The 57,671-nt window shown below is 63.7% G+C and carries 46 protein-coding genes and 1 pseudogene (2 of these 47 only partly in view); 23 read left to right on the plus strand and 24 right to left on the minus strand.

The window, feature by feature from the left end:
* The 6 genes and pseudogenes from FJW08_RS19990 to FJW08_RS20015 form a co-directional block, all read right to left on the minus strand.
* Positions 1-869, minus strand: a pseudogene (locus FJW08_RS19990) (ABC transporter ATP-binding protein) (its annotated part extends 1,345 nt beyond the left edge of the window); the annotation flags it as partial.
* A 48-nt stretch (positions 870-917) separates the two neighbouring features.
* Positions 918-2,075: an ABC transporter permease gene (locus tag FJW08_RS19995; protein ID WP_140811969.1), complete on the minus strand. Its 1,158-nt coding sequence runs from the start codon at positions 2,073-2,075 to the stop codon at positions 918-920.
* A gap of 11 nt (positions 2,076-2,086) precedes the next feature.
* Complete coding sequence (locus FJW08_RS20000) at positions 2,087-3,121, minus strand: ABC transporter permease (protein WP_140811970.1); 1,035 nt, start codon at positions 3,119-3,121, stop codon at positions 2,087-2,089.
* Between the two features lie 150 nt (positions 3,122-3,271).
* Positions 3,272-4,930: an ABC transporter substrate-binding protein gene (locus tag FJW08_RS20005; protein WP_140811971.1), complete on the minus strand. Its 1,659-nt coding sequence runs from the start codon at positions 4,928-4,930 to the stop codon at positions 3,272-3,274.
* A gap of 252 nt (positions 4,931-5,182) precedes the next feature.
* A complete protein-coding gene (locus FJW08_RS20010) occupies positions 5,183-11,239 on the minus strand; it encodes a translocation/assembly module TamB domain-containing protein (RefSeq protein ID WP_140811972.1) in 6,057 nt (2,018 codons plus the stop codon).
* 2 nt (positions 11,240-11,241) lie between these two features.
* The gene (locus FJW08_RS20015) at positions 11,242-13,170 is read right to left on the minus strand and encodes an autotransporter assembly complex family protein (RefSeq protein WP_140811973.1); all 1,929 of its coding nucleotides are present in this window, start codon (positions 13,168-13,170) and stop codon (positions 11,242-11,244) included.
* Between the two features lie 280 nt (positions 13,171-13,450).
* Between FJW08_RS20015 and FJW08_RS20020 the strand changes: the two genes are divergently transcribed.
* The 6 genes from FJW08_RS20020 (at position 13,451) to FJW08_RS20045 (ending at position 25,469) form a co-directional block, all read left to right on the plus strand.
* Positions 13,451-18,949, plus strand: a complete 5,499-nt coding sequence (locus FJW08_RS20020; protein WP_140811974.1) for an alpha-2-macroglobulin family protein — start codon at positions 13,451-13,453, stop codon at positions 18,947-18,949.
* Positions 18,950-19,119: 170 nt separating this feature from the next.
* Positions 19,120-21,210, plus strand: coding sequence for a penicillin-binding protein 1C (gene pbpC, locus FJW08_RS20025; RefSeq protein ID WP_246682447.1), 2,091 nt, complete (start codon positions 19,120-19,122; stop codon positions 21,208-21,210).
* 425 nt (positions 21,211-21,635) lie between these two features.
* Positions 21,636-22,664 (plus strand): sulfate ABC transporter substrate-binding protein, encoded by a 1,029-nt coding sequence (locus FJW08_RS20030; protein WP_140811976.1) that lies wholly within the window; start codon positions 21,636-21,638, stop codon positions 22,662-22,664.
* A 23-nt stretch (positions 22,665-22,687) separates the two neighbouring features.
* A complete protein-coding gene (gene cysT / locus FJW08_RS20035; RefSeq protein ID WP_140759061.1) occupies positions 22,688-23,539 on the plus strand; it encodes a sulfate ABC transporter permease subunit CysT in 852 nt (283 codons plus the stop codon).
* A complete protein-coding gene (gene cysW / locus FJW08_RS20040; protein WP_140811977.1) occupies positions 23,532-24,416 on the plus strand; it encodes a sulfate ABC transporter permease subunit CysW in 885 nt (294 codons plus the stop codon). Before cysT ends, cysW begins: the two co-directional genes overlap by 8 nt.
* A 12-nt stretch (positions 24,417-24,428) precedes the next feature.
* Positions 24,429-25,469 (plus strand): sulfate/molybdate ABC transporter ATP-binding protein, encoded by a 1,041-nt coding sequence (locus FJW08_RS20045; RefSeq protein WP_140811978.1) that lies wholly within the window; start codon positions 24,429-24,431, stop codon positions 25,467-25,469.
* Positions 25,470-25,535: 66 nt separating this feature from the next.
* Here the strand turns inward: FJW08_RS20045 and FJW08_RS20050 are convergent, their stop codons facing one another.
* Both FJW08_RS20050 and FJW08_RS20055 read right to left on the minus strand, forming a co-directional pair.
* Positions 25,536-26,012: a GNAT family N-acetyltransferase gene (locus tag FJW08_RS20050; RefSeq protein WP_140811979.1), complete on the minus strand. Its 477-nt coding sequence runs from the start codon at positions 26,010-26,012 to the stop codon at positions 25,536-25,538.
* A complete protein-coding gene (locus tag FJW08_RS20055) occupies positions 26,012-26,293 on the minus strand; it encodes a DUF1778 domain-containing protein (protein WP_140811980.1) in 282 nt (93 codons plus the stop codon). Before FJW08_RS20055 ends, FJW08_RS20050 begins: the two co-directional genes overlap by 1 nt.
* A 246-nt stretch (positions 26,294-26,539) precedes the next feature.
* Between FJW08_RS20055 and FJW08_RS20060 the strand changes: the two genes are divergently transcribed.
* The 3 genes from FJW08_RS20060 to FJW08_RS20070 all read left to right on the plus strand — a co-directional run bounded on the left by FJW08_RS20060 (position 26,540) and on the right by FJW08_RS20070 (position 29,390).
* Complete coding sequence (locus tag FJW08_RS20060) at positions 26,540-27,526, plus strand: sulfate ABC transporter substrate-binding protein (protein WP_140811981.1); 987 nt, start codon at positions 26,540-26,542, stop codon at positions 27,524-27,526.
* Between the two features lie 252 nt (positions 27,527-27,778).
* Positions 27,779-28,228: an Rrf2 family transcriptional regulator gene (locus FJW08_RS20065; protein ID WP_140759073.1), complete on the plus strand. Its 450-nt coding sequence runs from the start codon at positions 27,779-27,781 to the stop codon at positions 28,226-28,228.
* Between the two features lie 10 nt (positions 28,229-28,238).
* Complete coding sequence (locus tag FJW08_RS20070; RefSeq protein WP_140811982.1) at positions 28,239-29,390, plus strand: hypothetical protein; 1,152 nt, start codon at positions 28,239-28,241, stop codon at positions 29,388-29,390.
* Here FJW08_RS20070 and FJW08_RS20075 read toward each other — a convergent pair.
* The 7 genes from FJW08_RS20075 to FJW08_RS20105 all read right to left on the minus strand — a co-directional run bounded on the left by FJW08_RS20075 (position 29,385) and on the right by FJW08_RS20105 (position 37,358).
* Positions 29,385-29,933 (minus strand): gluconokinase, encoded by a 549-nt coding sequence (locus FJW08_RS20075; protein WP_140811983.1) that lies wholly within the window; start codon positions 29,931-29,933, stop codon positions 29,385-29,387. The genes FJW08_RS20070 and FJW08_RS20075 overlap by 6 nt on opposite strands.
* Before the next feature lie 2 nt (positions 29,934-29,935).
* Positions 29,936-30,922: an ABC transporter permease gene (locus FJW08_RS20080; protein WP_140811984.1), complete on the minus strand. Its 987-nt coding sequence runs from the start codon at positions 30,920-30,922 to the stop codon at positions 29,936-29,938.
* A complete protein-coding gene (locus FJW08_RS20085) occupies positions 30,919-31,899 on the minus strand; it encodes an ABC transporter permease (protein ID WP_140759081.1) in 981 nt (326 codons plus the stop codon). The genes FJW08_RS20080 and FJW08_RS20085 overlap by 4 nt, the downstream gene beginning before the upstream one ends.
* The gene (locus FJW08_RS20090) at positions 31,896-33,443 is read right to left on the minus strand and encodes a sugar ABC transporter ATP-binding protein (RefSeq protein WP_140811985.1); all 1,548 of its coding nucleotides are present in this window, start codon (positions 33,441-33,443) and stop codon (positions 31,896-31,898) included. Before FJW08_RS20090 ends, FJW08_RS20085 begins: the two co-directional genes overlap by 4 nt.
* Positions 33,444-33,521: 78 nt before the next feature.
* Positions 33,522-34,649, minus strand: a complete 1,128-nt coding sequence (locus FJW08_RS20095; protein ID WP_140811986.1) for a sugar ABC transporter substrate-binding protein — start codon at positions 34,647-34,649, stop codon at positions 33,522-33,524.
* Positions 34,650-34,938: 289 nt separating this feature from the next.
* On the minus strand, positions 34,939-35,967 hold the full coding sequence (locus FJW08_RS20100; protein WP_140811987.1) for a LacI family DNA-binding transcriptional regulator: 1,029 nt from the start codon (positions 35,965-35,967) through the stop codon (positions 34,939-34,941).
* Positions 35,968-36,128: 161 nt separating this feature from the next.
* A complete protein-coding gene (locus tag FJW08_RS20105; RefSeq protein ID WP_140811988.1) occupies positions 36,129-37,358 on the minus strand; it encodes an MFS transporter in 1,230 nt (409 codons plus the stop codon).
* Positions 37,359-37,530: 172 nt separating this feature from the next.
* Here FJW08_RS20105 and FJW08_RS20110 point away from each other — a divergent pair, with 172 nt between their 5' ends.
* A complete protein-coding gene (locus tag FJW08_RS20110) occupies positions 37,531-37,821 on the plus strand; it encodes a DUF3175 domain-containing protein (RefSeq protein ID WP_140811989.1) in 291 nt (96 codons plus the stop codon).
* A gap of 84 nt (positions 37,822-37,905) precedes the next feature.
* Here the strand turns inward: FJW08_RS20110 and FJW08_RS20115 are convergent, their stop codons facing one another.
* From FJW08_RS20115 to FJW08_RS20125, 3 genes are all read right to left on the minus strand, one after another.
* Positions 37,906-38,349 (minus strand): SRPBCC family protein, encoded by a 444-nt coding sequence (locus FJW08_RS20115; RefSeq protein WP_140811990.1) that lies wholly within the window; start codon positions 38,347-38,349, stop codon positions 37,906-37,908.
* 161 nt (positions 38,350-38,510) lie between these two features.
* Positions 38,511-39,287, minus strand: a complete 777-nt coding sequence (locus tag FJW08_RS20120; RefSeq protein ID WP_140759094.1) for a FadR/GntR family transcriptional regulator — start codon at positions 39,285-39,287, stop codon at positions 38,511-38,513.
* A gap of 101 nt (positions 39,288-39,388) precedes the next feature.
* The gene (locus tag FJW08_RS20125) at positions 39,389-40,285 is read right to left on the minus strand and encodes an NAD(P)-dependent oxidoreductase (RefSeq protein WP_140811991.1); all 897 of its coding nucleotides are present in this window, start codon (positions 40,283-40,285) and stop codon (positions 39,389-39,391) included.
* A 118-nt stretch (positions 40,286-40,403) separates the two neighbouring features.
* Here FJW08_RS20125 and FJW08_RS20130 point away from each other — a divergent pair, with 118 nt between their 5' ends.
* Positions 40,404-41,342 carry an NAD(P)-dependent oxidoreductase gene (locus FJW08_RS20130; RefSeq protein ID WP_140811992.1) on the plus strand — a complete coding sequence of 313 codons (939 nt, stop codon included), beginning with the start codon at positions 40,404-40,406 and terminating at the stop codon, positions 41,340-41,342.
* A 22-nt stretch (positions 41,343-41,364) separates the two neighbouring features.
* On the opposite strand, the gene FJW08_RS20135 is transcribed toward FJW08_RS20130, so the two are convergent.
* Together FJW08_RS20135 and FJW08_RS20140 are read right to left on the minus strand one after the other, a co-directional pair.
* Positions 41,365-42,147 (minus strand): FadR/GntR family transcriptional regulator, encoded by a 783-nt coding sequence (locus tag FJW08_RS20135; protein ID WP_140811993.1) that lies wholly within the window; start codon positions 42,145-42,147, stop codon positions 41,365-41,367.
* Between the two features lie 185 nt (positions 42,148-42,332).
* On the minus strand, positions 42,333-43,322 hold the full coding sequence (locus tag FJW08_RS20140; RefSeq protein WP_140811994.1) for a sugar-binding protein: 990 nt from the start codon (positions 43,320-43,322) through the stop codon (positions 42,333-42,335).
* A 65-nt stretch (positions 43,323-43,387) separates the two neighbouring features.
* Here FJW08_RS20140 and FJW08_RS20145 point away from each other — a divergent pair, with 65 nt between their 5' ends.
* The 12 genes from FJW08_RS20145 to FJW08_RS20200 all read left to right on the plus strand — a co-directional run bounded on the left by FJW08_RS20145 (position 43,388) and on the right by FJW08_RS20200 (position 53,833).
* Positions 43,388-43,648, plus strand: coding sequence for a hypothetical protein (locus FJW08_RS20145; protein WP_140811995.1), 261 nt, complete (start codon positions 43,388-43,390; stop codon positions 43,646-43,648).
* A gap of 121 nt (positions 43,649-43,769) precedes the next feature.
* Positions 43,770-44,513, plus strand: a complete 744-nt coding sequence (locus FJW08_RS20150) for an ATP-binding cassette domain-containing protein (RefSeq protein ID WP_140759106.1) — start codon at positions 43,770-43,772, stop codon at positions 44,511-44,513.
* A gap of 52 nt (positions 44,514-44,565) precedes the next feature.
* Entirely contained in the window at positions 44,566-45,564 is a 999-nt protein-coding gene (locus FJW08_RS20155) for an ABC transporter permease (protein WP_140759107.1), read from the plus strand.
* Between the two features lie 175 nt (positions 45,565-45,739).
* On the plus strand, positions 45,740-46,567 hold the full coding sequence (locus tag FJW08_RS20160) for an AraC family transcriptional regulator (RefSeq protein ID WP_140759109.1): 828 nt from the start codon (positions 45,740-45,742) through the stop codon (positions 46,565-46,567).
* Between the two features lie 115 nt (positions 46,568-46,682).
* Positions 46,683-47,126, plus strand: coding sequence for an SRPBCC family protein (locus FJW08_RS20165; protein ID WP_140811996.1), 444 nt, complete (start codon positions 46,683-46,685; stop codon positions 47,124-47,126).
* An 11-nt stretch (positions 47,127-47,137) separates the two neighbouring features.
* Positions 47,138-47,926, plus strand: coding sequence for an FAD binding domain-containing protein (locus FJW08_RS20170; protein ID WP_140811997.1), 789 nt, complete (start codon positions 47,138-47,140; stop codon positions 47,924-47,926).
* A 54-nt stretch (positions 47,927-47,980) separates the two neighbouring features.
* A complete protein-coding gene (locus tag FJW08_RS20175) occupies positions 47,981-48,463 on the plus strand; it encodes a (2Fe-2S)-binding protein (protein WP_140811998.1) in 483 nt (160 codons plus the stop codon).
* Positions 48,464-48,474: 11 nt separating this feature from the next.
* Positions 48,475-49,842 (plus strand): xanthine dehydrogenase family protein molybdopterin-binding subunit, encoded by a 1,368-nt coding sequence (locus FJW08_RS33300; protein WP_140811999.1) that lies wholly within the window; start codon positions 48,475-48,477, stop codon positions 49,840-49,842.
* Position 49,843: 1 nt separating this feature from the next.
* The gene (locus tag FJW08_RS33305; protein ID WP_140812000.1) at positions 49,844-50,845 is read left to right on the plus strand and encodes a molybdopterin cofactor-binding domain-containing protein; all 1,002 of its coding nucleotides are present in this window, start codon (positions 49,844-49,846) and stop codon (positions 50,843-50,845) included.
* A gap of 8 nt (positions 50,846-50,853) precedes the next feature.
* Positions 50,854-51,735, plus strand: a complete 882-nt coding sequence (locus FJW08_RS20190; RefSeq protein ID WP_140812001.1) for a MoxR family ATPase — start codon at positions 50,854-50,856, stop codon at positions 51,733-51,735.
* 92 nt (positions 51,736-51,827) lie between these two features.
* Positions 51,828-52,946, plus strand: coding sequence for a VWA domain-containing protein (locus FJW08_RS20195; protein WP_140812002.1), 1,119 nt, complete (start codon positions 51,828-51,830; stop codon positions 52,944-52,946).
* A complete protein-coding gene (locus FJW08_RS20200) occupies positions 52,946-53,833 on the plus strand; it encodes an amidohydrolase (RefSeq protein ID WP_181182981.1) in 888 nt (295 codons plus the stop codon). Before FJW08_RS20195 ends, FJW08_RS20200 begins: the two co-directional genes overlap by 1 nt.
* A 184-nt stretch (positions 53,834-54,017) precedes the next feature.
* Here the strand turns inward: FJW08_RS20200 and FJW08_RS20205 are convergent, their stop codons facing one another.
* The 4 genes in view from FJW08_RS20205 to FJW08_RS20220 are tightly spaced (at most 26 nt apart) and all read right to left on the minus strand, a layout consistent with a single transcriptional unit that may run on beyond the window.
* Positions 54,018-55,283 (minus strand): ABC transporter substrate-binding protein, encoded by a 1,266-nt coding sequence (locus FJW08_RS20205; protein ID WP_140812004.1) that lies wholly within the window; start codon positions 55,281-55,283, stop codon positions 54,018-54,020.
* A 26-nt stretch (positions 55,284-55,309) separates the two neighbouring features.
* Entirely contained in the window at positions 55,310-56,140 is an 831-nt protein-coding gene (locus tag FJW08_RS20210; protein WP_140759125.1) for a carbohydrate ABC transporter permease, read from the minus strand.
* A complete protein-coding gene (locus FJW08_RS20215) occupies positions 56,137-57,060 on the minus strand; it encodes a sugar ABC transporter permease (protein WP_140812005.1) in 924 nt (307 codons plus the stop codon). The genes FJW08_RS20210 and FJW08_RS20215 overlap by 4 nt, the downstream gene beginning before the upstream one ends.
* Positions 57,053-57,671, minus strand: partial view of an ABC transporter ATP-binding protein gene (locus tag FJW08_RS20220; RefSeq protein WP_140812006.1) — the 3' portion only. 539 nt of this gene lie beyond the right edge of the window; the window shows 619 of its 1,158 coding nt (coding positions 540-1,158); its start codon lies off the right edge, out of view; it ends in the stop codon at positions 57,053-57,055. The genes FJW08_RS20215 and FJW08_RS20220 overlap by 8 nt, the downstream gene beginning before the upstream one ends.

Here is a 57,671-nt window from a genome sequence, read left to right on the forward strand (position 1 = left end):
GGGATAGAGATCAGTGGCCGCGAGTTCTTGTCCGCGCCCGGCAGCGGGATCGAACGGAACAGCCCTTGCGTATAGGGGTGGCGCATCCGGTCGAAGACGTCCTTGATCTTGCCGGTCTCTACCGCCTCGCCCGAATACATCACCGTGATGCGGTCGCAGGTTTCCAGGATGAGGCCGAGATTGTGCGAGACGAAGATCATCGAGGTGCCGAACTTCTCGCCGAGACCCTTGACCAGATCGACGATGCCCGCCTCCACGGTCACATCGAGCGCGGTAGTCGGCTCGTCGAGCAGAAGCAGCGCCGGCTTCGACAGCAGCGCCATGGCGATGACGATGCGCTGCTGCTGGCCGCCGGAAAGTTGGTGCGGATAGGAGCGCATCATGCGCTCGGGATCGGGAAGCTTGACCGAGCGCACCATTTCGAGCGCTCTGGAATAGGCCTCTTCCTTCGACACCTTGTCGTGGATCAGCGGCACTTCCATCAGCTGCTGGCCGATCTTCATCGCCGGATTGAGGCTGGCCATCGGCTCCTGGTAAATCATGGCGATCTTGTTGCCACGGATGGCGCGCAGCTCCTCGTCGGAGAGCTCGCCCATGTCCTTGCCCTGGAACTTGATCTTGCCGCCGACGATTTTTCCGATGTTGGACAGGTCGCGCATGATGCCGAGCGACACGGTCGACTTGCCGCAGCCGGATTCACCGACGATGCCCATCGCCTCGCCCGGCATGACCGTGCAGGAAAAATCCATCACGGCCGGTATTTCGCCCTTGCGGGTGAAGAAGGAGATCGACAGGTTCTCGATCTCGATGATCGGCCCATTGGTCGGCCCATTGGTCGGCTTGGCGGGATTTCGAACTGCCTCGTTCATGGGTCGCTCCAATCCAAATTATACCAGATGCGGGTCAAGACCCGTCAATCAGTCTTTCATCGATTGCTCGCGCAGCGAATCGGCCAACAGGTTGAGCCCCAGCACGAACGACATCAGCGCGATCGTCGGCGGCAGCGCCGGGTGGATGAAGGAGCGCAGCAATCGGCTGGCGTCCTTGATCGCGGTGCCCCAGTCCGGGCTCTCGGGCGCAAGGCCGAGGCCGAAATAGCCCAGCGTGCCGAGCAGGATTGTGGTGTAGCCGATGCGCAGGCAGGCATCGACGATCAGCGGACCGCGTGCATTGGGCAGGATCTCCCACAGCATGATGTACCAGGGTGATTCACCGCGCGTTTGCGCCGCCGCCACATAGTCGCGCGTCTTGATGTCCATGGTCAGGCCGCGCACGATGCGGAACACGCCGGGGCTGGAGGCGAACACCACCGCCACGAAGATGTTGAGCTGATTGGGATCGATGTGGACGATGTGCAGCGGATCCCTGTCGAAGACGAGGCCGAGGTAGATCCAGCCGCCTATGATCAGCGTCAGACCAAGCAGGATGTAGATCCGGTCGGGCCGGTTCTTGTAGCGGGTCCAGAACAGCACGCTGAAAAAGATGATCGGAAACAGGAAGAAGACACCCGCCAGCGCATAGGGGATTGGCGTGTCCATGATGCCCGGCGTCACCAGCAGGTAGAACAGCAGAATCACCGGGAAAGCCAGCACCAGGTTGGCTAGGAACGACAGGACGGAATCGATCTTGCCGCCGTAATAGCCGGCCGGCAGGCCAAGCGTGATGCCGACCATCAGCGCGAAACCGGTCGCGGCGGGCGCGATGATCAGCACGATCTGGCTGCCATAGACCATGCGCGAGAACACGTCGCGCGCCAGCTTGTCGCCGCCGAAGAGATAGACGAGCCCCGATTGCGGTTCGATGGCGCCGGGCAGCGTGTCCTTCATGATCGGGATCTGGCCGAGCGGATCGAAAGGCGAGATGGTCGAGGCGAAGATCGCCGTGAACAGCCAGAACAGGCAGATGAAGACGCCCGCCATGCCGACGCCGCTGTCGAACAGCTGGCCATAGAGGGCCAGCTTCTTCTTGTAGAGAAAGCTCGCGCCCATGACGATGGCGAGCGCGACCCAGACCGCCCAGAAGCGCCAAAGCACTTCGAGGATGATGGTGGAGGCGCCGATATATTGAGCTTGCATGCGCCTTCTCCCTACTGAACGCGGATGCGCGGATTTAGGAACGCGTAGCCCACGTCGGAAATGAGCTGGGTGATCAAGACGATGAACACCGAGACCAGCGAACAGCCGAGCAGAAGATCGATGTCGTTGTTGCCGGCGGCCTCGACCAGCGTGTAGCCGAAGCCCTGGTAACGGAACATCACCTCGACGATGACGACGCCGGTGAGCAGCCAGGGGAACTGCAGCATGATCACGGTGAACGGGGCGATCAACGCGTTGCGCAGCGCGTGCTTGACCACCACGCTTTTGAAGGAAAGCCCCTTCAGGCGTGCCGTGCGGATATATTGCTGCGTCATCACCTCGACCATCGAGGCGCGCGTCATGCGCGCGATATAGCCGATGCCGTAGATCGCCAGGGTGATCACCGGCAGGGTGAAATTGTAGAAGGTGATGCCCTGGCTTGCCGAGGCGGCGGAGCCGTTCAGCCAGCCGAGCCAGGAGGCGAAGACGACGGTGAAGATGACGCCCGACACATATTCAGGCGTCGCCGTCGAGGCGATCGAGGCGACCGACAGCACGCGGTCGGTGCGCGAGCCCTCGCGCATACCGGCAAGAATGCCGATCAGCAGCGAAACCGGCACCATCACCGCCAGCACCCAGAACATCAGGATGCCGGTGGCGCCGAGCGCCGGGAACAACTTGGCCCCAACCGTGGTCTTGAACTTGGTCGAACAGCCAAAATCACCCTCGATGACGCCGGTGAATGTCGGCACCGTCGGGTCGTTGCAGAAGGAGAAACGCTGCGTCGTCTTCCCGGTCGCCGGATCCGTGATCGGCTGCTTGGGCAAGACGCCGAGCCACTGGCCGTAGCGGACGAAGAAGTTCTGGCGGTAGCCGTGATTGACCAGCCAGCTTTCGAGCTGCTCGGCCGATGTGTGCATTTCGGTCTGGCTGATCGCCAGCTTCTTAAGATTGGGTTCGAGATTGACGAGGAAGAAAACGACCAGCGTCAGGCACAGCATCGTGAGCAGAATAGTGCCGATGCGTCTGATGATGAATGAGAACATTGTGCCCCCCTGCCGGCCGGGTTGGGGTCAGATATGGTCAACCCTGTTTCGAAAACCTTGTGACGTCACGCCGCCGCTGCATCCAGTGCAACGGCGACGATCCTGCGAATACGAGGGGCCATTGGCCCCTCGTATCCGTCAAGCTGTGGGTCACGCCTGATCGAGCCAGACCTTGCCGAAGTCGTGCTCGTAGGTGGGGTGCATCGAGTGGTTCTTCACCTCGGGCTTGATGTTGATGTAGAGCTTGCGCCAGTAAGGCTGGATGATGATGCCGGACTCCTGCAGCATCGTCTCGATGTCCTTCATCACCACCTTGCGCTTCTCCGCATCGGCGATGCCGAGTGCCTCGTTGACCTTCTTGTCGAAGTCCGGATTGGCATAGGCCGTCTCGTTCCAGGCTTCGCCGGAGCGGTAGGCGATGGCGATGACCTGGATGCCAAGCGGACGCATGTTCCAGTTGGTCTCCGAGAACGGGTACTTCGTCCAGTCGTTCCAGAAGGTCGAGCTCGGCAGCACGGTGCGCTTCACCTTGATACCGGCCTCGCGCAGCTGGGCCGCGATCGCGTCGGTGGTGTTCTTGTGGTAGTCCTCGTCATTGCTGATCAGCTCGTGCTCGAAATCGATCACGCCGGCTTCCGTCAGCATCTGCTTGGCCTTGGCCATGTCGCGCTTGATCTTCGGCAGTTCGACATATTCCGGATGGATCGGCGCGACATGGTGGTTTTCGGCCGGCGTGCCGGCATTGCCGTAGCCGAGCTGCAGCACGACCGAATTGTCGACGGCAAGGCACATCGCCTGGCGCACCTTCTGGTCGCCATAGGGCTTGGCATTGACGTTGAAGCGAGAGACCACGGTTGCCGCGGTCACGACTTCCGATGCCGGCGCGCCGACGCCTTCGATGATCTTGACGTAATCGGCCGTGGTTTCGTGGTTGGTCTGCACTTCGCCCGATTCGAAGGCCGAAACCGTCGCGGCCGGATCGGTGCCATAGTCGATGAACTCGACGCCATCGAGGAAGGCTTCGCCCTGCCACCACTTGCCGGTCGTGCGGCGCTTGTAGACCACCTTCTGGCCGACATCATAGGAGACGAGCTCGAACGGGCCGGTGCCGATCGGGCAGTTCTTGAAGTTGGCGCCCTTCTCGTCGAAGCTCTTGTGGACGACGAGGCCGGGATAGTCGCACAGATTCGGGATGATGGCGATGTCGGGCTTCGACAGCTTCAGCTTGACGGTCATGTCGTCGACCTTGACCACGGACCCTTCGCGCAACTTCTTGGTCTTCTCGTCGACGAGGCTGCCAAGGCGTCCCGGCATCGAGTTGCCTTCCGCTGATTTGTCGGCCCAGCGCGAGAAATTGTAGACCACGTCGTCGGCGGTGAACTTGTCGCCATTGTTCCATTCGACGCCAGGCCGCACATGCAGCGTGTATTCGGTGGCGTCGTCGTTGATGTCCCAGCTTGCCAGGAGATAGGGCGCGAAGGTGTACTCCTTGGTGTATTTCACCAGCGGCTCGAGCGCCTGGCGCTCGGCGTTGGAAATCTCGGACCAGTCGGCTGTACGCGGATCCTTGGGATCCTTGATCGACATCGCCACCTTCAGCACGCCGCCCTTCTTGCCCTTGACGTCCTCGGCCTTGGCCGGGGTCGGAGCGGCTAGGCCGAGCAGGCCGTAGGCCATGGCCGTCGACGCGCCGAAGACGCTGGCGAGCGCGAGGAATTCGCGGCGATCGACCTTGCCCGACTTGGCCTCTTCGGCCATCGCCAGGATGTGATCCGGAACGCTGTCGCCGTTGCTCTTATAGATTGTCATGACTAACTCCCATTGTTGGCTTTCCGCCGATTAACATTCCGCATCCGGGCCATGATGTCAAAGACGGCGTGGATTGGGAACATGTTAGCGAATGTGCAACTTTGGGAGGGGAGCGGTTCGCGCGATAGCGACAGTCTTGGCGCAAAATTGCTAGTGCGCCCAGATTTCGCCAAAATCTCTTTTGGCGATTAAACTGAGACATTCGCACCGGTTGCGACAGCGCCAGTTGCGGCCAGGACGAGGGCCAGGGCGTCAATATTCCTTCTCGTAAAATATGCCGCCCTTGGCTTCGCCGGCATCCGTCGCCTCACCGCGCAATTTGACGCCGCGCCCGACATTGAGGTCGATGGTCGCCTTGCCTGAACCCGGCTTGTCGCCCTTCTGGATCGTCACATAGGTGCGGTCGTTCAGGTACTTGCCGGCCGAGACCGCTGTGCCACCCTTCTCATCGGTGGTGACGTCGAGATCGTCGACGCCAATGGCGCCGCGCAGATTCTCCAGCAGCGACGTAGAGCCGCCGACACCAGCCAGTTGCCCGGCCGCTTCGGCCAGCTGCGCAATCTGCAGCGGCGAAAGGTTCGACATCGACCGCCCGAAGATCAGTTGCGCCAGCACTTCATCTTCCGGCAGCGCCGGCACCGAACTGAAGGTGAATTTCGGATTGGTCGCCTCGCCCGAGACCACGATGGTGACGGTTGCGCCGGTCGTGGTCGTCGTCGCCGTCAGGTTGAGATAGGGCACCAGCGAGCCGGAGAACCCGACCGTGCCTTCGGTGAAGGTCAGCCGCTTGCCAAGGATCGACAGCCGGCCGCGCTGCAAGGTGAAGGTGCCGACGGCTTGCGGCGACGAGGCCGGGCCGGTCAGTTTGAGCGAGCCGCCGAGTTCGGCGTCGACACCCCTGCCCTGGATGAAGATCTGGTTCGGCGCATTGACCGTGACGTCGAGCGCAAGGCCGCTGCCGCCGCTCTTGCCGCTGGTCGTCGCTGGGCGCAGCGCCTTGTCCTGCGCCTTGACCGGGCCTGGCGCATTCTTGTGCTTGACGTCGAGCGCCGAGAGCGAGCCCGGCAATTTGTCCGGAACCGTGATGACGGTCTTGGCCAGGTTGACGGTGCCGGCAATCGCCGGTGCCGAAGTCAGCGGCCCCTTGATCGTCAGGTCGCCGCCAAGGTTGGCGGTCACCACGCGTCCATCCGTGTAGCGGCCATCGGTGAGCTTGATCGACAGGTCGGCCGGGAACCCTTGCGCCGGATTGATGCCGACCGTACCGCTGGCCGACAGGCTGCCGCGCGTCGACAGCGTCCCGGTCAACCGATTGATCCTGGCGACGCCGTTGCCTATCGAGACATCGGCCGCGATATCGTTGACGGCAAGGCCCGAGCGTGCGTCGACCAGCCGCGCGCCCGAGGTTTTGACGCTGCCGCCGATCACGGGCGATGTCGCCGGACCGCGCACCTGAACATTGACGTTGGCATTGCCGGTCAACGACAGGCCCTGTGCGGCAAGCTTCTCACTGAGCAGGCCGAATGGCGCGGCACCGTTGAAGTCGAGCGCCAGCGCCGGCGTGCCCGCTGTCGTCACCGTGCCGCCGCCCTTGAGACCAAGGCCAGCCCCGTCGCTGATATTGGCGTTGAAGGCCAGCTTGTTGCCGGCAAAGGTGCCGGACGAGGAAACACTGACCGCGCCGACGCCCGCGCCACGGGTCTGCGATGTCTGCACGCTGGCGGCGTCTATGTTGAAGGCAATGGCGGGGCTCGCCGGTGCACCAGTCACCTTCACCGTGCCGGAGATGGAACCAGCGGCATCGAGCCCGGGCGAAAAACTGTTGGCGAGCGACATCGGCACGCGCGCTAGCACTGCATTGATGTCGAGCGCCTGCCCGACCTTGCCGGTTACCGTCGCGGTGCCGCCGCCAAGGTTGAGCACCAGCCTGTCCAGCGTCGTCGTGCCGTTGGCGATGCTGACGGTCGAGGCCTGGGCGATGGCCGCCTTGATTCCCTGGACGGTCGCCTGCCCCGAAGCGAGCTCGATGGTGGTGGTGCCGCCGGCCACCTTCACGCGGCCCGCCGCCTTGGCCGGAATGCCCTTGACCGTCGCGCCGCCGGAGAAGCCGGTCCAGTCGCCATCGCGCTTCAAATCGACATCGATGCCGCTGATCACGGTGCCGCCCGATGTGACGGTGTCGGCGCGGATCTTGCCGGAGATGACTGGCGCCCCGAGATAGTTGGCGATCAGCGCATCGATGGAAACGGCTTTCGCCTGGAGATCGCCACGCGTGATCGAGGCGGTAGCCGCCTTGATGGCGACTTGGGGTGCCGCGCCTTTCCTGGAGAAGGCGATCGTGCCGCGCACGTCGCCTTCCGCCTTTTCCAACGCCAGCGCGGCGAGCGGGCCGATATCGGGCAGGTCGAGCGAGATGGAGCCTTCAGGCACGAACTTGTCGTCCAGTGCCAGATCGCCGGAGATCCTGTTTTTGCCCAGCGACAGAAGCAGGCCGTTGATGGCGCTCTTGCCGCCGGCGGTTGCCAGCACGGCACTCCCCTGCAGCGCCTGGCCGGCGACAATGCCGGTGAGCTGCACATTGGCCGCCGGGTTGGCGGCATCGGCCTTGCCGGTGGCGGTGAGCTTCAATCCGGTGATCTCGCGCGATGCCACCGAGAGCTTGTCGCTGTTGACGGTAAGCGACAGGTCCGGTGCCATGGTCGGCCCTTGCGCGCTGAGCGCGAAAGCGATGGCGCCCCTGGCATCCTTCGACAATGGCGAGATGTCGCTTAGCGTCCCCCTGATGTCGGCGGTCACTTTGTTGTCGGCAAGGCTTGCCTGCCCGTCGGCGCTCAGCGCGCCCGAAGTCAGTTTCAATCCACCCAGGTTGAGATTGCCGTTGGGCTCGCGCTTCAGCGTGGCGCTTATCTCGGCGCGGTCGCCAAGCATGCCGCGTGCCGCCGCTGGCAAGGCCGATGATGGCGCATCCGCCTTCAGGTTGAGGTCGATGGCACCGTCACGCAGCGATACCTGGCCGGCGACCTGGCTGCTGAGGGCATCGCTTTTCAGCGAGCCGCTGTCGATGGCGACGGCGTCGGCGCTCAGCCGGGCGTTGAGCGCCGCCGTGACCTTGCCCGCCATGAGTGGCGCGATCGTTGGATTGTCGAGCCCAACCTTGTCCACCGACACCGTTCCGGAAACCGGCCCGGCGCGATTCCTAAGATCGAACGCATCCGAGTGCAGCGTCAGGGTAAGTCCGTCCACCTTCGCAGGGTTGGTGACGACCGAGGGCAGGATCGCGGAAAGGTCCAGCCGGGCATGCGTGCTTTCACCCGCAATTTTTGCCGACACTGATCGGACCTCGATCTTGACCGGACTCTCGGCGCTTCCGACCGTCAGCGGCAGGCTGGGGCCGGACGAGGTCAGATCGATCGCGAAATCGTTGGCCCCATTCGGGTTGATGGTGCCGGCGGCCTGGCCGGAGACCTTGTCGCCGGAGAGGGTGGCATGGTCGACCGCGACGCCGCCGGCAATCGTGTAGCTGCCGACCGCATCGACGGCGAGCGGTCCGAGCCCTGCCTGTCGCGTCTGGCTGGTCTCGGCGCCGGCCAGTTTCGCGTTGAACCGGATGTCGGGAGACGCCGACGTTCCGCTCACTTCAGCGATACCGTCAAGCGTTCCCGCGGCATCCAGGCCCGGCAAAAACGCATTGGCAAGGGCGGCAGGCAAAGCGGAGACCTGTGCCGCAAGATCGAGCGTCTCGCCGGCGCTGCCCGACAGCGCCACCTTGCCGCCGCCAATATCGAGCGCCAGCTTGTCGATCTTGGCCGTGCCGTCGGCGATGGTCAGAGCCGACGGTTCGGCAATCGCCGCCTTGATGCCGCGAATGGTGGCTTCGCCCGAGGCGATCTCGACGCTGGTGGTGCCCTCGGCGATCTTCACCCGACCGGCAGCGGTAGCCGGAATGCCCGCGATCGTGGCGCCGCCGGTGAAATTGGTCCAGTCGCCGTCGCGCTTGAGATCGACGCCGATGCCGCCGATTTCGGTGCTTCCCGAAGTGACCGCATCGGCCTTGATGGTGCCCGAGATCGCCGGCGCCTTGAGATAATTGGCGACCAGCGCATTGATGGCGATCGCCTTGGCCGTCACCTCGCCACGCGCAACCGACGCGCTCTTGGCATCGATGGCAATGGAAGGCGCGTCGCCGTCCTTGGCGAAGAGGATGGTGCCGTTGATGTCGCCGGTCACCGCCTGGCCGGCGAGCGCGGCCAACTGGTCGATGGCAGGCGCGGCGAGTGTCAGCGTGCCCAAGGGCATGAACTTGTCGTCGAGCGCCAGGTCGCCTGAGACCTTGTTGTCGCCCAGCGAAACAAGGAAGCCGTTGATCGAACGCTTACCCTCGCTGGTCACCAGGGCCGCCTTGATGTCGAGCGGCTGGTCGTTGACGGCGCCGGTCAGCGAGACGTTGGCGGAAGGGTTCGTTATGTCGGCTTTGCCGCTCGCGGTCAGCTTGATGGCCTTCACCGTGCGGCCCGAAGCGGTCAGGCTGTCGCTGTCGGCGCTAACAGTGAAATCCGGCGCGGTGATCGCGCCGGTGGCCGACAGCGCGAAATCGACCCCGCCGGCAACCGGCACGCCGACCGTCGGCGACAACACCGAAACGTCACCCAATTTGCCCTTGATGTCGGCCTGGATGTCCGTGCCTTGCATGCTGGCCGTACCGCTGGCGCTGAGCGATCCCGAAGTGAGTTCGATGGAGTTCGCGGCGAAAGAACCTTGCGGATCGCGCGATGCGGTGGCCGAGAATTTTACCCGCCCGCCGAGCACCGAGGCGATCTGCTGCGGGAACGCGGTCGCCACGGCATCGGCGTTCATTTTGAGCTGCATCGACATGTCGGCGAGCGCTACCGTCGCCGTCAGCGACGCATTGAGCGCATCGGAGCGCAGCGTACCTTGATCGATGGCAATAATGGCGTCCTTGCTGATTGAACCGGCCAGATCGACGTTGACCTTGCCGGTGATCAGCGGCGCCAACGTCGCGACGTCGGTTTTCAGGCCGCCCGCCTCCAGCTTGACGGCAACCGGGCCGGCGCGATTCTGGATATCGAAACCATCGGAATGGATCTGCGCCGCCAGATCGTCCAGCCGCGTGCCGCCGACGACGATCGAAACGAACGAGGCGCCGATGTCGACGATCGGCGCCTTGCCGTCGCCGAAGGCGCGCGCGGTGGCGTTCTTGATCGCGAGCGTGATCGGCTGCGCCTTGCTGCCGACGCTGATCACCACGGGCGGGCCCTTGGCGGCGAGTTCGACCGACAGGTCGCTGGCGCCGGCAGGATCGGCAATGCCGGAGGCAGTGCCGTGCACCGCATCGCTCTCGATGCTGGCCCGGTCGATGCTGATGCCGCCAGCGGATGTGGCGGTGCCCGCTACATCGAAGCTGGTCTTGCCGGCGAACAGCGACTTCAGGTTTTCCGGCAGGAAGCGCGCAAAATCGCCATCGCCCTTCGCCTCGACATGATTGCCCTTGTCGGTGAGCTGGTGCCGGCCGGTGAGTTGGGTGACGATCCGATGGTCGACGAGGAAGGTGCCGACACCACTCCAGTTGGCAAGCGGCCCGCTGCCCGAAACCACGATGTCGACCGGTGGCGCATCCTGCAGCTTGAGCAGGTTGGCAATGATGCCGCCGGCCGGTTCCGACGCCTTGAGGTCGAGGTCCAGCTTGTTGTCGGCGGGTGCGAAATGGATCTTGGCATCGACATTGCCCTGTTTGCCGTCGTGGCGGGTGACGTTGAGCACCGTCTGGACCGCCAGTGGCGCGGCATCGGCCTTGAGCATTCCCTTGGCCGCGAGCTCGGCGATGCCGCTGCCGGCCAACTGCTCGCCAAGCGCGATTTCCGGCAGGTCGATCTGCTTGATGTCGATGGAGACCGGCAGCGTCGTCGTGCCGCTTTGCGCCGGCGGCTGCGTGCCGGCCACCGGCAGGCGTGCAAGCTCGATGCGCTCGGCCGCGATGCGGTCGGCGCTGAAGCTTTTCGACAAAAGTGCCGTCGGCGACCAGTCGACGGCCACCTTGCGCGCCACCAGCCAGGCGCCCTCGCGATCCTCAAGCACGACATGGTCGATGCTGAGCGCGCCCGACCAGATGCCGTCGATGCCGCTGACGGTGACCTTTCGGTCGTCGCTCGAGGCCAGCCGCGAAATGATGCCGGCGAGGTTGTCGCGCCCGCGCTCGGTCTTGGTCAGCACGACCAGCGCGCCTATCGCACCCGCGACCACGATCAGCAGGGTGTAAAGGACAATGCGAAGGATGCGCCAGACCGTCTTCATCGTCAAAACGCCTGGCCAATGCCGGCATAAATGCCGAAATGCGGGTCGCCGGGATCCCGGTTGAGCGGCACGGCCGCGTCGATGCGTAGCGGTCCGAACGGCGTGACATAGCGCAGCCCGACGCCGGCGCCGACCTTGACGTCGGAGAAGTTGGGAACCGACCTGGTCGATACCGTACCGGCATCGATGAAGGGCACGATGCCGATCGTGTCGGTGACGGCGATACGCATCTCCACCGAGGTTTCGAAGAAGGAGAGGCCGCCGATCGGCTGGCCGGTGAAATCCTTCGGACCTATGCCCTGATAGGCATAGCCGCGCACCGAACCGCCGCCGCCGGAATAGAAGCGCCGGTCGGCCGGAACGTTCTGCAGCCCGGTGCCGACGATCGAGCCGACTGTGACGCGTTCCGCCAGCACGAACTTCGACGCGGTGTCCAGCGACTGATAGGCCGAGCCCTCGCCCTTCAGCTTGAGGAAGGCGGCACCACTCAATATGTCGTAGCTCGGCTCGGCATAGGCGAGCACCCTGAAGCCCTTGGTCGGGTTCAACCTGCTGTCCCTGTTGTCATAGACATATTGCAGCGGAACGCTGGCGATCAGGTAGGTGTGCTTGCCGAAGGCGTCGTGGATGCGTGAATAGTCGAGCGCGACCTCGGCCGATACGATCTGCTTCTTGTCGAGTTCATAGGACAGGCCGGCGCTGCCCTTGACCGAGAAATGGTCATAGGCGTCCGGATGCTCGAGCACGGTCTTCACGCTGGCGAAGAACTTCGACGCCGGCCCGATCACGCCGGGCTTCTCGAACATGATGCCGGCATTGTAGTTCAGTTCGGACAGATTGTTGCTGCCGATGCCGCTGATGGCGCCGTCGATGCGCAGCTTTTCGGCGCGGCCAAATAGGTTGCGATGGCCCGAGTAACCTTCCAGGCCAAGCCCCTCGGTGTTCGAGAAGGTGCCGCCGAGGCCGTAATAGCGCGGCTTGCGCTCGCTGACTTGGACGCCGATCGGGATGTTGCCGTCGGCGTCGAGCTTGTCGGCTTCCTTGAAGGTCACGCTGTTGAAGACCTCGAGCGCCAGCAGCCTGTCGCGCGCGTCGCTGATCTCCTGTGGCGAGTATTGCTTGCCGCGCTTCAGCCCGGTCATGTATTCTGTGAAGTCGCGGTCGACCTTCTCGGTGCCTTCCACGGTGGTCGCGCCATAGCCGGCGACCGGCCCGGCTGCGACCGTCAGCGTCACGTCGAGCGTCGATGTGGCATGGTCGGCGACGATCTGCCGGTCGGTCACCTTGGCCAGGGGCCTGCCCTGCTCCATCAGCGTCCGCACGATCAGCGCCTCGGCCTTGAGCACCGCGCCCGATCCGGCGTCGCCACCTGATATCAGGCCGTAATCGGCGCTCATCAGCCCCGCCGCGTCGCCCTCCAGCCTGATATTGCCAAGGGTGAATTTGGGGCCGGCCGAGATGGTGATCGCCACTGGAATGGGCTGCGGACCCTTGAATTCGGCGTCCGGCGGCAGTTCGTCGAGCGGCTTGCCGTCGATGGTGATGGTGACGACGCCTTCATAGCGGGCATCGGCATAAAGCGCCGCCACCAGCTGTTCGCGGTCGCTGCGCGCCTTGGTCATCAGCCCGAGCGAGCCCGAAACCGGCCGGTCCTCGTCGCCCTTCAGCGCCGAGGCATTTTCGAGCTTCTTGACGAGATCCTTGTCGGCATCGGGTGCGGAGATGGTCACCGCGTAGCGCAGGGGATCGACAATGTCAGCGTCCTCGTCTTTAGACGACCCCCACAGCTTGATGCCGAAAAGCTCGAACGCGGCCGCGTGCCTCGATTCGCAAAGCAGCGCCGTCCCGCACATCATGGCCAAAAGCAGGGCGCGCGGAAGCACGCGCCTTGGCGCGGTCCCTCGTGACATCTGCTCTTCATACGCCGGCATTAAGACAACCTAATTCGTAAACCTAAAATTGGAATGAAGTTCTGAAGCGCTCGTAAAGGGGCCACAATCCAATTGTCTGAAATAGGACGGGCTTGGAATTCACACCTTCTGCGTTTCCGCAAGAATGCGTGATCCCCTGTCCTATGGAGGTTACTGTCGCATACCGGTCCTTGGCCGGAAAATAAACCGTTGGCGGGCGGCACCTGCCGCGTTCGCGCGTTGACAAGCCCGACTGAAGCTTGATCATGCCCGGACGTCTGCAATTGTCTGGAGGGGTGTTATGGCAATGCGCGCGGCTCGTGGTCTGTCGATTCTCGTCCTTCTCTTCTTCGCCTGGGCCACCGCGTTAGCCTGGAACGGCGTCGCGCAAGCGGCCGAGGCCCGGCGCATCGCAACGACCGACAATTCCGACTATTTCGGTTTCGACCTCAGGTCGGACCAGAACGTCACGCTCGACCAGTGCAAGACGACATGTCTCGGCGATCCGGCCTGCCGCGCCTTCACCTACAACACCAAGGCCAAATGGTGCTTTCTCAAATCCGACTATAACCAGTTGAAATCCTTCAACGGCGCGATCGCCGGCAAGGTCGTCAACATCGACGGGGACCCGGACATCGGCGCGCCGCCCGAACTCGCCTTCTTCCCCAACTGGATGGCCGACCAGGCCCAGCAATACCGCAGCAAGCTGCTCGGGCCGGCCTTTGACAAGCCGACCGAGGGCATGGCGGCTCTTACAAATGCCGCCGAACAGGCCGTATTGGCTGGCGACCATCGCTCCGCCATGCGGAAATACGAGGCCGCGGTCTCGGTCATGCCGGACGATGGCCAGCTCTGGCTCAAGCTGGCGCGCGAAACCCTGGCAGTGCAGCCCACCGCCAACACCTCCGAAGCCTCGACTTTGCCCGCAAACGGCACATCGGCCGCCTTCAACGCCTACAAGCTGCTGCGCACCACCAAGACACGCGCCGAAGTGCTGGCGCTGCTCGGCAATGGTCTCGACAAGCGCGATCTCTACCGTCCGGCGCTGCAAGCCTATGAAGCCAGCCTTGCGCTGGAAAGCTCGCCCGCGGTCCAGGCCGAGTATGCCGATCTCAAGGCCCGCAAGGGGTTCCGTGTCATCGATCACTCTGTCGATGCCGACACCAGCGCGCCGCGCATCTGTGCGCAATTCTCCGAGGATCTGGTCAAGACCGGCGTCGATTACTCGCAGTTCGTCACCGTCGACAACTCGCCGCCGAAGGGCGTCGAGGCCAAGGACAAGCAGATCTGCGTCGAAGGGCTCGAACACGGCCAGCACTATGACGTGACCTTCCGCGCCGGCCTGCCGGCCGCGATCGGCGAAGTGACCGCCGCCCCCGTGGTGCTGTCGATCTATGTGCAGGATCGCGCGCCGTCCGCCCGCTTCACCGGCGACAGCTTCGTGCTGCCGGCAGGCGCGCGCCGCGGCATCCCGATCGTCACCGTCAACATGAATGGCGCCGAGATGAAGCTCTACCGCATCGGCGACCGTTCGCTGGCGCAGCTTCTGTCGGGTTACCAGTTCCTGCACCAGCTCGATGGCTATGACATCTCCAACATTTCCGAGCAGATGGGCGCGCCGGTCTGGCACGGCCAGCTCGACATCGTCAACGACCTCAACAAGGAAGTCACCACCTCCTTCCCGGTCGACGAAGCGCTGCCGCAGCGCAAGCCCGGCGTCTATGTGCTGACCGCCAAGGCCGTCAACGACAAGAGTGACGACTACGGTTCGCTGGCCACGCAGTGGTTCGTCGTCTCCGACATCGGCCTGTCGACCTATACCGGCCAGGACGGGCTCAATGTCTTTGCCCGTTCGCTGGGCAGCGCCAAGCCGATTGCCGGCGCCGAACTGACGCTGGTTGCCCGCAACAACGAGGTTCTCGGCACCGCGACATCGGATGCCGACGGCCACGCCGTCTTCAACCCCGGCCTGACGCGCGGTGACGGCGGCATGGTGCCGGCCGTGCTGATGGCCAAGCAGGGCGACAATGATTTCGTCTTCCTCGACATGGCCAAGGCCGGCTTCGACCTGTCCGACCGTGGCGTCACCGGACGCGCCGCACCGGGCGCGCTCGACGTCTATGCCTGGACCGAGCGCGGCATCTACCGCGCCGGCGAGGATGTCCATGTCGCCGCCCTTGCCCGCGACGGCGCGGCCAAGGCGGTCGAGAACCTGCCGCTGACATTCATCTTCTCGCGTCCCGATGGCGTCGAGGACCGCCGCATCGTCAGCGACGGCGCCTCGGCCGGCGGCCACGCCGTCGACCTGCCGCTCGAACCCAACGCCATGCGCGGCACATGGTCGGTGTCGATCTACACCGACCCCAAGCAGCCGGAGGTTGCCAGCCAGATGTTCCTGGTCGAGGACTTCGTGCCGGATCGCATCGAATTCGACATGAAGGCCGACAAGCAGGAGATTGCGCGGGGCGAAACCGCCAACATCGACATTGACGGCCGCTTCCTCTATGGCGCGCCGGCGGCGGGCCTGGCGCTGGAAGGCGAATTGACGCTGTCGACGTCGCGCGACTGGGACCGCTTCCCAAACTTTTCCTTCGGCCTCGCCGACGAACAGTCGGCGCAGCCGACGGTCACGCCGCTCACCGATCTGCCGGTGGTTGGCGATGACGGCAAGGCGACCTTCCCTGTTACCGTCGACCAGTTGCCCTCGACCACCAAGCTGGTCGACGGCAAGGTGACGGTGCGCATGCGCGAAACCGGTGGCCGCGCCATCGAGCGCTCGCTCAACATCGGCATCCGCCCGCAAGGCCATATGATCGGCATCCGTCCGGATTTCGCCGACGGTGAAGTGCCGCAGGGCGGCACGGCCAAGTTCAGCCTGATCGCCGTCGATCCCGATGGCAAGCGAGAGGCGCTGAAGGGCGCGCAGTGGACGCTGGTTAAGGTCGAACGCAATTATCAGTGGTATCGCTCCAACAACTCCTGGAACTACGAGCCGGTGAGCTTGACCAAGTCGATCGCCAACGGCCAGGTCGACCTCAACGCCGATGGCGACGCCACGGTCTCGGTACCCGTCGACTGGGGCCGGTACAGGCTCGAAGTCGAGACATCGGACCCCGAGGGACCGGCGACCAGCTACGAGTTCGACGCCGGCTGGTATGTCGCCTCGACCACAACCGAAACGCCTGACGGCCTGGAGATTGCCCTCGACAAGGATAACTATGCCGCGGGCGAAGTGGCCAAGCTGAAAATCTCGCCGCATTTTGCCGGCGAGCTTCTGATCAACATCGGCTCCGACAAGCTGCTGAAGACCATCACGGCGACCGTCCCGGCCAACGGCAGCACCGTCGATATCCCCGTTGGCGACGACTGGGGCGCCGGCGCCTATGTAACGGCAACCCTGTTCCGGCCGGGCGATGCGCAGGAAACGCGCATGCCCTCCCGCGCTATCGGCGTGAAATGGCTGACGGTCGATCCGGGCGCCAAGAAGCTTGCCGTCACGCTCACGCCGCCGGATAAGACAATGCCGCGCCAGCAGCTGTCGATCCCGGTTTCCGTCGCCGGCGTGCAGCCGGGCACAAACGCCTATGTCATGGTTGCCGCCGTCGATGTCGGCATCCTCAATTTGACCAACTACAAGGCGCCGGACCCGGAGAACTGGTTCTTCGGCCAGCGCATGCTGGGCATGGAGATCCGCGACATCTATGGCCGCCTGATCGACGGCTCGCTGGGCACCACTGGCAAGCTCAGGACCGGCGGTGACGGCGCCAACATGCAGGCGCAAGGCAGCCCGCCAACCGAAAAGCTGGTCGCCTTCTTCTCCGGCATCGTCCAGCTCGATGACGACGGCAAGGCGCGGGTCGACTTCGACATTCCGCAATTCAACGGCACCGTGCGCGTCATGGCTGTCGCCTGGACCAAGGAAGCGGTCGGCCATGCCCAGTCGGACGTGATCGTGCGTGATCCCATAGTGATCACCGCCGGCCTGCCGCGCTTCCTGGCGCCTGGCGACAACGCCGTCATGCGGCTCGACGTCGCCGACACCGACGGCCCCGCCGGCGACTATGCGCTGTCGATCGATACCACTGGCGACCTGTCGACAGGCGAAAAGCCCCTGCCGCAGAAGCTGACGCTCGCCCAGGGCAAGCGCCAGACCTTGACCGTGCCGCTGATCGCAAGGACGGCGGGCAATGCCTCGCTCACCATCAAGCTGGCGCACGCCGATGGCACCAAGGTCGAGCAGACGCTCTATGTGCCTGTGCGCCCGGCTCAATTGCCGGTCACCACGCGCCTTGTGGTCGACCTCAAGGGCAATGGCGGCGCGCTGCGCGTCGACAAGGAACTGCTGGCGGCAAGCCTGCTTGAAGGCGCTTCGGTCAGCGTCGGCGTTTCGCAGGCGGCGGCCTTCGACGTGCCTTCACTGCTGATGACGCTCGATCGCTACCCCTATGGGTGCGCCGAGCAGACCACCAGCCGTGCCATGCCGCTTCTCTACGTCAACGAGATGGCATCGGGCGTCGGCATGGAAAACGACCCTGACCTGCACGGCCGCGTCCAGGACGCGATCTACAAGGTCCTGAGCTACCAGTCCTCGAGCGGCAGCTTCGGTCTGTGGGGTCCAGGCTCCGGCGATTTGTGGCTCGACGCCTATGTCAGCGAGTTCCTGACCAGGGCGCGCGAGCAGAAATACGATGTGCCGGCTCTTGCCATGAACCAGGCGCTGAACAACCTGCAGAACTCGCTCGGTTACGACCAGAGCGTACAGGACCGCGGCAGCGAGATCGCTTACGCCCTCTACGTGCTGGCCCGCAACAAGAAGGCCTCGATCGGCGATCTGCGCTACTACGCCGACACCCAGCTCGAAGCCTTCTCGAGCCCGATGGCCGTCGCCCAGCTGGCGGCGAGCCTGGCGCTCTATGGCGACACGCAGCGTTCGGAGGCGACGTTCAAGACCGCGCTGCAGCTCGCCAAGTCGAGCACCGACTACGACTGGTACCGCTCCGACTACGGCTCGGCGTTGCGTGACGGCGCGGCGATGCTGTCGCTGGCGGCGGAATCGAAGCCGGTATCGACCATCGTGCCCGAGCTGATCAAGCTGGTGACAAGGAAACGCGCCGAAGTCCGCTGGACCAGCACCCAGGACGATTCCTGGATGCTGCTGGCGGCGCGTGCGCTGAAGGAGGGCAATGATTCGCTCGCGTTGACCGTCAACGGCGCGCCGCATTCCGGCGGCTATTCCAACCAGGTCAACGGCTCCGACCTGGTCGACAGCCCGCTCGAAATCGCCAACACCAGCAAGATCCCGCTGCAGGCCGTCGTCACCACCGTGGCCTCGCCGATCCAGCCTTTGCCGGCCGGCGGTGACGGCTTCACCATCGCTCGCACCTACTACAAGCTGGACGGCACCGAAGCCAATGTGACAGAGGCAACCCAGAACGAACGCTATGTCGTCGTGCTCAAGGTGACCGAGCAGAACAGCTGGCCGTCGCGCCTGCTGGTCACCGACCTGTTGCCGGCCGGCTTCGAGATCGACAATCCAGGCCTGGTCTCCAGCGCCCAGCTGTCGAACTTCTCCTGGCTGGCACAGACCGACGCCGCCCATCTCGAATTCCGCGACGACCGTTTCGTCGCGGCATTCAATCCGGCCGACGGCGATCACGACCACAATCTGACGCTCGCCTATGTCGTGCGCGCCGTGACGCCGGGCACCTACGCCCATCCGGCGGCAACGGTTGAGGACATGTACCGTCCGCAATATTCGGCCCGCACCGCCACCGGCATGATGGAGATCAAGGCGCCGTAAGGTGCTGTGAAGATGAACAGGACGATCGCGCTGCCCCTCATTGCCCTGCCGGGCCTTTCTCCCCGTATAGTGACGGGGAGAAAGGGGCTAGCGTCGACCGCCGCGACAGGTCCCTTCTCCCCGTCACTATACGGGGAGAAGGTGCCGGCAGGCGGATGAGGGGCAGCGCCATGCTCTCCAAGAGAACCCTTCGTCGTTCGGCCATCGTGGCAGCCTCTCTCGCTGGCTTCGCGGCAACCGCCGTCGTCGCCCTCTGGGAGCTCGACCGCGCTTTTCCGCCACCATTGCCGGCGACGCTCACCGTCTCCACCGAAGTCCAGGACCGCGACGGCCAGTTGCTGCGCGCCTTCGCCACGCCGGACGGCTACTGGCGGCTCGAAACCCGGCTCGACCAGGTCGACAAGCAGTTTGTCGACATGCTGGTCACCTATGAGGACAAGCGCTTCTGGGACCATGAGGGCGTCGATGTGCTGGCGCTGGCCCGCGCCGCCGGCCAGTTCGCCACCAGCGGCCATATCGTTTCCGGCGGCTCGACCCTGTCGATGCAACTCGCCCGCCTGATCGAGCCGCGCGAGAGCCGCAGCGTCGGCTCCAAGATCAAGCAGATGTTGCGCGCCATCCAGATCGAGCGGCGGCTGTCCAAACGCGAGATCCTCGAGCGCTACCTGACGCTGGCGCCCTATGGCGGCAATCTGGAAGGCGTGCGCGCCGCTTCGCTCGCCTATTTCGGCAAGGAACCGAAGCGGCTGACGGTTTCAGAGGCCGCGCTTCTCGTCGCTCTCCCGCAATTGCCGGAGAAGCGCCGGCCTGACCGCAATCTCCAGATCGCCCATGCAGCGCGCGATCGTGTGCTGAGCCGCATGGTCTCGTCAGGCCTGATCGGCGAACGCGAGGCGGCACGCGCGGCACTCGACGATGTGTCGGGGCTGCGCCGTACCTTGCCGGCGCTTGCCGCGCATGCCGCTTATGCGATGCTGCCCAGGGCCGTTCCCGGTCAGCCGCTCAAGCTGACCATCCGCAAAAGCGTCCAGCAGGGACTGGAACAGGTAGCGCGCGACGCAGCGACAAAGCTCGGGCCGCGTCTGTCCGTCGCCATGGTGCTGGCCGACGCACGCACCGGCGACATTCTGGGCGAAGTCGGCTCGGCCAATTTCTTCGATTCCAGCCGTTCCGGCTGGATCGACATGACCAAGGTCGTGCGCTCGCCCGGCTCGACGCTGAAGCCGTTCATCTACGGCCTCGCTTTCGAGCAGGGACTGGTGGCGCAGGAAACGTTGATCGAGGACAGTCCGGTCGATTTCGGTGGCTATAGGCCGAAGAATTTCGACATGGGCTATCAGGGCGATGTCAGCATCCGTCAGGCGCTGCAATTGTCGCTCAACGTGCCGGCGATCCGCGTGCTCGACGCGGTCGGCCCGGCGCGGCTGACCGCGCGCTTCCGCCAGGGCGGCGTCAACCCGATCCTGCCGGTCAACGAAGCGCCGGGCCTGGCCATCGGCCTGGGCGGCGTCGGCGTCACGCTGCGCGACCTCGTCCAGCTCTACACAGGGCTCGCCAATGGCGGCAAGACGCACTCGCTGCGCGACGGCACCGAACCGGCCAGTGCCGCGAGTTCGACAACCACCATCCTCAACGACCAGGCCAACTGGCAGATCGTCGACATTCTGTCCGGTGTGAAGCCGCCCGAAGGCGCCTTGCAACGCGGCATTGCCTACAAGACCGGCACCTCCTACGGCTACCGTGACGCCTGGTCGGTTGGTTTTGACGGCCGCTACGTGCTGGGGGTCTGGGTCGGCCGACCCGATGCCGGCGCGGTGCCGGGCCTCTCGGGCTATGTCTCGGCCGCCCCGATCCTGTTCGAGGGCTTTGTCCGCTCTGGCCTGGCAACCGTGCCGCTGCCAGGCAAGCCGCCTGGCGCCTTCACCCCCAAGCGCGAGGAACTGCCCGTGACGCTTGCCCGCTTCGGCGCCGGCGCGGATGGCCTGGTGCAGGCGACGCCGACCGAACCCGCGCCGACCATCATTTTCCCGCCGGATGGCGCCCGCGTCGATCTCGCCACCAACTCGGCCGACGCCTCGCCACTGGTGCTGAAATTGCAAGGCGGTCGCGCGCCGTTCCGCTGGCTGGCCAACGGCAAGCCGCTCATCGGCCTGGACCGTCGCCGCACCGCGACATGGCAGCCCGACGGCGCGGGTTACTCGACGCTGACCGTCATCGACGCAGCTGGACGGGCGGCGAGTGTGAAAGTGTTCGTTGAATAGAGTGGGACAGGCGATTCAGCGCATTGGCTTTTGAGACCTGGGATAGAAGGATGGTTCGCCAGATGCCCCGGCAGGGCAGACGGGGTGCCTCGCGCAATCCTCGATTGTCGGTAGCGTTAGCTGCGGCAGCGTTCGTTGTGACAATCTCTTTCGCTGCCTTCGCCGATCCCCTTCCTGCCGGCAGCGCTTCGATTTCCCGGTGACGGCCGAGTAAACCTGCCCAACGCAACCTTGCCCGGCAACCTCGCAACCCTAGATAGGCCGGTTGGCGGGCCGACCCGACGCGGGGCGGCCGCGAGGAAAATATTTCCCGAGGCCGAGGCAGGTCGCCGAAGATTTTCTCCAGGAGGACAAAAAAGGCAACATTCAATGCATCTTATTTCTATCAATTTGGTAGATTTGGCGCGGGTCCAACGGAGGCAGAAATGACCAAACCTCATTTCCGGAAACTGCTCGGCGCACTGGTCGCCACATCTGTCCAGTTCGGCACGCTCGGTTTCGCGTTTGCCGACACCACCATTCTCAACGTGTCCTACGATCCGACGCGCGAGCTCTACAAGGCCTATGACGAGGCCTTCGCCGCGCATTGGAAGACAGAGACCGGCGAGACGGTGATCATTCAGCAGTCACATGGCGGATCTGGCGCCCAGGCCCGCGCCGTGATCGATGGTCTGGACGCCGATGTGGTGACGCTGGCGCTCGAAGGCGACATCAACGCCATCGTCTCCAAGTCCAAGAAGATTAATCCCGACTGGCGCACCAAATTCGAAAACAATTCAGCGCCTTACACCTCGACGATCATCTTCCTTGTCCGCAAGGGCAATCCTAAGGGCATCCACGACTGGAACGACCTGGTCAAGGACGGCACGCAGGTGATCACGCCCAATCCCAAGACCTCGGGCGGCGCGCGCTGGAACTATCTCGCGGCCTGGGCCTATGCGAATGCCAATGATGGCGGCGACGAGGCCAAGACCAAGGAATTCGTCGGCAAGCTCTACGCCAATGCTCCCGTGCTCGACACCGGCGCACGCGGCTCGACCGTGACCTTCGCGCAAAAAGGCCTCGGAGACGTGCTGATCGCCTGGGAAAACGACGCCTATCTGGCGCTCGACGAGTTTGGCGCCGACAATTTCGACGTCGTCTATCCGCCGACCTCGATCCTGGCCGAACCGCCGGTGGCCGTGGTCGATGCGAACGTCGACGCCAAAGGCACGCGCAAGGTGGCTGAGGCCTATCTGAGCTACCTCTATTCCAAGGAAGGTCAAACGATCATCGCCAAGAACCACTACCGGCCGTCCAAGCCCGAACTGGTTCCGCCGGAAGATCTGGCCAAGCTGCCGCCTATCAAGCTGATCACCATCGACGACCCGCTTTTCGGCGGCTGGAAGAAGGCGCAGCCTTACCATTTCGGCGACGGTGGTATATTCGACCAGATCTACAAGCCGGCCCAGTGAGCTAAAATCCAGATCGGGACGACATGACCATAGCACCCGCGCAGGCAGGGTGGCGGTTCAGACAGCCGAGCGTCATTCCGGGTTTCGGATTGACGCTCGGCTTCTCGCTTGCCTACCTCACCCTCATCATCCTCATTCCCCTATCCGGGCTGATCTGGCGCTCGGCTGCCCTCGGCTGGACCGATTTCTGGGCCATCGCCACCGACCGCCGTACGCTCAACGCACTGGAAATCAGCTTCGGCACAGCTTTCATCGCGGCTGCCGTCAATGTCGTTTTCGGCACGCTCGTCGCCTGGGTGCTGGTGCGTTACCGCTTTCCAGGCCGCCGTATCGTCGATGCCATGGTCGACCTGCCGTTCGCGCTGCCGACGGCGGTGGCCGGCATCGCGCTGACCACGCTCTATGCACCGAACGGCTGGATCGGCAAATTGCTGATGCCGCTGGGCATCAAGGTCGCCTACACGCCGCTGGGCATCGTCATCGCGCTGATCTTCATCGGCCTGCCCTTCGTCGTGCGCACCGTGCAGCCGATCATGGAAGAGATCGACAAGGAAGTTGAGGAAGCCGCCGCCACGCTTGGCGCCAGCCGCTTCCAGATCATCACCCGCGTGCTGTTTCCGGGCCTGGCGCCGGCCATCATCACCGGTTTCTCGCTCGCCTTCGCGCGTGGCGTCGGCGAATACGGCTCGGTGATCTTCATTGCCGGCAACCTGCCCTACAAATCCGAGATCGCGCCGCTTTTGATCGTCATCCGGCTCGAGGAATACAATTACCCGGCGGCGACCGCGACCGCGGCGATCATGCTGGCGCTGTCGTTCCTCATGCTGTTGATCGTCAATCTGGTGCAGACATGGAGCCGCAAGCGCTATGGCTGATCCCGAGATCAAATCCTACGAACCGTTCCATGAAAGCCGCTCGCCAGCGGTGACCGAGAGCCGGCCGGCGCGGGCCGTGCTGATGGCCGTCGTCTTCGTCTTTCTCGCCGTCTTCCTGTTGCTGCCGCTGATCATCGTCTTCAAGGAAGCCTTCGCCAAGGGCGTTGGCACCTACCTGGAATCGCTGAGCGACGCGGACACGCGTTCGGCTATTCGCCTGACCTTGCTGGTGGCGGCGATCTCGGTACCGCTCAACATCGTCTTCGGCATCTCGGCCGCCTGGGCGATCGCCAAGTTCGAGTTCAAGGGCAAAGCCTTCCTGACCACGCTGATCGACCTCCCCTTCTCGGTCTCGCCCGTCATTTCGGGTCTGGTCTACGTGCTTCTGTTCGGCGCTCAGGGGTTGCTCGGCGAGTGGCTGAAGGCACATGGCATCCAGATCTTGTTCGCCGTGCCCGGCATCGTGCTGGCCACCGTCTTCGTCACCTTCCCCTTCGTTGCCCGCGAACTGATCCCGCTGATGCAGGAACAGGGCAATGGCGACGAGGAAGCCGCCCTTTCGCTTGGCGCCAATGGCTGGCAGACCTTCTGGTACGTGACCTTGCCCAATGTCAAATGGGGCCTGCTCTACGGCGTGCTTCTGTGCAATGCGCGCGCCATGGGCGAGTTCGGCGCGGTTTCTGTGGTGTCGGGCCACATACGCGGCCTGACCAACACCATGCCGCTGCATGTCGAAATCCTCTACAACGAGTACAACGCCGCCGGCGCCTTCGCCGTCGCCTCGTTGCTTGCCGGGCTGGCGCTCGTCACGCTGGTCTTGAAAACACTGCTCGAGATGCGCTACGGCGCCGAACTCGCCGCGACGCGCGGGCATTAGAAGGTTCATTGCATGGAAGTTCGCGTTGCCAATGTGCGCAAGGAATTCGAGCGTTTTCCGGCGCTCCACGATGTTTCGCTCGACATCAAGTCGGGCGAACTAATCGCTTTGCTGGGCCCGTCCGGCTCCGGCAAGACGACCTTGCTCAGGCTGATCGCCGGGCTGGAGCGTCCGACGCGTGGAAAAATCTTCTTTGGTGACGAGGACGCTTCGCAGAAATCGATCCAGGAGCGCAATGTCGGTTTCGTCTTCCAGCACTACGCCCTGTTCCGCCACATGACGGTTGCCGACAATATCGGTTTCGGCCTCAAAGTGCGGCACGGGCCGACGCGGCCGCCGGCAGCGGAGATCCGCCGCCGTGCGGCCGAGCTTCTCGATCTCGTCCAGCTTTCGGGGCTGGAGAAGCGCTACCCCGCGCAGCTTTCGGGCGGCCAGCGCCAGCGCGTGGCGCTCGCCCGCGCCATGGCCATCGAACCGAAGGTGCTGCTGCTCGACGAGCCGTTCGGCGCGCTCGACGCGCAGGTGCGCCGGGAACTCCGCCGCTGGCTGCGCGAAATCCATGACGCCACCGGCCACACCACCGTCTTCGTCACCCACGATCAGGAAGAGGCGCTTGAGCTTGCCGACCGCGTCGTGGTGATGAGCCAGGGCCGCATCGAGCAGGTCGGCACCGCCGACGACATCTACGACACACCGAACTCGCCCTTCGTCTACGGCTTTATCGGCGAATCGAGCTCCCTTCCGGTCAAAGTCGAGAATGGCGAGATCTGGCTGGCCGACCGTCCGATCGGATTGTCGGCGCCGCACGCGTCCGAGGGCGATGCGATGCTTTACTTCCGTCCGCATGATGTCGAACTGCTGGACGGCTGCAGCGGCTGCATCGCCGGCACCGTGGCCGCCAGCCGCCGCGTCGCGGGCACACGGCGCGTCGAGCTTGAGATCGGCGGCGAGCGTCAGCGGGTCGAGATAGAATTGCCGATTGGTCATCCGGCGGCGCAGAAGAGCCGCGTGGCGTTCCGGCCTGGGCGCTGGAAGCTGTTTCCGACTGCATAGCGATCGGACCACTGTGAAATCTCGTCACCAGGGAATATCCTGGTCCAGTAGCGGTCGCTTACCCTTTCACTGGCCTTTCAACGACAACAACAAGATCATGGGATTTTTTGGGGAAGCCGCAAAGCCGTAGTACTCGTAAAAGGCTTTCGCTTCATCCGATATGGCGTGAACAAAAATTCCGCGAATCCTGAGGATCGTCGCGGCTTGACTGGAGCGCAGGACGGCGTCTTGCAGAAGCGCAGCGCCTACCCCTTTCCCTTGCCAGCTTGCATCCACCGCGAGACGTCCGAGCACAACCATTGGAATGGGATCTGGCATGTTGCGGCGAATAACGCCGGGCGCTTCCGCCAGATCAAGCCCGCCCGAAGACAAGCAATAGTAGCCGACAACGCGTGTGCGTTCCGCCATCACATAAGTACGTGATGCGCCACTGACCTGGTTGGCCCGTGCCCGACGGCGAAGCCATTGGTCGAGGCTTTCTGTTCCGCTTTGGAAAAGTTCGAGATCGTGGTCTTCGGCCAGCGGCGTGGGCGCCGACGGCATCAGTCCCGCCACGGCCTGGGCACGTTCATAAGGCGTGCAAAACCTTCCCCGCTTGGCGGTTCATCGAGGATGTCGAGATAATGCCGGTAACTCTCGGGATCCACCTTGATCAACGTTTGGTCGAGCAGCGTATCCTCGGCCGCACGATAAGCGGCGTCGATCATGAAGTCAGAGCGGGTTTTCCCGCGTATCTTTGCGGCACGGTCAATCAGTATGCGTATGTCCTCTCGGATGCGCAGATTGACAGGCTTGGCATGGGTTTCGGGTGCGGCTTTCGCCATGGAAGACTCCTTTCACTCATCATAACATGCCGCATACACAATGTGTATCCATTTGTCGCCTCTCTTCGGAAGAGACTGAAGAGGACGGCCTCAAAAAGATGATTCTACTTGAAAGAAAAACCTACGATGTGCCTGTTTGGGAAACGGTTTTCTAGCAACAGCCGCCAAGCCCTGAATCTATACCTCGCCGCTCCGCCGCACCCCGGCTATGGTCCGGTAATAGAGCATGACATCCGGAGCCTTTTCATGAAGCGATTTTTCATCGGCGTTGCCGTTGCCGCCGGCCTTCTCCTCGCATCCTCCCAAGCGTGGTCGGCCGACAAGCTGCTGAATGCCTCCTATGACGTCGGCCGCGAACTCTTCGTGCAGGTCAACAAGGCCTTCATCGCCAAGCACCCGGGTGTGAGCATCGACCAGTCTCATGCCGGCACGTCGGCGCAGGCGCGTGCCATCGCTGAAGGCCTCGGTGCCGATGTCGTCACCTTCAACCAGGTCACCGACGTCGACTTCCTGGTCAAGAAGGGCCTCGTCTCGGCCGACTGGCAGAAGGATTTTCCCGACAACGCCTCGCCCTTCTATTCGCTGCCTTCGTTTCTCGTCCGCGCGGGCAACCCCAAGCACATCAAGGACTGGAACGATCTCGTGCGCGACGACGTGCAGGTGATCTTCCCCAATCCGAAAACGTCGGGCAATGCGCGCTACACCTATCTCGCGGCCACCGCCTACGCCAAGGAAGCCTTCAAGGGCGACGACGCCAAGGTGAAGGAATTCATCACCAAGCTGTTCAACAACGTGCCGATCTTCGACACCGGCGGGCGCGCCGCGACCACCACCTTCGTGCAGCGCGAGATCGGCGACGTGCTGATCACCTTCGAATCCGAGACGCGCGGCATCCGCAAGGAATATGGCGACGACAAATTCGAGCAGGTCACGCCTTCCGTCAGCCTTCTGGCGGAATTCCCGGTAGCGATCGTCGACAAGGTCGCCGACGAGCATGGCACCCGCGATCTGGCCAAGAGCTATCTCGACTTCCTCTATACGCCCGAGGGCCAGGGCATCGCCGCCGACAATGGCTTGCGCGCACGCGACGCGGCTGTCTCGGCCAAATACAAGGCAGATTTTCCGGACGTGCGCCTGTTGACGGTGGAAGACGTCTTCGGCGGTTGGGACAAGGTCCAAAAGGAGCATTTCGCCGCCGGCGGCCTGCTCGACCAGGCTTATGGCAGCCGGTAAGTCTCCGCGTCCAGATAGAAAGATCAGGAAAGCCGGCCCGGTGGCCGGCTTTCCTTGTTTATGCAGTTGATAGGGCAAATTCGGCGCCCTTCGTGCAAAACGTTACAAAGAATCAACGCGTTTGTGCCTAACCTGCCCTCCAATGGCTTTGTTTTCGCGAAACGGCAGTGTGCGAAGGCAATGTTGTCATCATTTGCACACAAACAACCGCCAGATGCGGGGTGGTTGGGGCTTCAATGGGTTGACTCGGGCATGCTGACGAAAAAAGGCAAATACGGCCTGAAGGCCCTCGTGCATCTATCCAGTCTTCCACTTGGCCAATTGGCCTTCGTCAACGACATCGCCGTCGCCAACAACATCCCGAAGAAATTCCTGGACGCCATACTGGGCGAATTGCGCAACGCCGGCTTCGTCCAGAGCCGCAAGGGCAAGGAAGGCGGCTATCGTCTCGCCCGCCCCGCTTCCGAGATCAAGATCGGCCATGTCGTGCGCGTGCTCGACGGGCCGCTGGCGCCGATACCTTGCGCCAGCCGCACGCAGTATCAGCGCTGCGAGGATTGCGACGAGGCGACCTGCCAGGTCCGGCACATGATGCTGGAAGTGCGCCAGGCGATCGCCGAGGTACTGGACAACCGTAGCCTCGCCGCCATGCGCGATGCCGACAATGACGATTTCCCGGTCGAGTTGACATCCCAGATCTAGAGCCGGGTGGATGAGGCTGTCGAGGCTTACGAAATCCCGAAAAGCCGCCCGCAAGCGGCCATCGGCAGCCAGCTTTCGCATCGAGATCATCGCCGACGTCTTTGTCCCCGGATATGCCGAGGACGTGCGCTTTTTCAGCCGCAAGCTGGCTGATCCCGGCAGGCTCCGCCACTTCTCCACCAAGGACCTTCGCGAAAGCCTGGTTACCCTCTTCTACCTCGCCGTTGCGGCAGCGCTGCCGGTGCGCTGGTGGGCGCCGATCTGCGATTGGGCTTCCAGGTTTCGGTTGAAGCGCCATATGCGCAAGGATTTCCGCTTCTATGCCGCCGCAACGCGCGCGGTGCTCGGCGATGGCGTCGATACACGCAAGCTGTTCGAGGCATTGCTCACGGCGCGCCATCGCCGCCGCATGCAACTTGCCGCGCATCTGGTCGCCGGCCGTTGGACGCCGAAGATCCGGCTGGAAGGGCTCGAGGGCTTGCAGGCAGCCCTGCAACGCGGCCACGGCGCGATCCTCTGGTGCGATCAATTCACCGCCCAGACGATAATCGGCAAGCGCGCCATATACGAGGCCGGCATCGAAGCGCATCAGGTCAGCGTCAACACGCATGGCGTGTCCGAGACGGCATTCGGCCAGCGCTTCCTCAACCCGCCAATGGTTCATGTCGAGAACCGGTTCCTGAAAAGCCGGATCGCCTTCGACCGTGACGATGCCTATCAGGTCACCATCCGCATTCAAAAGATGCTGAAGCAGAACGGCGTCGTGATGATGACCAACACCATCCACGCCGGCTCGACCTTCACCGAAAGCGCCCTGGGCGAAAGCGGCTGGACGCACCTTGCCTCGGCACCGGCGAATTTCGCCGCTCGAGGCAAGACGGCCCTGTTTGCCATGTCGACTTTCGAGGTGGTGCCCTTCCGGGAATACCGCGCCATCTTGAGCCCCGAACTGGTACCGGCGGCACCGGCGCTCCCGGCCGTGGACACAACCAGGGACGGAGCCAAGAACCTGGCCCTGCAGGCACACTACATCCTGCTGAAACGCGACCGCCTGCTGCAGGCGCTGAAGCTGTGCCCCGAGCAGATGATGTCCTGGTCGCGCCATGAGCGGTTGACAGAGGCTCAGGACAGGATCGGCATCAGCGAAGAAGAAGGCTCATGATCGGCGCACCGAGCGCACTGCCTGGGCGACGAGTTCGTCGACCGGCCGCGTCGCGTCGAGCGTCAATGCCCGTTCATCTTGGCCCGGCGATTCCAGGATGGCGAACTGGCTGTCGACCAGGCTTGCCGGCATGAAATGGCCCTTGCGGCTGGCGACCCGCTGCCTTGCCGTCGCCGGGTCGATCTCCAGGTAAAGGAAAGTGATGTCAGGGCAAAAGCCGTGCAGGCGCTCGCGATAGCCGCGCTTCAGCGCCGAGCAGGCTGCAACTACGCCCTGTCCTTTGCCGATAGAGACCGCGATGTGCTCGCCGATCGCGTCGAGCCAGCCTTCGCGCAGCTGGTCGGTGAGCGGTTCACCACGCGCCATACGCGCCACATTCTCCGGCGGATGCAGCCTGTCACCCTCGATGAAGACGGCACCCAGCGCGTCGGCCAGCGCGATACCGGCGGCTGACTTGCCGCAGCCGGCGACGCCCATCACCACGATGGCCGAAGGCGCCAAACCGGAAGCGCCCGTCGGCGCCTGCGCTGCGTCTTCGCCCACTGTCAGCGGCTCGCCGGCGCGCGACCGTAAAGAAGGAGCATGGCGACGATGACGACGCCATAGATGATCTGCCGTCCCGCCTCCGGCATCTGCATGACCGACAGGATGGATTGCAACAGTGTGATCAGGATCACGCCGGCGACCGTGCCGAGATAGGAGCCGCGCCCGCCCAGGATCGAGGTGCCACCGAGCACGACGGCCGCGATCGACGGCAGCAGATAGGCGTCACCCATCGATTGCGCCGCCTTGGAGGCGTAGCCCGCCAGCAGCACGCCGCCAAAGGCGGAGAGCCCGCCGGAGACAGCGAAGGCGATCATCACCACGCGTCTTGTGTCGATGCCTGAGAGATAGGCGGCGCGCTCGCGGTTGCCGATGCCATAGACCGCACGGCCAAAACCGCTGCGGGTCAGCACGAACACCATCGCGGCCCCGATCAGCGCCCAGATGATGACTGCATTGGGCACGCCCGGAATGGTGAACCCGGTGGCGAGGTAGCGCATGGCGCCGGTGGCCGAATCCTGCGGCGAGAAGCCGCCGGTGTAGACCACCATCAACCCTTGCGCGACGGCGTTGGTGGCGAGCGTGATGATCATCGAGGGAATGCGCAGATAGGCGACGCCGATGCCGTTGACGATACCGATCAGCACGCCGCAGAAGATGCCGAACGGGATAGCCAGCGCCACGCCTGCCGGGCCGTAGGCGGCCGCCGCACAGGCCATCATCGCACCCGCCGCCACCGACCACGGCACCGACAGGTCGATCTGGCCGAGCAGGATGACCAGCATCATGCCGGTGGCGATGACGCCGAGGAACGAGGCCACCTTGAGCTGCTGCAAGAGATATTCAGGCGACAGGAAGCTGCGCGAATAGAGGCTGCCAACCAACAGCAGCACTACGATGCAGGCAAAGGCGGTCAGCACCGCCGGATCGGCGCGGCGGATGAATTTCGGCATGCGGCCGGCAATGCCGCCCAAGGTCGTCTCGCTCACAGGAACCACTCCAGGCGGTTGCGGACCCGAAACAGGGCGAAGGCGCCGAGGCTGACGGCGACCAGCAGGATAACGCCCTGGAACAGCGGCTGCCAGAGCGGATCGAAGTCGAAGACGAACAACAGGTCGCCGATGGTGCGGAAGGCCAGCGCGCCGAAGATGGCACCGATGGCGCTGCCCTTGCCGCCGAACAGCGAAACACCACCCAGCACGACCGCCGCGATCGAGAACAGCGTATAGGCGTTGCCGCTGGCATAGGCGGCCTCCCCCGTATAGGTGAAAAAGGTCAGGAACAGTCCGCCGATCGCGGCCAGCAGCCCCGCAAGCGTGTAAGCGGAGAACTTGCCGCGCCTTATCGGCACGCCCGACATATAGGCAGCCGTTTCCGAAGAGCCGGCCGCGTAGGCGGCGCGGCCGAGTACAGAGCGGCTGAACGGCACCCAGATCAGCAGAACGACCGCCAGCAGCACGACCAGGCTTGCCGGCACCAGATCGAACAGACGTCCTGTCATAGCATCGGCCAGATCCTCGTTGACCGAGCCGCCCGGAAAGGGCCGCAGCAAAAGGCCGATGCCGTAGTAGACCGCGCCGGTGGCGATGGTCGCGACGATCGGCTGCAGCCTTCCATAGATCACGATGGCGCCGTTGATCGCGCCGCACAAAAGTCCCGCCACCAGCACGGCGACGACGCCGAGCGTCGTCTGCATCGGCGTGCCCACAACCAGCCAGGAGGCCAGACAGTTGGTGAGCAGGAATATCATGCCGACGGACAGGTCGATGCCGGAGGTGATCACGACCAGCGTCTGCGCCATGGCGACGAAGGCAAGCAGCACGCCCTTGTTCGCCGCCGTCTGCACGACATTGGCGGTGAAGCCCGCCGGATGGTTCGAGGTGTAGATGACGAACATGACGATGAAGATGCCGAGCGCCAGCAATGTTCCACGCTGCTCGGCCAGCCAGTAACGCCAATCCTTCACGCTTCCGCTCCCAGGCCCACCGGGCTCTCCTCGCCATGGATGTTAAGCGCGCTCGATATCAGCGCCCTTTCGGTGATCTCGGCGCCGACCAGTTCGCGTTTGACCGCGCCGTCATAGAGAACCAGCACCCGGTCGCAGCAGCCGATCAGCTCGTCATAGTCGGTCGAATAGAACAGGATCGCCGCGCCCGCGTCCGCCAGCTTGCGCATCAGCTGATAGATTTCCTGCTTGGTGCCGACATCGATGCCGCGCGTCGGATCGTTGAGCAGGATGATTCGCGGCTGGCGCATCAGCCATTTGGCTATGACCACTTTCTGCTGGTTGCCGCCCGACAGCGCGCCAACCGGAATATCGAGGCCCGCCGTCTTGATCGCCAGAAGGCCGACCATGTCGTCGATCAGCCGCTGTTCGGCGGCGCGGTCGATAATGCCGCCTTTGGACAGCCGGTCGAGTGCGGCGAAGGACAGGTTTTCGCGCACCGTCATCGGCAGCATCAGGCCTTCGGTCTTGCGGTCTTCCGGGATGAGCGCCATGCCGATGCCGTCCTCGCGGGCCGCCGCCGGGCTGGTGATCGTCGCCGGCTTGCCGTCGATCAGCACTTCGCCCGAGAGGCCACGCAGCACACCGAAGAAAGCAAGCAGCAATTCGCGCTGGCCCTGGCCATCGAGCCCGCCGAGGCCGACCACCTCGCCTGCCCTGACCGTCAGCGAGATGTTATCCAGCCGGTCGGCCCAGGACAATTTGCGCGCCTCGAGCCTGGGGGCGGCGCCGGCCGGTGCGGCCGGCGGCTTGGGCGGAAAAATATGGCTGTACTCGCGGCCGATCATCAGCTCGACCACCTCGTTGTCGCTCTTCGAGCCGGCCTTGTAGCTGGCGACATTGCGGCCATTGCGGAACACCGTGCAATGGTCGGCCAGTTCGGCGATCTCGTTCATGCGGTGCGAGATGTAGAGCAGCGCCAGCCCTTCCGAGCGCAGCCGCTTCAGCACGCCGAAGATCTTCGCGACATCCGCTGCCGTCAGCGCCGACGTCGCCTCGTCGAGGATGAGAATGCGTGGTTTGCGCGCCAGCGCCTTGGCGATCTCCACCATCTGCCGGCGCGACAGCGGCAGGTCCTTGACCAGCGCCAGCGGATGGATGTCGGCGGCGCCCGCGCGGGCAAGCGCGTCCTCGGCGATGCGGCGCTGCGCCTTGCGATCGATCATGCCGAAGCGTTTGGGCGGATCCGAAATGACGATATTGTCGGCGACGCTGAGTTCGGGGATCAGCGACAATTCCTGGAAGATGCAGACGATGCCGGCCTTGTTCGCCGCACCGGGCGAAGCGAAGGTCACTTCGCGCCCATCCAGCATCATGCGGCCTTCGTCGGGCGCCACGACACCTGCCATGACCTTGATCAATGTCGACTTGCCGGCGCCGTTTTCACCGAGGATGGCGTGGATGCTACCGGTGGAAACCGTCAGCTCGGCCTTCTCCAGCGCCCGCACGCCGCCATAGCGCTTGGAAATGCCTTCCATGCGAAAGAGTGGAGCCGCACCGTCCATCAACCCTCCCCGGGGCAATCATGGGATTTCGGGGCTGGCGCCGCGGGTTAACCCGCGGCGCCAGCGATAGCAGTGAGCCTACTGGTTTTCCTTGGTCTGGCCCATGATTTCCTGGGCACTGAAATTGATGCCGCAGGTCGGGAAGGAATTGCCGACGAAGAAATTGTCGGACTGGTCGGGGAAGAAATCCTGGCCTGCCTTGAAGTTCGGATCCTCCACGATGGCCAGCGGCAGCTTCACCGATTGCGGCACGACATTGCCTTCGAGGGCCGCGATTGCCGTCTTGATTGCCACGGCCACCTGGGCGGGGCCGGTGCCGGCGGAAGAGCACTTCAAGCCGTCGCCGGCATGTGCGGCGCAGAACTTGCGAAAACCGTTCTCCGTCTCGCCGCCGAACGGAACGAATGGATGCTTGGCATCCATCATCGCCTGCACGATGCCGGTGTCGCCGCCCTGCCCGGTGATGCCGTCGAAGGGTCCGTTGGTGGCAATCGCGTCCGCCGTAGCTTTCTGGGCAACGCCGTCGTCCCATTTGCCGACCACCTCGGTGACTTCCCATTTCTTGCCCGAGCCGTCGAGCACCTCGTGGATGCCGGCATGACGGTCCGTGTCGACGGAAGTGCCGGCGACGCCGCGCACTTCGAGCACCTTTCCGCCGTTCGGAACATGTGAGACCAACCACTTGCCCCACAATGCGCCAAGGCCCTTCTGGTCGACATTGACGTTGATGGCATCCTTGGTGTCGAGAATGTTGTCGAAGGCGACCAGCACGACCCCGGCCTCCTTCGCCCGCTTGATGACTGGCCCGAAGGCGGTCGGGTTCTGCGCGTTGACGACGATGGCGTCAAAGCCGGAATCGATGAAATTGTTGATCGCGGAGATCTGCGCCGGGACGTCCTCACCCGTCGACACAACCTTGAATTCCTTCAACTTCTTGGCGACATCCGGCTGTGCGGCATAGGCCTTGGCGGTCTGCACCATCTGGATACGCCAGGTGTTGGCGATATAGCCGTTGGCGAGCGCAATGCGATATGGGCCGGCCTTCTTGGGGAACTTGAAGAATTGCGTATCGGCTGCCCATGGGGCGAAGCAGCCCGGCTCGGCTGCCGGCCCCTTGACGATTTCTGGGCCTGCGGCCATCGCCGCTGAGCTCAACATGACGAATGCAGTGGCGGCAACGATGCCACCAACGAGTGACTTGATCATCGATATTCCTCCCAGTTGCAGTTCTGACTTGTTTGTTTAGCTGCAGTACAATGACGTTCGCCCAAGCACCTCCTGCCCTGGCTCGCCATGCATGTCAGGTGGCCGGCGCCGGCCTGATCCCTCCTTTGTTGCTCCTTAAGCAGCGCCGAAAGTATCATATTATCAATAATAAACAAGGAAAATGCTGTCGCTTATGTATAATAAACAGCGGTTCGACTTCGCGCTGACCCGAATGGTAGCGCTACCAAGAATGTCTGTAAAGGCTGATTTCAGCAGGTTCTAAAATGTTTCAACGTGCCGTGCTCTCGCGCTGCTTCAGCTCGAAACCGAGGTCTACGACCCGATGCTCTGGCCTGTTGCCGCCAATTGCCGCCAGCGCCATGGCCACCGCGCGCCTGCCGATTTCGTAGCGATGGGTGCGGACACTGGTGATCGAGGGAAAAGCCACCTGCATCATGTCGAGATCGTTGAAGCCGACAATGCCGATGGTCTTCGGCACGTCGATCGAAGCGCGATGGCATTCGAACAGCACACCGAGCGCGATGTCGTCGTTGTTGCAGAACACGCCGTCGAGCGTCGGCATCTTGGCAAGGGCATCGCGGAACAGTTCGCGGCCAAGCGACACGCTGGAAAGCACCGGCGTGGTGGTAATCAGGCGCGGGTCTAGCAGCCCGGCCTTCTCCATCGCCACCCGGTAACCAGCAAGGCGCCGCTGCGAGCGCGGGTCCATGCGCGCACCGATGAAACCGATCCGGCGATACCCCGCCTCGATCAGGTGCTCGGTCGCGGTCCTGCCGCCGTCGAGATGCGAAAAGCCGACCATCATGTCCACGGGATCGGGCCCGGTCTCCATCACCTGGACCACCGGGCAACCGGCATTCTCCAACAGTTTTCGCGAGGTGGGCGTCTGGTCGATGCCGGCGACGATCAGCGCTGCCGGCCGCTGGGAGCCAAACAGCTGCAGCAGACGCTCCTCCTCCAGCCCGGAATAATGCGTGTTGCCGAGCTGGATGCGGAACGGGCTGTCCGACAGGCTGTCATAAATGCCGCGCACCACCTCCGCGAAGACATTGTTGGTCAGCGAGGGCACCAGCACACCGAACACCTCGGCGCGCGCCGAGGCCAATGCGCGTGCGTTGGGATCCGGCACATAGCCAAGCTCTTCGACGGCGGCCATGATCTGGCGGCGCAACTCCTTGGAAACGCGTTCCGGCTCGCGCAGCGCGCGGGAAACGGTGATGGCGCCGACGCCGGCCTTGTGTGCCACATCCGATAGGGTTGGGCGGCCACCGCCCCGGCGCGAGCGCGGCTTGATCAAGGCCTTGGCCCATGCGCATGGCCATCGAACCGCGCGCCCAATGCGATCTTTCCAGCTGTCGCCATCTCACCGGCCTGTTGCCGCACCCATCCGCCTTGGCGTCGCGCAGTGACTGCCTGTTGTCAAGCCGAGCCACCGAGTGGCTGTGCCAGACCTTCGCCTCAGGCGGCCGCGACAGCTCTGTGCCTCGCCTTCCACATGAACAACCCGATCGCCAGTATGTTCAACAGATTCCAGGCGATGCCGTTCAGGAACGCGGCGGCGTAGGAGCCGGTCAGGTCGTAGATCCAGCCCGACATCCAGCCGCCGATCGCCATGCCGAAAATCGTCGCCATCATCACGATGCCGATGCGCTGGCCGGCCTCCTTGGCGGGCAGATATTCGCGCACGATGATCGCATAGCAAGGCACGATACCGCCCTGCGACAGACCGAAGACCAGCGACACGACATAGAGCGAGGCGAGCCGGTCGAACGGGATATAGAACAGCAATGACAGGCATTGCAGCACGGAGCCGATAAGCAAGGTTTTGACGCCGCCGATGCGGTCGGCGACAAAGCCGGACGCAAGCCGGCTGACGACTCCCGCCGCCATCATGATGGACAGCATGTCGGCGCCATGCGCGATGCCGTAGCCAAGATCCATGCAGTAGGCGACGATGTGCACTTGGGGCATCGACATCGCCACGCAGCAGCCCAGTCCCGCGACGACCAGCAGGACCTGCATTGCCGCCGGCGACATTGGAATCGGCTGCACCGGCCGGCTTCCGGGCGAGCCGGCGGCCGTCGCTTCCGGAGCGCCGCGACGCAGCAACAGCACAAGCGGCACCATGGTGACGAGGCAGAAGACGCCGATGCCCGCATAGGTGAAGCGCCAGCCTTCTGCCTTGATCAGCGTCGGCATGATCGTGGGCCAGATCGCTCCGGCAAGGTAGTTGCCGGCCGCCGCCGCCGTGACGGCGACGCCGCGGCGGCGATTGAACCAGTGCGAGATATCGGCGATCAGCGGCCCAAAGATCACCGATGTGCCGACACCGATCAGCACCCCCTGGGCAAGGGTGAATTGCAGGATCGATGTCGACAGCGCGGCGAGCACGAGACCGGCGGAGAGCGCGATCGAGGAGAACAGCGCCGGGATCCAATAGCCCATGCGGTCGATGGCGCGGCCGACCAGCACATTGCCGGCGGCGAAGCCCACCATGGTCGCGGTGTAGGGCATGGATGCCGCGGCGCGGTCGACGCCGAACTCGGCCTGTACCGCCGGCAGCACCACGACAACGGCCCACATGCCGACCGCACCGATCGTCGCCAGCAGCATCGAGATGGCAAGGCGCATCCAGGCGTAGGAACTGTCGATACCGGGACCGGCCCGGCTCAAGTCGATTCGCGTCAAAGGCGTTTCCTGTCGGCGGTCTCAATCGCTGCTGTTTTGACCACTATCGACGCAATCTCGGCGCACGGCAGCACCACAGCAGGCAAATCCGTGGCTCCAGGCCGACACGAATGCGGGAACCGACGCCGATATCTGGAGTTTCCGATTAGCAACACCGCAAAGGAGTCCAGCCATGACCGCCACCAAGCAGAAATGGTCGGCCGAGGTGACCGAGCACAGCAATGCGATGGATCTCGAGGACCACGTCTTCGAATCCGACGACGCCAAGAAGATCGCCGCCTCGCTCAAGCGTTCGGCCGAACACAGCCACCGTCGCAAGGCCGAACCCTTCCAGTCCGCCATGTCGATGCTGAATTTCTACATCAACAGGGCCGGAAAAAACCTGCCCGCGGCGCGCAAGAAGATCCTCGAAGACGCCAAGGACGAACTGCGCGCCGCATTCGGGCGTCCAAAGGAGGATTAGCCGCCCCCCATGGCTCCTCGAGTTGCTTCCTCAGCCCTTCAAAACGAGGTGAGGAACGTGCCGGTTGTCCAGCCGGTCGGCGTCCTATTGTTTGATCTCGGGTTCGACGAGCTTGGCCAGGTTCCGTAGCGATTCCTGCCAGCCGAGATAGCAGGCTTCCGCGGGAATGACGTCCGGGATGCCGGCCTGGGTGATGTTCACTTCGGTGCCCACGGACACTTTCTTCAACGTCACCGTCACCTCGATCTCGCCGGGCAGGTTGGGATCGTCGAACCTGTCGGTGTAGCGCAGGAGTTCGCCCGCAACGAGCTCGACATACTCACCGCCGAACGAGTGGCTGTCGCCGGTGGTAAAATTGCGGAACGACATTTTGAACGTGCCGCCGACCTTGCCCTCGAATTGATGAACCGTGCAGGTGAAGCCGTTCGGCGGAAGCCATTTGGCAAGCGCGTCGGCCTCGAGGAACGCGCGGTAGACCTTCTCCGGGCTGGTGGTCAGAACGCGGTGCAGACGTACGGTGCTGGGCATGTCAAATTCTCCTTGCTGGTTTCCCGTTCGACACCCCAAGGACGGGTGCCACACAGCCGATCCGACACTAGCTCTCGAATTTTTTGGCGGTGCCGGCCTGAATTGCTTCGACGGCCTGCAAGACGGAAACACCCGCGTGCCGAATGGCTTATCGGTGAATCCTACCGCGAACGGATGACGTTGTCGGTATTGGCCAGCAGCTTGCGCACGGCATTGCGCGCCGCATCGGGCCGTTGCAGGCGGATATTCTTTTCGATTGCCTCATGCATCTTCTGGGCGAGCTGCAAATCGTCGAGTTCCCGGGTCGTGTAGGTGAACAAATGATCGAAGGCGGATTCGATCAGCACGCCGAGCGGGACCAGTAGGTCGTTGCCGGAGGCACGCAGGATGGCGAGGTGGAAGCGGGTGTCGGCGCGGGTCCGTTCCTGCAGACTTTTCGCCTCGCCCATCTCGCGGCAGGCTTGGCTGATCTCGGCCATCTGCTCGTCGGTCCGCCGCATGGCGGCGAAGGCCGTCGCTTCCGGCTCGATGATGTGGCGAAATTCCTGCACCGTCCTCAGGAACACCTCGCGGTCGGGCGACGTCGCGTACCAGGCAAGCACATCGCGGTCGAGCAGGTTCCAACGTTCCTTCGGTTCGACCCAACTGCCGATCTTGGGGCGCGATGCCAACAGGCTCTTGGCCATCAGCATCTTGATCGCCTCGCGCACCGCCGACCGGCTGACGCTGAAGGTCTCCGACCATTTGGCTTCATTGGGCAGGATGGTGCCGGGCGGATAGTCGCCGCGCACGATCCGCAGACCAATCTCGCTCGCCAGCGACGTATGCACGCTGGAGCCGGGAATGCGCGCCGCGTCGGGCCGGCGAACACCGACCGGGCGCTCGACAGCTACAGCCTTTTTGGGCGATTTTTCCTTGTTCGGTCTCGCGTCCCGCATGGGCTCCAGAAAGGCCGGTTTACGGAAGCTGTCAAGCGCGGTGCAGGCGTTGGGCCGCAAAGCCGGCTTCTATGCACAACCCAGCCGCGATTCGACCACGCTCAGGCGGTCTTGACGTATTTGCGCCAGCTATGCTCGGGCCGGAAGCCGAGCATGTCGCGCGCCTTGCGGTTCGACAGCAGCGTCTCGTATTCGCCGAGTTCGCCCTTGACCGGCACGCCGGGATAAAACCGCTTCAGGAGTTCGGCCGTCGGCAGATCGGACGAGGTGTCGTCATTGGCGGCGTTGAACGCCTGGTAGCCCAGCCCATCTTTCTCGATGGCGCGCTGCGTGATCTGGCCAAGGTCGCGCGCGTCGATGTAGCTCCAGGCGATCCGTTTGCGAAAGCCCGGATCGGCGAACCATTTCGGAAACAGCGAATACTCGTGCGGCTCGATGACATTGCCGATGCGCAAGGCATAGATGTCCGTGCCATTGCGCTGCGCGAAAGCGCGCGCCGTCTTCTCGTTGACGATCTTGGACAGCGCATAGCTGTCCATCGGATCGACGTCATACTCCTCGTCGAGCGGGAAATGCGTGGGGTCGCGCGGCTCGTTGGCGAACACTAGGCCGTAGGTCGTCTCGCTGGAAGCGATGATCACCTTGCGGATGCCGAGCTTCACCGCGGCCTCGATGACATTGTAGGTGCCCATCGCGTTGATGCGGAACACCTCGTTGTCGGGCGTGATCATGATGCGTGGAATGGCGGCGAAATGCACCACGGCGTCGACCGGCTGCGGCCGCAGCGACGGATCGAATTCGTGCAGCCCCATATAGCTCGACAGCGCGTTGAACACCTGGCCGCTGTCGGTGATGTCGGTGATCAGCGTGCGCACCTTGGGATTGTCGAGCGGCCTGGTGTCGATGTTGAGCACCTGGCAGCCCTGCTCCACCAGATATTGCACGACGTGGCGTCCAGCCTTGCCGCTGCCGCCGGTGAACATGATCCGCTTCGTCATTCTGGTCTCCACGAAAGTCCTGGGATTGACGTGTATTGTCAGACAATATTGCTTTCTGCAACCGTATATGGCTAAAACGGCGGCGACATTATCGATAATCACAGACAGGACAGACAGCATGAACACGACCGCCAGCAGCGAGAAGATCGGCTTTGTCGGCCTTGGCCTGATGGGTCACGGCATCGCCAAGAACATCGTCGACAAGGGGTATTCCCTGACATTTCTCGGCCGCAAGAACCGCAAACCGGCGGCGGATCTTCTCGGCCGGGGCGCTCATGAGGCGTCGACCTCCCGCGACGTGGCGGCGGCATCCGATATCATCTTCATTTGCGTCACCGGCTCGCGCGAGGTGGAGGCCATCATTCGCGGCCCCGGCGGGCTCAAGGAGGGTTTGAAGAACGGTTCGGTCGTCGTCGACTGCTCGACCTCCGATCCGGTCTCGACGGTGTCGCTCGCGGCAGAACTCAACGCGCTTGGCGTCGATTATGTCGATGCGCCGCTCAGCCGCACCCCGAAGGAAGCCTGGGAAGGCACGCTCGACGCCATGGTCGGCGCGCCCGACGCCGTCTTCGCCAGGGTCAAGCCGGTGATCGATACCTGGGCCGGCCGCATCGTCCATATCGGTGACACCGGCGATGGCCACCGCATGAAGCTGCTCAACAATTTCATTTCGCTGGGTTATGCCGCGATCTATTCCGAGGCATTGGCACTGGCGGAGAAGGTCGGCATCTCGCCGCCGCGTTTCGACAGCGTCATCCGCAATGGCCGCATGGATTGCGGCTTCTACCAGACCTTCATGCGCTGGACGCTGGAAGGTGATCGCGACGCCCACAAATTCACCATCGCCAACGCCTTCAAGGACCTGACCTATCTGGAATCGATGGCGGGTGCGGCCGGCATCGCCAACCCGCTCGGCAACGCCACCAAGAACTCCTTCGCCGGCGCCCACGCAACCGGTCCGGCCGAGCAGTTCGTGCCGATGCTGGCCACGCACATCGCCAAAGTGAATGGTGTCGACCTGATGCCGATGAAGGATGGCAAGAAGCAGACGATCTGAGGCCCGAACCGCCGGCGGGCCCTTACCGCCGGCCCCTTCCGATCCCCTCATCGGTGTCGGCGAGCAGCTTGTGCACGGCGCTACGCGCCGCGGCTGGCCGCTGCAGGCGGATGCTCTTTTCGATCGCCTCGTGCAGTTTCTGTGCCCGCCGCTGATCGCCGACCTGGCGCGTGGTGAAGACGAAGAGATGGTCGAGCGCCGATTCGATCAGCACGCCGAGCGGTACCAGAAGGTCGTTGCCCGAGGCCCGCAGGATGGCCAGGTGAAAGCGCGTGTCGGCACGGATGCGCTCGGGCAGGTTGGCCGCCTCGCCCATCTCGCGGCAAGCCAGGCTGATCTCGGCCATCTGCTCGTCGCTGCGCCGCATGGCGGCGAAGGCGGACGCCTCCGGTTCGATGATGTGGCGGAACTCCTGAACCGTGCGCAGAAACGCCTCGCGATCCGGCGCGGTCGCGTACCAGGCCAGCACGTCGCGGTCGAGCAGGTTCCAGCGCTCCTTGGGCTCGACCCAGCTGCCGATCTTGGGGCGCGACGCCAAAAGGCTCTTGGCCATCAGCATCTTGATCGCCTCGCGCACCGCCGAACGGCTGACATTGAAGGTTTCGGCCCATTTGGCTTCGTTGGGCAGGATGCTGCCAGGCGGATAGTCGCCGCGCACGATCCTGAGGCCAATCTCGCTGGCGAGCGAGGCATGGACGCTGGACCCGGCAAAGTGCGCCGCTTCCGCCCTACGCACGGCTGCTGGGTCGCGACTGGCTTGCGCCTTGGCCCGGCCGGCTTTTCTTTTTGCCTTCTCGTCCGGCATCCACGTTCCAATAGGTCGGCCGCCCGTCACCCGCATTGATCTAAACCCGCGCGGCGCACCGATCCGTTGCCGAAAATCCAAACCACGGACGCGTCAAAGCCGGAGCCCGTTGCCCCAACCAAGGCGTCCTGTTGAAGAATTGGAGGAAACGGGGCGCTCGTTGGCGAGCGCCCCGAAATCGCGGCCTACTTCTGGATGCAGGTGTCGACCGTGTCCTTGGTGCATTCGTCGAGACCGGTGAACACCGGATCGTCGACTTTCTTGCCTTCGATCAGGTCGATCATCACCGATGGCGCCTTGTAGCCCATTTCGAAGGGCCGCTGGCCGACCAGCGCGGTGACAAGGCCATCCCTGGCGATCGCCACCTCGTCGCCGATCGTGTCGGCGGCGCCGATGACGAAGTCGTTCTTGGCCAGCCGGTCCTTCAGCGGTCCGACCAGATCGCGATAGGGCTGCGGCGCGCCGAACAGCGGCCAGCCGCCCATGATGCCGAACGCATCGAGCTTGGGGTTGGCGGCGAGGATGTCGGTCATCGCCTGAACGCCCTTGGCGCCGTCGTCATTGGTGAACACCGGGCAGCCGGCGACTTCCGTCCAGCCGCCTTCGCCGGCAAGTGCCGTGAGGCCGTCCTTGCCCGTCAGCGCGTCGCGCATGCCTTGCGCGCGACGCAGGATGTTGTCCGCAGCGGGATTGCCCTCGATGGTGCAGATCGTGCCACCATTCGGCTTGGCCTTCTTGATGTACTCGCCGATCTTCTTGCCCATCAGATAGTTGTCGGTGCCGAGATAGGTCTTGCGCAGTGCCGCGTCTTCCTTGGCGAGGTCGGCGTCGACGGTCATGATCGGGATCGACGGATTGGCGCTCTTGATCGTCTGCGCGATCAGCGGTGCGTTGGACGGCGAGATCGCCATCGCCACCGTGTCGGCCTTGCTCAGCATATCCTGCACGATCTGCGCCTCGCCGGCCTCGTCGGAAGTCGAGGCCGGGCCGGTGTAGAAGCATTCATATTCCGAGCTGGCGTTTTCCTTGTTCCATTTTTCGCAGCCCTGGTGAATGGCTTCGAAGAATGGATTGTCGAGACCTTTCACCACGATGACGAGTTGCTTCTTGGCCAAAGCCGGCCCGGCGCCCAACGCCATGGCGGCGACGGCGGCGAGCAATACTGTTTTCCTCATGTCAGTCCTCCCTTGGAAACAGACGGACACGGCGTGCCCGCCACACAAACCAGCCAGGATGCCAGATGACTGAAACGCGTGCGCTCATTCAATCCGGCAAGGCCGATAAGCATTTTCAGATGCGACCAGTTCAGCGACGACACCGGCAAGATCGCCAAAACCTTTGTACCGGTAGCGCCGATGGCGTCGTCAAAGCCGGCACGTCTTCCTCCGACGCTCAACTAATATCGGCTTGCCGCCAACGTCAATGCTATTTGTCCTACAAAACGGATTTTTCAAAAACAGCACGGCACTATTCGTCTGACAATTGCCTGTTCGACAATTGACGCCCGCGACGCCGTTCGCGTAAATGACGGCATCGCTGTCCCCGGGAGGAGCTGGGGAAAAGCCAATGGAAGCCGTCGCCTGTCCGCGGGCGGATGAGCCAAACATGGGAGGCAAAGACTGGTGGCGGTTCTCGAACTCACCAACATCTCGAAGCATTTTGGCGCCATCCAGGCTGTCAACGACGTGTCGCTGTCGATCGAACCGGGCCAGGTCGTCGGCCTGATGGGCGACAATGGCGCCGGCAAGTCGACGCTGGTCAAGATGATAGCTGGCAATTTCCGGCCGAGCCATGGCACGATGCGGATGGACGACAAGGAACTGATCCTGCACAAGCCGGTCGAGGCGCGCCAGCACGGCATCGAGATCGTCCACCAGGACCTGGCGCTCTGCAACAATCTGACGGCGGCGGCCAATGTCTATCTCGGCCGCGAACTGCGCCGCGGTGTCGGCCCGTTCCGCATCCTCGACTATGCCTCGATGTACAAGCGCGCCGGCCAGATCTTCGCCGAGTTGAAATCCGAGACCCGCCCGCGCGACCTCGTTAAGCAGATGTCGGGCGGCCAGCGTCAGGCGGTGGCGATAGCCCGTACCATGCTGTCGCAGGCCAAGATCGTGCTGATGGACGAGCCGACGGCGGCAATCTCGGTCCGGCAGGTCGCCGAAGTGTTGAACCTCATCCGTCATCTGCGCGACCAGGGCATCGCCGTTGTACTGATCAGCCACCGCATGCCCGACGTCTTCGACGTCGCTGACCGCGTCATCGTCATGCGGCGCGGCAGGAAGGTCGCCGACAAGGCGATCGCGTTGAGTTCGCCCGAGGAGGTTACCGGGCTGATCACCGGCGCCATCGAGCAGGTGGCATGAGAATGGCGAACCCGGATTTCACCGCGCGTGGGCAGCGCAGGAAAGGTCTATAATGGCAGTCACCCTTGACCAGACGATCGCGCAGAAGCAGCACAGCTTCCTGTCGCGCCTGTTCTCCAGCCAGACCTTCTGGGTGGTGATCGCCGTCATCCTAGCCTGTATTTTCCTGTCCTTCGCCACCGACGCCTTCGCCACCTCGAAGAACCTCTACAACATCACCCGCAACATCACCTTCGTCGCCATCGTCGCGCTCGGCATGACCTTCGTCATCATCACCGGCGGCATCGACCTGTCGGTCGGCTCGGTACTGTGCCTGTGCTCGATGGTGCTGGCCGTCACCATGCATGCCGGCTTTTCGATCGAGATCGGCATTCTGGCCTCGATCGCCACCGCGCTCGTCATCGGCGCCTTCAATGGCGTTTTTATCGCCTATCTGGGCTTTCCGCCCTTCGTGGTCACGCTCGGCATGCTGTCGATCGCCCGCAGCCTTGCCATGGTCGCCTCCAACAACACCGTCGTCTTCCAGTTCGGGCCGGACCACGACAAGCTTCTGGCGCTCGGCGGAGGCGCCTGGCTGTTCGGCATCGCCAATCCGGTGCTCTACATGATCCTGCTGGCCCTGATCACCGGTTTCATCCTGCGCTGGACAAAGTTCGGCCGCCATATCTTCGCTATTGGCGGCAACGAGCACGCGGCGACGCTGACCGGCGTCCCGGTGCGCCAGATCAAGGTCGCCGTCTACATGATCTCGGCGCTGTCAGCCGGCATTGCCGGCATCATCGAGACAGGCTGGCTCGGCGCCGTCACCACCAATCTCGGCAACGGCATGGAACTGCAGGTGATAGCCGCCACCGTCATCGGCGGCGCCAACCTCGCCGGCGGTATCGGCACCGCCTTTGGCGCCATCGTTGGTGCTGCCCTCATCGAGGTGATCCGCAACAGCCTCGGCCTGCTTGGCATCAACGCCTTCTGGCAAGGCACCTTCATCGGCGGTGCCATCTTGCTGGCGGTTCTGTTCGACCGCATCCGCAATTTCAGGCGCAGCGACTGAGAGCGCGTCGTCGGAGCGCTATTCGTTCTCGTTGCTATCGCTCAGTCTGAAAATCGGCTGAAGCCGACCGCCGTTGGTACTGGCCAACAGCCGATGCCTTGACGGATACCGAAAACCAGCCGCACAATCCCCCTGCAGGCGAAGGGAGGCCAGTCGCTTGCGGGAGGATATACCCATGACGGAAGCGATCAGGCTCTACTGGGGCCGGTTCGGACATGTTTCTGTCCTGAATGTCGCGAGCGACTTCGTCACCCATGCCCATGTCGAGGCACATCTGATCATCTGGCTCGAAGGCACCGCCGGCGAAATGACCATAGGCCGTGAGACGGTCCGCCTCGGCCCGGGCATCGCCGCCGGCATCAACTCGCTGCAGCCGCACAGCCACGTCCTGTCCCAGGACGGCAGGCCGGGCCTGTTCCTGGCCTTCTACATCGACCCGGACTGGGCGCGCCGGCGCCGCGACCTGCCGTCCAGCGCCCCGCTATTCTCACAGGCGGCGATCGCGCTCGAGCCATGGCTGCACCAGGCCGCCGCCAGCCTGCTCGACCATCTCACCGACAATGAAAGCGTCGACGATATCGCCAATTACGAGATCGAGCGCTTCATCGACTCGGTGCTCGACGCCGCCGACGCCTCGGCGCCCCGGGAGGCGCGCGGCCGCATAAACACGATGCAGGATTTCCGCGTCCGCAAGGCGATCCAGCTGATGAAGGCCAATGTCTGCGAGCGCATCTCGTTCGACGATGTCGCCCGCGCCGTTGGCCTGTCCAGGCCGCATTTCTTCGCTCTGTTCAAGGAACAGACCAGTCTGACGCCCAACGTCTACTGGAACACGCTGCGCATGGAGGAAGCGGTGCGGCAGTTGCAATGGTCGCGGGAGCCGCTCATCTCGGTCGCCTGCAACCTCGGATTCACCACGCAGGGTAATTTCTCGCGCTTCTTCCGCGATCATGTCGGCGTGCCGCCGACGCTCTACCGCGAGGCCGCGCGGGCGACGGCCTGACCGGGCGGCCGTCTGTTTTTCAGACTGGTTGATACACGCCCGAGACGCATTGATAAGCGCTGCCCAATCAAGCGCCTTACCCTTGCCGCAACGATCATTCGGAAGGGAACATTTCATGGCGAAAGTCACCATCTCCAGCGTCATCGACGCGCCGGTCGAAAAGGTCTGGGCGCGCATACGCGACTTCAATGGGCTGCCGGGCTGGCACCCACGCATGGTGGAGAGCCATATCGAGGACGGCAAAGACGCAACCACGATCGGCTGCGTGCGCAACTTCCAGTTGGCCAGCGGCGCCCGCCTGCGCGAAAAACTGGTCGACTTTTCGGATGACAATTTCCTGGTCAGCTATTCCATCCTGGAAACGCCGCAGCCGCTCACCAACCACAAGGCGACGCTGCAGCTCAGGCGCGTCACCGACGGCGACCGCACCTATGCCGAATGGACCGCCAGCTTCGACGCTGCCCCCGAGGAAGCCGACAAGCTGGCCGAAGGCATGGGCGCCAATGTTTTTCAAGGCGGCTTCAATGCATTGAAGAACCATTTCGCCGGCCAGAGCTGAAGGAGCGGGCAATGGCGCTGGCGCTGCAGACTTTTGCAACGGTAAAAGACGCGAACGCCGCGCTGACGTCCGCCGGCACGCGCTATCTCGGCGGGGGTACACTCGTCGTCCGCGCGGCCAATGAAGGCGACGTCTCGGTCTCCGGCCTTGTCAGGTCGACCGACCCGGCCCTGTCGGCCATCGAGGTCCGCGGCGGAAAGATCCGCATCGGCGCCTCGGCAACCATGGCGGAGATCGCCCGCCATCCGGAACTCGGCGCCCTTGCCAAGGCCGCCCGCGCCGTCGGCGGCCCGGCGATCCGCAATATGGCGACCGTGGGCGGCAATCTGTTCGCGCCGGCGCCCTATGGTGATTTCGCCGTCGCCCTGCTGGCGCTCGATACAACGATCGGCACCGATGACGGAGAAACGCCCATCGAGACCTTCCTGGCCGGACGGGACGACAGCCGCGCCATCGTCACGTCGGTCGGTTTCACGAAGGCCGGCAGCTTCCGCTTCCTCAAAGTGTCGCGGGTCAAGCCCAAGGGGGTCTCGGTGCTGAGCATCGCGATCGTTCTGGAACAGGCTGGAGACGGGACCGTGTCCTCGGCGCGGATCGCGCTCGGCTGCATGGCCGATCGGCCGATGCGTGCCAAGGCAGCGGAAAAAGCGCTACTCGGTAGGATGCTCGACCCGGATGGCATCGCACCGGCGCTGGCAGCGGCGGGCGACGGCACTTCGCCCATCACCGATCCAATCGCCAGCGCCTGGTATCGCGCTGAAGTCCTGCCGGTCCACCTCGGCAGGCTGCTGCTCAGCTAATCACACGTGGGGGGCGCGCGCTTGCCCTGCGGGGCAGGCGCGCAAGGAGGAAGAATGGCAAAGGTCCCGGTTCAATTCACGCTCAATGGGTCTGAAAAGGCCGAATTCATCGACAGCGGCACGACGCTGCTCAACGCCTTGCGCGACAAGATCGGCGACACCTCGCCGAAGGGCGGCTGCCACCAGGGCACCTGCGGCGCCTGCTCCGTCATCATCGACGGCGAGTTGAGGCTCTCCTGCCTGACGCTGGCCGAGACCTGCAACGGTGCAATGATCACCACCACATCGGGCCTTGCCGAGGGCGGCGTGCTGCATCCGCTGCAACGAGCTTTCCTCGACACATTCGCCACGCAATGCGGCTTCTGCACGCCGGGCATGATCATGGCCGCCAAGGTGCTGCTCGACCACACCCCCAATCCCAGCCGCGAGGACGTCGTCGAGGCGCTGTCCGGGAACATCTGCCGTTGCACCGGCTACGAGCCGATCATCCAGGCGGTGCTCGCCGCCGGCCGCGCCAATTCGCAGAACGCGGCCTGAGGGACCAAAGAATGGAACTGCGCAAGAACTACTTCGCCGACGTCCGCAAGGACGGTCTGCATGAGATCGGCCAGCCCCGGCCACGTTCGGATTCGCCCGGCCACGTCACTGGCAAGACCGCCTTTTTCGCCGACCGTAATTTCCCCGGCATGCTGCACCTGAAGATGGTGCGCAGCCCGCACCACCATGCCCGCATCCGCTCGATCGACACCTCGGAGGCGGAGAAGCATCCGGGTGTCGTCAAGGTGCTGGCGGCCAAGGATGTGCCGCACAATGTCTACACCATTCTGATCCTGATCCAGATCGGGCCGGAGGACGAGACGGTGCTGGCCGACGGCAAGGTGCGCTGGAGGGGCGAGGCCGTCGTGGCGGTGCTGGCCGAAACCGAGCGCGCCGCCCAGGAAGCCGCCGCCAAGGTCAAGGTCGACTATGAGGTGCTGCCGGCCGTCTTCGACATGGAGGAGGCGCTGAGGCCCGGCGCGCCCATCGTCAACGAATATCACGGCCAGAACTATTACCTCTATGACAGCGGCGCGTGCCGCAAGGTGCGTTTCGGCGATGTCGAGGCGGGCTTTGCTCAAGCCGACCACGTCCTGGAGCAAAGTTATCAGTCCTCCCCCATCGAGCACGCGCCGACCGAGACCACCGGCTGTGTCGTGGCGCCCGAGGGCAATGACCGCTTCACCTGCTACACCAACACGCAAGCGATGTTCTTCACCCTCGACAACACATCGATCATCCTGCAGATGCCGGGCAGCAAGCTGCATTTCGTCGGCGGCACGGTCGGCGGCGGTTTCGGCGGCAAGGTCGATGTCATCGTCGAGCCGATCGCCATCCTCGGCGCAAAATTAACCGGGCGACCGGTCTGTTTTGTCTACAGTCGTGAGGAGGAGATGCAGATCTCCTCGCCCCGCGCGGCCGAAAAAGTCGTCATCAAGGACGGCGTCATGAAGGACGGCCGCATCGTTGCCCGGAAAGTCACCGGCTACACCGATGCCGGCGCCTACTCGCGCCACTCGCCCTATGGCGCGCAGAAGGGCGCCGGGCATTATCCCGGCCCCTACACCATCCCGAATGTCTGGATCGATACCTACTGCGTCTACACCAACCGCACGCCGTCGTCGGCCATGCGCGGCTTCGGCGTCACCATCGGCGACTTCGCGCTGGAGGTACAGATGGACAAGCTGGCGCGGCTGATCGGCATGGACCCGCTCGAATTCCGTTTCATCAACGCCTATCGCGACGGCGACATGAAGGCGCATCGCCAGCCGACGGAGGGTGCGGCGCTCATCGAATGCATGCAGGAAGCCTCGCGCGCCGCAAACTGGCCGGTGGCTGAGAAATACATGGCGATGTCCTCCTACAAGAACGGAGCTTGAGATGGCGATCAGGCGCGGACGCGGCGTCGCCGCGATCAACTATCCCACCGGCATGAACCTCGGCGGCGACCCGACACAGGCGTTGGTGCATTCGACACCGACCGGCAATTTCATGGTCACGCTGTCGTCGGTCGATCTCGGCCAGGGCATGAAGCAGATCATGGCGCAGATCTGCGCCGAAACAATCGGCGTGCCGACCGACCGTGTCGTCGTCGACACCGCCGACACCGACACCGGCCCGCACTGCATGGGCACCTTCGCCTCGCGCGGCACCCACCGCGCCGGCAATGCCGTGATCCAGGCCGCCGAGGAAGCGCGCCAGGTGATGCTGGAAGTGGCGGCCGAGGAACTGGAGGTGAATGCCTCGGATCTCGAAACGGACGGCCAAGGCAACATACTGGTCAAGGGCGCGCCGCAGAAGTCGATTTCGATCTTCGATGTCGCACTGTCGGCGCATTTCAAGCGCGGCCGTTCGATCTCCGGCCGCGGCATGTTTTTGATTCCACGCTCCTATCCGGAGAAAGAGACCGGCGCGATGAAGCCCTCGACCTGCTACGCGCATGCCTGCACGGTCGCGGAAGTCGAGGTCGACGACGAGACCGGCGAAGTGACGGTGCTGACAGTGAAGAACGTCTTCGAGATCGGCCGCGCGCTGAACCCGAAAATGGTCGAGCAGCAACTGGTCGGCGGCTCCTGGATGGGCATCAGCCATGCGCTCTACGAAACGACCGAGCCCTATTATCCCAACCGCGACCATGGCGGCACCGACTTCAACCAGTATCTGATGCCCGGTCCCGGCGACCTCGCCGAGACCGAAATCATCGTGCTGGAGCGACCGTCGGCGGACGGACCGTATGGCGCCAAGGGGCCGGGCGAGATGTGCGCCAACCCGCAAATACCGGCGGTCGCCAATGCCGTCTTCGACGCCGTCGGTGTGCGCATCGACACGCTGCCGATCACGCCGGAGCGCATTTTGCGGGCGTTGAAGGCACAAGCGAACTGAGTGCCGAAATGCCCGAGGTGAACACCGAGACTGTCGCGACCTCGCCGGAGTCGGTGGCGCAGCATCTTGCCGCCTCGCGCTATCTCGCTGATGACAGCCTGGCCACCGCGATCTTTCTCGCGATCCGGCTCGGCAAGCCGCTGCTGCTCGAAGGCGCGCCAGGCGTCGGCAAGACGGAAGCGGCCAAGGCGATCGCCGAACTGCTCGGTCGCGATCTGGTGCGGCTGCAATGCTACGAAGGCATCGACGCCGCGCATGCGCTCTACGAATGGAACTATCAGCGCCAACTGCTCGCCATCCGCCGTGCCGGCGAGCACGAGATCGACATCTATGACGACCGCTTCCTGATTGCCCGTCCGCTGCTGCAGGTATTGAAGGCGCCGCAGCAGCGCGTGTTGCTGGTCGACGAGATCGACCGCTCGGACCATGAATTCGAAGCGCTGCTGCTGGAGTTCCTCTCCGACTTCCAGATCAGCATTCCCGAGCGCGGCACCATCCGCGCCGAGGCACAGCCAATCGTCATCCTGACCTCCAACCGCACCCGCGAACTTGCCGAGGCGCTGCGCCGCCGCTGCGTCTATCACTGGATCGGCTACCCTGACGCCGAACGCGAGGCGGCCATCATCATGCTGCGCGCCGGCGATGTAGTTGAAGGCACCGCGCGCGCGGTGGCAGCGGCCGTGCAGACCATCCGCGCCCGCCCGCTGGCCAAGCCGCCCGGCATCGCCGAAGCTGTCGAATGGGCAAACGCGGCGACCATTCTTGAGAAAGGCGGCAGCCCGTGGCCGGAAGCCTTCCGCCGCGCCATCGGCGTGCTGATCAAGGACGAGGAAGACCTCTCCTACATCGCGCCCGAGCTTGGCCGCATCGTCGAGGAGGCGCTGGCGTGAGCCGCGACCTTGACAATCCCTTCTCCCCGTTCACAGGGAGAAGGTGCCCCGAAGGGGCGGATGAGGGGCAGCGCGAACGGCGGCGGAAAAGCTTGCCCAGTTCCGCCGCACCCTTCCTCGGCTTCGGCCGGCTGCTGCGCCGCTACGGTTTCGCCATCGCCCCCGAACAAGTCTCCAGCTTCATGCAGGCGGTAACCTTGCTTGGCCCCCGCTCGATGGCCGACATCCGCGAAGCAGCCCTTGCCACACTGGCGCCGCCGCCCGACCGACGCGACGAATTCGAGGTGCATTTCCAGAGCCATTTTTACGACAACACGTCAGCCGTGGTCGAAGGCGACGCCGACGAAGAGACCCGTATCAAGGATGATGGCGGCGCCGACGACGAGCGTATCGAGGCCGAGCAGCGGCAGGAAGGCGGTGAGCTATCCTCGGCGCTGGAGCAGTTGAGCCGCCGCGACTTCCAGCGCGACGGCGACAGGCTGACCGTCTTTCGCCACCACCTGTCGAGCGCCTTGCCTGCGCGCCGCTCGTTCCGCACGGTGCGCACCCATTCGCGTGGCAAGCTCGACCTGCGCCGCTCGCTCAGGGAAATCGTCAGCGCCGATGGCGACGTCCCCTCGCCCTTGTTGCGCCGCCGCCAGACCGTGCCGCGCAAGCTGCTGATCCTCATCGACGTTTCCGGCTCGATGAAACTGCACACGTCGGATTATTTGAAGCTGGCGCATGCAGTCGTGCAAGGCGCTGACCGGGCAGAGATTTTCACCTTCGGCACGCGTCTGACCCGCATCACCACGGCGTTGCGCGTCCGCGACCAGGACCAGGCGCTGGCGCGCGCGGCCGCCCAGGTCGACGACTGGGACGGCGGCACCCGCATGGGGCCGACGCTGCTCGCCTTCCTTTCAGTGCCGCGTTTTTCCGCCTTCGCGCGCGGTGCAGCGATCGTTATCCTCTCGGACGCGCTGGAGCGCGGCGACCATGCCGAACTGGAGACCGCGATGCGCCGGCTGAGCGCCCGCGCCTTTCGGCTGTCATTGGCAACACCTTTGGCCGGCGACCCACGCTTCCAGCCGGCAACGGCGGCACTCCGCGCAATCCTGCCAATGCTCGACGATCTGGTCGACGGCTCGTCAGTGAACAGCCTCACCGATTTCATCCTGTCGCTCGCCCGCCCTGCCCCGGCGGCAGCGACAATCTGGAAAAGGGTATCGTGATGCAGAAAGCCATCGACGCGCATTTTCACATCTGGCGCCAGCAGGACCAGCCCTGGCTGGTCGGCCCAATGGTCCCGCGCATCTTCGGCCCCTACGAGCCGATCCGCCGCGACTATCCGATCGAGGAGTTTCTCGCCGACCAGCAAGGTTCGGGCGTCGAGAAGGCTGTCTACGTCCAGACCAACTGGGCGAAAGAGGATTTCGAGAGGGAAGTCGCCTTCCTGCAGAAAACGGCCGATGAGACCGGCTGGCCGCACGCCATCGTCGGCTACACCGACATGACGGTGGACGATATCAGACCCCGGATCGACCGCTTGAAAAAATATCCGCTGCTGCGCGGCGTGCGCATGCAACTGCATTGGCACGAGACGCCGGCCTTCCGCTTCGCCGCCTCGGCCGATCAGGTCATCGACCCGAAGGTACGGGCCAATGTCGCCCGGCTGAAGGATTACGGCCTGTCCTTCGACCTGCAACTCTTTCCTGCCCAGATGAAGGACGGGCTGAAGCTGGTCGGGGAAAATCCCGAAATCAATTTCATTCTCACCCATGCCGGCATGCTGACCGGCACGGACGCGGAAACAACCGAAGCCTGGAAGGCCGGCTTGCGCACGCTGTCGGCGGCGCCGAATTTCTACGCCAAGCTGTCCGGTCTGGGCACCTTCGCCCACCACAACGACCCGGCGCTGATCGCCTATATCGTCGACAACGCGATCGAGATATTGGGCGCGGATCGCCTGATGTTCGGTTCGAATTTCCCCATCGAGAAATTGTGGACCAGCCATGCCGAACTGATCGGGGCGCACCGGGATGCGGTGGCGAAGCATGGCGCGGCCGCCGAAGCGGACATCTTCTGGAACACGGCGGAGCGAATTTACAGGCCGGCCTAGGTGCGCGCACTTCCCTTCTTCCCTTGTGGGAGAAGGTGGATCGGCGCGCAGCGCCGAGACGGTTGAGGGGTGTTCCAGCGGAGTGAGACGTGGGCGTTCCCTGGAACACCCCTCATCCGGCCTCGCTTTGCGAGGCCACCTTCTCCCACAACAAGGGGAGAAGGCAAGACCTGCCGTGCTTCCCTTACTGCGTCGGCAGCATGCCTTCGACGTCGCTTGCCGCGTCAGTGAGCGCTTCCTTCGGCGTTGCCGACTGGTCGACGATCCGCGACAGGTTGTCGACGATGGTCTGCGTCACCTTCACACCGTTGGTGCCCGGGAAAGCATACCACGGAACCATCAACGGCATCTGGCTGAGCCCGGCCTGGAACAGCGGGGCCTTCTTGTAGAAATCGCCGAGATATTCCGGCGATTTCGCCGCGAGCTCGTTGTTGGGGACATAGCCCGTGCCGGGCACGACGACCGATGCGCCATAAGGACCGGCGGCGAATTTCGCGAACTTCCAGGCGGCGTCCTGCTTGGCGGCATCCTTGGTCAGGATGACCACGGCGTTGCCGCCGGTCGGCAGGTGGCCGTTGGCCGGATCGATCAGCGGGATCTTGGCCGTGCGCAGCGTGAACTTGTCACCGACATTCTTGATCGTGTTGACCAGGGCACCGGTGCTCTGGAATTCGAAGCCGACCTTGCCGGCCGCGAAAGCCTGCTCGCCAGCCGGCTTGGTGAAGACCGGCATGCCGCCCTCCTTCACCATCCGCTGCAGGATTTCCATTGCCTTCTCGCCTTCCGGCCCGTTGAAGGCGACCTTGCTCTCATCCTCGTTCAGCATCTTCCCGCCGGCGCCGAACAGCAGCGCCGAAAACATCCAGTCGTCGCCCTGCCAGCGGAAGTCGATGCCGTCGACGCCATTGCCGAGCGCCTTGATCTTGCCGCCGAGCGCGATCACCTCGTCCCAGGTCTTGGGCGGATTGTCCGGATCACCGCCCGCCGCCTTCACCAGGTCGGCATTGTAATACATGATCGGGTTCGAGGTGGCGAAGGCGAGCCCAACCTGCTTGCCGTTGACCTGCGCCAGCTTCAGGATCGTGTCGGAGAAGCCGAGCTCCGCCATGTTGCCTTCCTTCTTGACCAGCGGGCCAAGGTCGACGGCAACGTCGCGTTCGTTGAGCATGCGCAGACGGTTGAGACCGATGAAGGTGATGTCGGGCATTTCGTCGGTGCCGGCCTGGCGAAGGATCGTCTGGATGCCTTCCTCATAGGTGGCGGACGGGCTGGCGAACTGGATCTTGATATCGGGATTTTCTTCCATGAACTTCTTCGAGATCGTGTCCATCACGTTCTTGAAGAAGCCGGGCATCGGATAATGAACCGTCAGCGTCGTGTCGGCATAGGCCGGAAGGGCGAACGCCAGCGAGACCGCCGCCGCTGCGAGAATACTGGGAAGTTGCTTCATATGCTGGTGCTCCTGGTTCGACCCGGTCAGCCTTTGAGACCGGTCATGGTGATGCCTTCGACGAAGCGCTTCTGTGCGAACAGGAAGGCGACGACGAGTGGAAGGGTGATGATCAGAGTGGCGGCCATCAGCGCGCCGTAGTCGTCGCCTGCCTCGGCGGCACGGAAATACATCAGGCCGAGCGGTGGCGTGGCGTAGGCCTGCTTGCTGACGGCGATCAGCGGCCAGTAGAGATCGTTCCAGTGCGCGACAACCGAGAAGATCGCGAAGGCGGTGACTGCCGGCCACGCGTTGGGAACGATGACGCGCGCCACGATCCCAAGCTCGGACATGCCGTCGAGCCGCGCCGCGTGGATGAGGTCGTCGGGCATGGCGCGGAAGAACTGCAGGAACATGAAGATCGCGAACACCGAGATGGTGAACGGCGCGACCAGCGCGGTGTAGCTGTTGAGCAGCGACATCCTGTCGAAGGCGACATAGAGCGGCAGCGCCGTGGCATGGATCGGCACCAGCAGGCCGAGCATGACGAGCACCATCATCAGCCGGGCGGCGCGGAACTTCAGCTTGGCCATGGCGTAGGCGCAAGGAATGGCGACCAGCACCTGGAAGAAGAAGATGAGGGCGCACACAAGGACGCCGTTCCACAGCAACGTTGCCATCGGCACCTTGCTCAGCGCCTTGGCGAAATTCTCGGCAAAGTAGAAATGCTCGGGGATGAGCGACAGCGACGAGGTGAAGATGTCGCTCTGCGTCTTGCCCGCCGTCGAGATCATGAAAATGTAGGGCGCAAGGATCATCAGCGCGCCGAGCGAAAGCAGGGCGAAGCGGATGATGCGGCCGGCCGGAATGCTGGTCATGTGTAATGCACCCTCCGGTCGAGCACGCGGTATTGGAGAAGCATCAGCACGACGAGGATAGCCAGGAAGACCACCGTCATCGCCGAGGCATAGCCGACGCGCAGGTAGACGAAGCCTTCCTGGTAGATGGTGAACAGCAGCACTTCGGAGGCCTTGTTAGGCCCGCCGTCGGTCAGCATCTTCACAGTCTCGAAGACCTTCACCGCATTGGTGATGCTGATGGTGACGACGAACAGCGTCGTCGGCCCGAGCATCGGCCAGGTGACCAGGAAGAACCGGTCGAGCGCCGATTTCGCGCCGTCGACGTGAGCGGCGGCATAGAGCTCGCGCGGGATTGCCGTCAGGCCCGCCAGGAACAGCACCATGTTGAAACCGACCGACTGCCAGACGCCGATGATCGACAGGCTGAAGAGCACGGTATTCGAGGCGCCGAGCCAGTTCGGGCCGGGAATGCCGGCGAGCGCAAGCAGCGCGTTGAGCGGTCCGATCGTCGGATGGAAAAGATATTGCCAGACAGTCGCCATGGCGACGATCAGCGACGCGACCGGCAGGAAGTAGACGGTGCGGAAGAAGCCGCGCGCGCGCGGTTCGCCTTCGATCAGCAAGGCAACGCCGAGGCCGAGCACGATCGAGACCGGCGCAACGATCGCCGTATAGACCGATGTGTTCCACAGCGATCTGCGGAAGGTGCGGTCGGTCAGGAGATGCGCGTAGTTCTCGAAGCCGACCAGGTGGAATTTACCATAGCCGAGCTCGAAGTCTGTGAAGCCGAGGAAGATGACGGCAACCACCGGCAGCAGCACGAACAGCAGCAACAGCACGATCGCCGGAGCCGCCAGCAGCCAGGCGGTGCGGTCCTCGCTGCGTCGGTGAAGTGCCGCGGCGCTCGGGACATTGCCCGCCAGCGCGATGCTAGACATAGGCCGGCTCCTGGCGTGCGGGCGCCGCACTCGCCGTGCGCAGCCGCTTTCCCTCCGGCCCGAAGACCATGGCCTGTTCGGGTGACAGAAGGACACCCACCGGCATTCCCGCAATCAGGTCCCTCGCCTCGTGCGGCACCAGCTTGGCGATGACGTTGTCGCCGGTCGCGTCGAGCCGGCAATAGGCAACGACCTCCGACCCGAGGAATTCCAGACGCTCGATCCGCCCGGCAAGGCCGCTTCGCCCGCTGGGAGACAGTTTGACGAATTCGGGCCGGATACCGAGGCTGACCGGGCCGTTCGCCACTTTCTCCAGCAAGGCCAGCCGGATGCCCTCGAAACTGATTCGACCGTTTTCGGCGAGCGCCGGTATGATGTTGATCCTCGGCTGGCCGACGAAACGGGCGACCTCGATATGGGCGGGATCGTTGTAGATCGCCTCGGGCGCGGCGAGTTGCAGCAGATTGCCGCCGATCATCACCGCGACGCGGTCGGCCATCGAAAGCGCTTCGGCCTGGTCATGCGTCACATAGAGCGTCGGAACGCCGGCGCGGCGGTGCAGTTCGACGATCTCGCCGCGGGCATGGACGCGCAGATTGGCATCGAGGTTG

The organism is Mesorhizobium sp. B3-2-1 (assembly GCF_006439515.1).
GTDB lineage: Bacteria > Pseudomonadota > Alphaproteobacteria > Rhizobiales > Rhizobiaceae > Mesorhizobium.

Excerpts from the sequence above, each read along its gene's own strand:
- FJW08_RS19995 (WP_140811969.1), bottom strand. The coding sequence starts at position 2,075 with ATGCAAGCTCAATATATCGGCGCCTCCACCATCATCCTCGAAGTGCTT.
- FJW08_RS20000 (WP_140811970.1), bottom strand. The coding sequence starts at position 3,121 with ATGTTCTCATTCATCATCAGACGCATCGGCACTATTCTGCTCACGATG.
- FJW08_RS20005 (WP_140811971.1), bottom strand. The coding sequence starts at position 4,930 with ATGACAATCTATAAGAGCAACGGCGACAGCGTTCCGGATCACATCCTG.
- FJW08_RS20010 (WP_140811972.1), bottom strand. The coding sequence starts at position 11,239 with ATGAAGACGGTCTGGCGCATCCTTCGCATTGTCCTTTACACCCTGCTG.
- FJW08_RS20015 (WP_140811973.1), bottom strand. The coding sequence starts at position 13,170 with ATGCCGGCGTATGAAGAGCAGATGTCACGAGGGACCGCGCCAAGGCGC.
- FJW08_RS20020 (WP_140811974.1), top strand. The coding sequence starts at position 13,451 with ATGGCAATGCGCGCGGCTCGTGGTCTGTCGATTCTCGTCCTTCTCTTC.
- pbpC (WP_246682447.1), top strand. The coding sequence starts at position 19,120 with ATGCTCTCCAAGAGAACCCTTCGTCGTTCGGCCATCGTGGCAGCCTCT.
- FJW08_RS20030 (WP_140811976.1), top strand. The coding sequence starts at position 21,636 with ATGACCAAACCTCATTTCCGGAAACTGCTCGGCGCACTGGTCGCCACA.
- cysT (WP_140759061.1), top strand. The coding sequence starts at position 22,688 with ATGACCATAGCACCCGCGCAGGCAGGGTGGCGGTTCAGACAGCCGAGC.
- cysW (WP_140811977.1), top strand. The coding sequence starts at position 23,532 with ATGGCTGATCCCGAGATCAAATCCTACGAACCGTTCCATGAAAGCCGC.
- FJW08_RS20045 (WP_140811978.1), top strand. The coding sequence starts at position 24,429 with ATGGAAGTTCGCGTTGCCAATGTGCGCAAGGAATTCGAGCGTTTTCCG.
- FJW08_RS20050 (WP_140811979.1), bottom strand. The coding sequence starts at position 26,012 with ATGCCGTCGGCGCCCACGCCGCTGGCCGAAGACCACGATCTCGAACTT.
- FJW08_RS20055 (WP_140811980.1), bottom strand. The coding sequence starts at position 26,293 with ATGGCGAAAGCCGCACCCGAAACCCATGCCAAGCCTGTCAATCTGCGC.
- FJW08_RS20060 (WP_140811981.1), top strand. The coding sequence starts at position 26,540 with ATGAAGCGATTTTTCATCGGCGTTGCCGTTGCCGCCGGCCTTCTCCTC.
- FJW08_RS20065 (WP_140759073.1), top strand. The coding sequence starts at position 27,779 with ATGCTGACGAAAAAAGGCAAATACGGCCTGAAGGCCCTCGTGCATCTA.
- FJW08_RS20070 (WP_140811982.1), top strand. The coding sequence starts at position 28,239 with ATGAGGCTGTCGAGGCTTACGAAATCCCGAAAAGCCGCCCGCAAGCGG.
- FJW08_RS20090 (WP_140811985.1), bottom strand. The coding sequence starts at position 33,443 with ATGGACGGTGCGGCTCCACTCTTTCGCATGGAAGGCATTTCCAAGCGC.
- FJW08_RS20095 (WP_140811986.1), bottom strand. The coding sequence starts at position 34,649 with ATGATCAAGTCACTCGTTGGTGGCATCGTTGCCGCCACTGCATTCGTC.
- FJW08_RS20110 (WP_140811989.1), top strand. The coding sequence starts at position 37,531 with ATGACCGCCACCAAGCAGAAATGGTCGGCCGAGGTGACCGAGCACAGC.
- FJW08_RS20115 (WP_140811990.1), bottom strand. The coding sequence starts at position 38,349 with ATGCCCAGCACCGTACGTCTGCACCGCGTTCTGACCACCAGCCCGGAG.
- FJW08_RS20120 (WP_140759094.1), bottom strand. The coding sequence starts at position 39,287 with ATGCGGGACGCGAGACCGAACAAGGAAAAATCGCCCAAAAAGGCTGTA.
- FJW08_RS20125 (WP_140811991.1), bottom strand. The coding sequence starts at position 40,285 with ATGACGAAGCGGATCATGTTCACCGGCGGCAGCGGCAAGGCTGGACGC.
- FJW08_RS20130 (WP_140811992.1), top strand. The coding sequence starts at position 40,404 with ATGAACACGACCGCCAGCAGCGAGAAGATCGGCTTTGTCGGCCTTGGC.
- FJW08_RS20135 (WP_140811993.1), bottom strand. The coding sequence starts at position 42,147 with ATGCCGGACGAGAAGGCAAAAAGAAAAGCCGGCCGGGCCAAGGCGCAA.
- FJW08_RS20140 (WP_140811994.1), bottom strand. The coding sequence starts at position 43,322 with ATGAGGAAAACAGTATTGCTCGCCGCCGTCGCCGCCATGGCGTTGGGC.
- FJW08_RS20145 (WP_140811995.1), top strand. The coding sequence starts at position 43,388 with ATGACTGAAACGCGTGCGCTCATTCAATCCGGCAAGGCCGATAAGCAT.
- FJW08_RS20155 (WP_140759107.1), top strand. The coding sequence starts at position 44,566 with ATGGCAGTCACCCTTGACCAGACGATCGCGCAGAAGCAGCACAGCTTC.
- FJW08_RS20160 (WP_140759109.1), top strand. The coding sequence starts at position 45,740 with ATGACGGAAGCGATCAGGCTCTACTGGGGCCGGTTCGGACATGTTTCT.
- FJW08_RS20165 (WP_140811996.1), top strand. The coding sequence starts at position 46,683 with ATGGCGAAAGTCACCATCTCCAGCGTCATCGACGCGCCGGTCGAAAAG.
- FJW08_RS20170 (WP_140811997.1), top strand. The coding sequence starts at position 47,138 with ATGGCGCTGGCGCTGCAGACTTTTGCAACGGTAAAAGACGCGAACGCC.
- FJW08_RS20175 (WP_140811998.1), top strand. The coding sequence starts at position 47,981 with ATGGCAAAGGTCCCGGTTCAATTCACGCTCAATGGGTCTGAAAAGGCC.
- FJW08_RS33300 (WP_140811999.1), top strand. The coding sequence starts at position 48,475 with ATGGAACTGCGCAAGAACTACTTCGCCGACGTCCGCAAGGACGGTCTG.
- FJW08_RS33305 (WP_140812000.1), top strand. The coding sequence starts at position 49,844 with ATGGCGATCAGGCGCGGACGCGGCGTCGCCGCGATCAACTATCCCACC.
- FJW08_RS20190 (WP_140812001.1), top strand. The coding sequence starts at position 50,854 with ATGCCCGAGGTGAACACCGAGACTGTCGCGACCTCGCCGGAGTCGGTG.
- FJW08_RS20200 (WP_181182981.1), top strand. The coding sequence starts at position 52,946 with ATGCAGAAAGCCATCGACGCGCATTTTCACATCTGGCGCCAGCAGGAC.
- FJW08_RS20205 (WP_140812004.1), bottom strand. The coding sequence starts at position 55,283 with ATGAAGCAACTTCCCAGTATTCTCGCAGCGGCGGCGGTCTCGCTGGCG.
- FJW08_RS20210 (WP_140759125.1), bottom strand. The coding sequence starts at position 56,140 with ATGACCAGCATTCCGGCCGGCCGCATCATCCGCTTCGCCCTGCTTTCG.
- FJW08_RS20215 (WP_140812005.1), bottom strand. The coding sequence starts at position 57,060 with ATGTCTAGCATCGCGCTGGCGGGCAATGTCCCGAGCGCCGCGGCACTT.